Annotated in this window: 51 protein-coding genes, 1 tRNA gene and 1 pseudogene (1 of these 53 running past the window's edge); 12 read left to right on the top strand and 41 right to left on the bottom strand. The window is 37.2% G+C overall.

Translation table 11 applies throughout. The features are described 5' to 3' along the window. The 5 genes from FD31_RS07130 to yycF all read right to left on the bottom strand — a co-directional run. Positions 1 to 204 carry the beginning of an MBL fold metallo-hydrolase gene (locus FD31_RS07130; protein ID WP_147007321.1) on the bottom strand. It extends 606 nt beyond the left edge of the window, so only the first 204 of its 810 coding nucleotides appear in the window; it begins with the start codon at positions 202 to 204; its stop codon lies beyond the left edge, outside the window. Further along, positions 191 to 1,003 carry a two-component system regulatory protein YycI gene (locus tag FD31_RS07125; protein WP_057892079.1) on the bottom strand — a complete coding sequence of 271 codons (813 nt, stop codon included), beginning with the start codon at positions 1,001 to 1,003 and terminating at the stop codon, positions 191 to 193. The genes FD31_RS07130 and FD31_RS07125 overlap by 14 nt, the downstream gene beginning before the upstream one ends. Continuing rightward, complete coding sequence (locus FD31_RS07120; RefSeq protein ID WP_057892078.1) at positions 1,004 to 2,317, bottom strand: YycH family regulatory protein; 1,314 nt, start codon at positions 2,315 to 2,317, stop codon at positions 1,004 to 1,006. It abuts the gene before it with no gap. Continuing rightward, positions 2,307 to 4,202, bottom strand: coding sequence for a cell wall metabolism sensor histidine kinase WalK (gene walK, locus FD31_RS07115; protein ID WP_057892077.1), 1,896 nt, complete (start codon positions 4,200 to 4,202; stop codon positions 2,307 to 2,309). The genes FD31_RS07120 and walK overlap by 11 nt, the downstream gene beginning before the upstream one ends. A gap of 489 nt (positions 4,203 to 4,691) precedes the next feature. Then, the gene (yycF, locus tag FD31_RS07110) at positions 4,692 to 5,393 is read right to left on the bottom strand and encodes a response regulator YycF (RefSeq protein ID WP_057892076.1); all 702 of its coding nucleotides are present in this window, start codon (positions 5,391 to 5,393) and stop codon (positions 4,692 to 4,694) included. Between the two features lie 178 nt (positions 5,394 to 5,571). Between yycF and FD31_RS07105 the strand changes: the two genes are divergently transcribed. Both FD31_RS07105 and FD31_RS07100 read left to right on the top strand, forming a co-directional pair. Next, positions 5,572 to 5,644, top strand: a tRNA-Lys gene (locus FD31_RS07105). A 427-nt stretch (positions 5,645 to 6,071) separates the two neighbouring features. Further along, entirely contained in the window at positions 6,072 to 7,037 is a 966-nt protein-coding gene (locus tag FD31_RS07100; RefSeq protein WP_057892075.1) for a DUF3644 domain-containing protein, read from the top strand. 265 nt (positions 7,038 to 7,302) lie between these two features. Here the strand turns inward: FD31_RS07100 and FD31_RS07095 are convergent, their stop codons facing one another. Further along, the gene (locus FD31_RS07095) at positions 7,303 to 7,860 is read right to left on the bottom strand and encodes a 5-formyltetrahydrofolate cyclo-ligase (RefSeq protein WP_147007320.1); all 558 of its coding nucleotides are present in this window, start codon (positions 7,858 to 7,860) and stop codon (positions 7,303 to 7,305) included. Between the two features lie 91 nt (positions 7,861 to 7,951). On the opposite strand from FD31_RS07095, the gene FD31_RS07090 reads away from it, so the two are divergent. Then, complete coding sequence (locus tag FD31_RS07090) at positions 7,952 to 8,233, top strand: DUF1905 domain-containing protein (protein ID WP_057892074.1); 282 nt, start codon at positions 7,952 to 7,954, stop codon at positions 8,231 to 8,233. A gap of 37 nt (positions 8,234 to 8,270) precedes the next feature. Here FD31_RS07090 and FD31_RS07085 read toward each other — a convergent pair whose 3' ends face one another. From FD31_RS07085 to mmuM, 5 genes are all read right to left on the bottom strand, one after another. Beyond that, entirely contained in the window at positions 8,271 to 8,708 is a 438-nt protein-coding gene (locus tag FD31_RS07085; RefSeq protein ID WP_057892073.1) for a MarR family winged helix-turn-helix transcriptional regulator, read from the bottom strand. Further along, positions 8,708 to 9,661: a quinone oxidoreductase family protein gene (locus FD31_RS07080; RefSeq protein ID WP_057892072.1), complete on the bottom strand. Its 954-nt coding sequence runs from the start codon at positions 9,659 to 9,661 to the stop codon at positions 8,708 to 8,710. The genes FD31_RS07085 and FD31_RS07080 overlap by 1 nt, the downstream gene beginning before the upstream one ends. Positions 9,662 to 9,884: 223 nt before the next feature. After that, positions 9,885 to 10,634, bottom strand: coding sequence for an SLAP domain-containing protein (locus FD31_RS07075; RefSeq protein WP_057892071.1), 750 nt, complete (start codon positions 10,632 to 10,634; stop codon positions 9,885 to 9,887). Between the two features lie 112 nt (positions 10,635 to 10,746). Continuing rightward, positions 10,747 to 12,339, bottom strand: coding sequence for a cation:proton antiporter (locus FD31_RS07070; protein ID WP_057892070.1), 1,593 nt, complete (start codon positions 12,337 to 12,339; stop codon positions 10,747 to 10,749). 207 nt (positions 12,340 to 12,546) lie between these two features. Further along, a complete protein-coding gene (mmuM, locus tag FD31_RS07065) occupies positions 12,547 to 13,494 on the bottom strand; it encodes a homocysteine S-methyltransferase (RefSeq protein WP_057892069.1) in 948 nt (315 codons plus the stop codon). 117 nt (positions 13,495 to 13,611) lie between these two features. Between mmuM and FD31_RS07060 the strand changes: the two genes are divergently transcribed. Together FD31_RS07060 and FD31_RS07055 are read left to right on the top strand one after the other, a co-directional pair. Next, positions 13,612 to 15,012, top strand: coding sequence for an amino acid permease (locus tag FD31_RS07060; protein WP_057892068.1), 1,401 nt, complete (start codon positions 13,612 to 13,614; stop codon positions 15,010 to 15,012). A gap of 544 nt (positions 15,013 to 15,556) precedes the next feature. Then, positions 15,557 to 16,063, top strand: coding sequence for a GtrA family protein (locus FD31_RS07055; protein ID WP_057892067.1), 507 nt, complete (start codon positions 15,557 to 15,559; stop codon positions 16,061 to 16,063). A gap of 45 nt (positions 16,064 to 16,108) precedes the next feature. Here the strand turns inward: FD31_RS07055 and FD31_RS07050 are convergent, their stop codons facing one another. The 3 genes from FD31_RS07050 to FD31_RS07040 all read right to left on the bottom strand — a co-directional run bounded on the left by FD31_RS07050 (position 16,109) and on the right by FD31_RS07040 (position 19,429). Continuing rightward, on the bottom strand, positions 16,109 to 18,034 hold the full coding sequence (locus tag FD31_RS07050) for a copper-translocating P-type ATPase (protein ID WP_057892066.1): 1,926 nt from the start codon (positions 18,032 to 18,034) through the stop codon (positions 16,109 to 16,111). 285 nt (positions 18,035 to 18,319) lie between these two features. Further along, positions 18,320 to 18,691, bottom strand: a complete 372-nt coding sequence (locus FD31_RS07045) for a cupredoxin domain-containing protein (RefSeq protein WP_057892065.1) — start codon at positions 18,689 to 18,691, stop codon at positions 18,320 to 18,322. Between the two features lie 102 nt (positions 18,692 to 18,793). Beyond that, a complete protein-coding gene (locus tag FD31_RS07040; RefSeq protein ID WP_057892064.1) occupies positions 18,794 to 19,429 on the bottom strand; it encodes a pentapeptide repeat-containing protein in 636 nt (211 codons plus the stop codon). A gap of 309 nt (positions 19,430 to 19,738) precedes the next feature. Between FD31_RS07040 and FD31_RS13930 the strand changes: the two are divergent. After that, positions 19,739 to 19,852, top strand: a pseudogene (locus FD31_RS13930) (DNA-binding response regulator); the annotation flags it as partial. 33 nt (positions 19,853 to 19,885) lie between these two features. Here FD31_RS13930 and FD31_RS07035 read toward each other — a convergent pair. Next, a complete protein-coding gene (locus FD31_RS07035) occupies positions 19,886 to 20,224 on the bottom strand; it encodes an ASCH domain-containing protein (RefSeq protein ID WP_057892063.1) in 339 nt (112 codons plus the stop codon). Between the two features lie 107 nt (positions 20,225 to 20,331). Between FD31_RS07035 and FD31_RS07030 the strand changes: the two genes are divergently transcribed. After that, positions 20,332 to 22,110 carry a glycerophosphoryl diester phosphodiesterase membrane domain-containing protein gene (locus tag FD31_RS07030; protein ID WP_057892062.1) on the top strand — a complete coding sequence of 593 codons (1,779 nt, stop codon included), beginning with the start codon at positions 20,332 to 20,334 and terminating at the stop codon, positions 22,108 to 22,110. A 12-nt stretch (positions 22,111 to 22,122) separates the two neighbouring features. Here the strand turns inward: FD31_RS07030 and FD31_RS07025 are convergent, their stop codons facing one another. Beyond that, positions 22,123 to 22,542, bottom strand: a complete 420-nt coding sequence (locus tag FD31_RS07025) for a winged helix-turn-helix transcriptional regulator (protein WP_235805339.1) — start codon at positions 22,540 to 22,542, stop codon at positions 22,123 to 22,125. Positions 22,543 to 23,172: 630 nt separating this feature from the next. Between FD31_RS07025 and FD31_RS07020 the strand changes: the two genes are divergently transcribed. Further along, positions 23,173 to 24,348: an NADH-dependent flavin oxidoreductase gene (locus FD31_RS07020; RefSeq protein ID WP_057892060.1), complete on the top strand. Its 1,176-nt coding sequence runs from the start codon at positions 23,173 to 23,175 to the stop codon at positions 24,346 to 24,348. A 297-nt stretch (positions 24,349 to 24,645) separates the two neighbouring features. Here FD31_RS07020 and FD31_RS07015 read toward each other — a convergent pair whose 3' ends face one another. From FD31_RS07015 to FD31_RS06910, 21 genes are all read right to left on the bottom strand, one after another. After that, entirely contained in the window at positions 24,646 to 25,638 is a 993-nt protein-coding gene (locus FD31_RS07015) for a sugar kinase (RefSeq protein ID WP_057892059.1), read from the bottom strand. A 10-nt stretch (positions 25,639 to 25,648) separates the two neighbouring features. Next, positions 25,649 to 26,383, bottom strand: coding sequence for a 2-dehydro-3-deoxy-phosphogluconate aldolase (gene dagF / locus FD31_RS07010; protein ID WP_057892058.1), 735 nt, complete (start codon positions 26,381 to 26,383; stop codon positions 25,649 to 25,651). 2 nt (positions 26,384 to 26,385) lie between these two features. Then, the gene (locus tag FD31_RS07005) at positions 26,386 to 27,483 is read right to left on the bottom strand and encodes a DgaE family pyridoxal phosphate-dependent ammonia lyase (protein WP_057892057.1); all 1,098 of its coding nucleotides are present in this window, start codon (positions 27,481 to 27,483) and stop codon (positions 26,386 to 26,388) included. Next, positions 27,470 to 28,600 carry an amidohydrolase/deacetylase family metallohydrolase gene (locus FD31_RS07000; RefSeq protein ID WP_057892056.1) on the bottom strand — a complete coding sequence of 377 codons (1,131 nt, stop codon included), beginning with the start codon at positions 28,598 to 28,600 and terminating at the stop codon, positions 27,470 to 27,472. The genes FD31_RS07005 and FD31_RS07000 overlap by 14 nt, the downstream gene beginning before the upstream one ends. 4 nt (positions 28,601 to 28,604) lie before the next feature. Then, entirely contained in the window at positions 28,605 to 29,693 is a 1,089-nt protein-coding gene (locus FD31_RS06995; RefSeq protein WP_057892055.1) for a DUF871 domain-containing protein, read from the bottom strand. Positions 29,694 to 29,960: 267 nt separating this feature from the next. Beyond that, the gene (locus tag FD31_RS06985; protein ID WP_057892053.1) at positions 29,961 to 31,238 is read right to left on the bottom strand and encodes a PTS sugar transporter subunit IIC; all 1,278 of its coding nucleotides are present in this window, start codon (positions 31,236 to 31,238) and stop codon (positions 29,961 to 29,963) included. Between the two features lie 76 nt (positions 31,239 to 31,314). Then, complete coding sequence (locus tag FD31_RS06980) at positions 31,315 to 32,010, bottom strand: GntR family transcriptional regulator (RefSeq protein WP_057892052.1); 696 nt, start codon at positions 32,008 to 32,010, stop codon at positions 31,315 to 31,317. 304 nt (positions 32,011 to 32,314) lie between these two features. After that, on the bottom strand, positions 32,315 to 32,713 hold the full coding sequence (locus FD31_RS06975) for a DUF3021 domain-containing protein (RefSeq protein WP_057892051.1): 399 nt from the start codon (positions 32,711 to 32,713) through the stop codon (positions 32,315 to 32,317). 10 nt (positions 32,714 to 32,723) lie between these two features. Next, positions 32,724 to 33,176: a LytTR family DNA-binding domain-containing protein gene (locus tag FD31_RS06970; RefSeq protein WP_057892050.1), complete on the bottom strand. Its 453-nt coding sequence runs from the start codon at positions 33,174 to 33,176 to the stop codon at positions 32,724 to 32,726. An 18-nt stretch (positions 33,177 to 33,194) separates the two neighbouring features. Beyond that, on the bottom strand, positions 33,195 to 34,067 hold the full coding sequence (locus tag FD31_RS06965; protein ID WP_057892049.1) for an ABC transporter permease: 873 nt from the start codon (positions 34,065 to 34,067) through the stop codon (positions 33,195 to 33,197). Position 34,068: 1 nt separating this feature from the next. Beyond that, positions 34,069 to 34,902, bottom strand: coding sequence for an ABC transporter ATP-binding protein (locus tag FD31_RS06960; protein WP_057892048.1), 834 nt, complete (start codon positions 34,900 to 34,902; stop codon positions 34,069 to 34,071). A 157-nt stretch (positions 34,903 to 35,059) separates the two neighbouring features. Continuing rightward, positions 35,060 to 35,923 (bottom strand): MurR/RpiR family transcriptional regulator, encoded by an 864-nt coding sequence (locus tag FD31_RS06955; protein WP_057892047.1) that lies wholly within the window; start codon positions 35,921 to 35,923, stop codon positions 35,060 to 35,062. 8 nt (positions 35,924 to 35,931) lie between these two features. Further along, complete coding sequence (gene murQ, locus FD31_RS06950; RefSeq protein ID WP_057892046.1) at positions 35,932 to 36,831, bottom strand: N-acetylmuramic acid 6-phosphate etherase; 900 nt, start codon at positions 36,829 to 36,831, stop codon at positions 35,932 to 35,934. Positions 36,832 to 36,834: 3 nt separating this feature from the next. Further along, the gene (locus FD31_RS06945) at positions 36,835 to 37,890 is read right to left on the bottom strand and encodes a MupG family TIM beta-alpha barrel fold protein (protein WP_057892045.1); all 1,056 of its coding nucleotides are present in this window, start codon (positions 37,888 to 37,890) and stop codon (positions 36,835 to 36,837) included. Positions 37,891 to 37,902: 12 nt separating this feature from the next. Continuing rightward, positions 37,903 to 39,351, bottom strand: a complete 1,449-nt coding sequence (locus tag FD31_RS06940) for a PTS transporter subunit EIIC (RefSeq protein ID WP_057892044.1) — start codon at positions 39,349 to 39,351, stop codon at positions 37,903 to 37,905. 19 nt (positions 39,352 to 39,370) lie between these two features. Further along, entirely contained in the window at positions 39,371 to 40,270 is a 900-nt protein-coding gene (locus FD31_RS06935; protein ID WP_057892043.1) for an alpha/beta hydrolase, read from the bottom strand. A gap of 520 nt (positions 40,271 to 40,790) precedes the next feature. Continuing rightward, positions 40,791 to 41,741: an FAD:protein FMN transferase gene (locus FD31_RS06930; RefSeq protein WP_057892042.1), complete on the bottom strand. Its 951-nt coding sequence runs from the start codon at positions 41,739 to 41,741 to the stop codon at positions 40,791 to 40,793. Positions 41,742 to 41,786: 45 nt separating this feature from the next. Next, positions 41,787 to 43,565: an FAD-dependent oxidoreductase gene (locus FD31_RS06925; RefSeq protein ID WP_057892041.1), complete on the bottom strand. Its 1,779-nt coding sequence runs from the start codon at positions 43,563 to 43,565 to the stop codon at positions 41,787 to 41,789. A gap of 57 nt (positions 43,566 to 43,622) precedes the next feature. Further along, positions 43,623 to 45,122 (bottom strand): glycerol kinase GlpK, encoded by a 1,500-nt coding sequence (gene glpK, locus FD31_RS06920; protein ID WP_057892040.1) that lies wholly within the window; start codon positions 45,120 to 45,122, stop codon positions 43,623 to 43,625. A 131-nt stretch (positions 45,123 to 45,253) separates the two neighbouring features. Further along, a complete protein-coding gene (locus FD31_RS06915; protein ID WP_057892039.1) occupies positions 45,254 to 46,189 on the bottom strand; it encodes a nitronate monooxygenase in 936 nt (311 codons plus the stop codon). A gap of 693 nt (positions 46,190 to 46,882) precedes the next feature. Then, on the bottom strand, positions 46,883 to 47,662 hold the full coding sequence (locus FD31_RS06910) for an alpha/beta fold hydrolase (RefSeq protein WP_057892038.1): 780 nt from the start codon (positions 47,660 to 47,662) through the stop codon (positions 46,883 to 46,885). A 164-nt stretch (positions 47,663 to 47,826) separates the two neighbouring features. Here FD31_RS06910 and FD31_RS06905 point away from each other — a divergent pair, with 164 nt between their 5' ends. Continuing rightward, positions 47,827 to 48,738: a LysR family transcriptional regulator gene (locus FD31_RS06905; RefSeq protein WP_057892037.1), complete on the top strand. Its 912-nt coding sequence runs from the start codon at positions 47,827 to 47,829 to the stop codon at positions 48,736 to 48,738. Between the two features lie 291 nt (positions 48,739 to 49,029). Here the strand turns inward: FD31_RS06905 and FD31_RS06900 are convergent, their stop codons facing one another. After that, positions 49,030 to 50,625: an acyl CoA:acetate/3-ketoacid CoA transferase gene (locus tag FD31_RS06900; RefSeq protein ID WP_057892036.1), complete on the bottom strand. Its 1,596-nt coding sequence runs from the start codon at positions 50,623 to 50,625 to the stop codon at positions 49,030 to 49,032. 85 nt (positions 50,626 to 50,710) lie between these two features. Next, positions 50,711 to 51,922, bottom strand: a complete 1,212-nt coding sequence (gene fabV / locus FD31_RS06895) for an enoyl-ACP reductase FabV (protein WP_057892035.1) — start codon at positions 51,920 to 51,922, stop codon at positions 50,711 to 50,713. Positions 51,923 to 52,501: 579 nt separating this feature from the next. Here fabV and FD31_RS06890 point away from each other — a divergent pair. Beyond that, positions 52,502 to 53,224 carry an MIP/aquaporin family protein gene (locus FD31_RS06890; protein WP_057892034.1) on the top strand — a complete coding sequence of 241 codons (723 nt, stop codon included), beginning with the start codon at positions 52,502 to 52,504 and terminating at the stop codon, positions 53,222 to 53,224. A gap of 610 nt (positions 53,225 to 53,834) precedes the next feature. Here the strand turns inward: FD31_RS06890 and FD31_RS06885 are convergent. After that, positions 53,835 to 54,587: an MIP/aquaporin family protein gene (locus tag FD31_RS06885; protein WP_057892033.1), complete on the bottom strand. Its 753-nt coding sequence runs from the start codon at positions 54,585 to 54,587 to the stop codon at positions 53,835 to 53,837. A 388-nt stretch (positions 54,588 to 54,975) separates the two neighbouring features. Between FD31_RS06885 and FD31_RS06880 the strand changes: the two genes are divergently transcribed. Continuing rightward, positions 54,976 to 55,800, top strand: a complete 825-nt coding sequence (locus FD31_RS06880; protein WP_235805338.1) for an enoyl-CoA hydratase-related protein — start codon at positions 54,976 to 54,978, stop codon at positions 55,798 to 55,800. Positions 55,801 to 56,332: 532 nt separating this feature from the next. On the opposite strand, the gene FD31_RS06875 is transcribed toward FD31_RS06880, so the two are convergent. Continuing rightward, the gene (locus FD31_RS06875; RefSeq protein ID WP_057892032.1) at positions 56,333 to 57,253 is read right to left on the bottom strand and encodes an aldo/keto reductase; all 921 of its coding nucleotides are present in this window, start codon (positions 57,251 to 57,253) and stop codon (positions 56,333 to 56,335) included. Positions 57,254 to 57,480: 227 nt separating this feature from the next. Here FD31_RS06875 and FD31_RS06870 point away from each other — a divergent pair. Continuing rightward, positions 57,481 to 57,671: hypothetical protein (locus FD31_RS06870; protein WP_157049152.1), on the top strand; the 191-nt coding region annotated here is incomplete at its 3' end.

The following is a 57,671-nucleotide window of genomic DNA, read 5'->3' as shown; positions in this document are numbered from 1 at the left end:
ATGATCAGTGTGCTCATGCGTCACAAATAGTGAATCGACTTTGGTAATATCCTTACCGATACTATCCATCGCCCGCTTAATTTTGATTCCAGACAAGCCGGCATCAACTAAGACGCGATGTTTCGGTGTTTCGATATAAGTGGCATTACCAGAACTACTGCTGGCTAAGACACTGATTTTTAAACTATCTTCATTGGGCACTATAATTATCTCCGTTTGTTGAACTCTTTATAATATTGCCAGTAAAGGCATTAACTTTCTTGGTTGTAGAAACTTTACTATCTTTGTTGCGAATTGTCACGAACCAAACTGGAATGTAAATGGTACTATCATTTGCTTCCAACAATTTTGTATAGGCTAAATTAGCATAGGAAATCTTTGAATTGTTGGGAATTTCTGAATTGGCATACAAGTTTGTCACGACTTCTTTTTCACTCTTGATAGCTTGCTTTTCATGCAAAACAATTAGTTTCTTCACATAAGTCTGAGTATAACCTACCACTTCTCCTTCAGAAACGGAAAAAACTAGCTGAGCTGTTTTATCATAAACTTCACCTAAAGAACCTGTGGGAACATAAATCATCTGCGAACTGCTTGAAAGTTGCGGTGCATATTTATAATCTTTACCAAATAAAATGTTACTTTCTTTTTTGACAAATTTGTTCATAACTTCTGTTCTATTGGCTGTTGTGACAGTAATAGGATTATTCAATGTACTTACTAATGTGTGGTTAACATTTTCATATTCAACTTTTTGGTTACGTAATTTTTGGACATTTTGAGCTAGACTATCGTCTGGTTGGGAGCCTAAATAATATGCATTACCATTTTTAGTATCCAAACTACCAAAACTAATATTACGTTTGCGCATTTCGGTTACGGTTGAAGTATTGGTGCTTGTGCTGCTGACCAATTGTTGACTATTGCGAAATGACAAGAATAAAAAGATATCCAGCGAGAAAAATACTATCAAGAATATAACTTCGATTCTTCTAAAATCCATCTACTCTTCCTCCGCACTTTCATTTGTCCATTCTTCATAAGCTTTCCAATGGCCACCAATTTTCACATAATATGTCGGCTTCAAGTCAACAACTTTTTCATTATCGGCTTCAGCTTCCCATTGATAACCAACTTCGATACCTTGGACATCGTTTGGTGAATAACCAGCTCGTTGCAAGCCCTTAAAGATTTCATTCGTTGACTTCAATTTGGTTGCTGCTGAATTAGACGGCACTGGGACTTCAAGTACTTTATTCAAGAAATGTTCCGTACTACCCTTACGACTAAATTTGATGCGAATCGAACCAAATTGACTCTTTTTGAAGATTGGGAATCCTTCGACATATTCACGGAAAATTAAATCCTTGTCACTCCAGTCAGCGCTATAAAGTCGCAAATTGGAGATCGAATTTTGTAAATTGGTAACTTTTTGATAACCACGTTGCAAAAAGGCTAATTGCGTCTTGGGAACAGAAGTATCCGTATAGTCCTCAAACGTTAACTCTTCCGTATTATGATCTGAAATCAAACGTTTGGATTCACCATAGTTGTACGTATAAACACCATTATCTTCAGATGTCACTAACCCATTGGTATTCGAATCAAATAAGGCGGTCGTATATTCACCATCTTTTTTACCACTAATAACGTATGAGTAAGTCTTCAATTTGATTGGATCAACGTAAGATGTGAAGACACCGTGTTTCATAATGTCTAAACGAACTTTTAGATCAATATTAGCCTTATCAACTAATTTAGAAATTGGTACTGACGAAGCATTTTTAACCTTAGCCTTATAGACCGCATAATTATCATCATTAGCTAGATAAATATTTTGGTCCTTTTTATCCTTCAAGTTAACCAAAATACGATTAAATTGATTAGATTTATCATTTTTTAAACTGTCATTATTCAACAAATAACCTAATGTATTGATTGAAATTGATGTTGGATAAACCATCTGTAACGTATTTTTTGCTTGGATAACTTTTTGATATTTAGCACCATCTTTATCCGAAATCAGTTTTGGTTCATCAATTTTCCAATCTTGCATGACCTTTTGAATACTTAAAGAAATATTTTCATTACTGTTATAAATTAAATGTTGATCTGTCTCATCATGCCAAATGACCGATGTCGGACTAATGACTTGATTCATTGGAATCTCATTTTTATTTGATTCGGCAGATGTCACATCAATGTTGCGGCCTCGCTGATAACGCGCCGTATTCGTCCATATAAAGAAGGATAGAACGATACTAGTAATTACGGCCACAACCAAAAGTGCTTGGACAACTACTCGACTAAACTTCATCCCATTCTCCTCCTGTTTCATTAGGATCAAATGGTAAGGAAATATAGAATGTTGATCCCTTACCTTCAGCACTGTTGACCCAAATTCTACCCTTGTGTTGCTCAATAATTTCCTTAGAAATGGATAGACCTAGTCCAGTACCACCTTGTTTTCTTGAACGCGCCTTATCAACACGATAGAAACGTTCAAAGACCTTCTTAATATCCTTTCTTGGAATACCAAGGCCTTCATCGGAAATACTAATAATAATGTGCTTATTAGTCTCCAATAAACGACAAGTTATCACACCACCATCGGGTGAATATTTGATGGCGTTGTTCATAATATTATCGATTACTTGAGTCATCTTATCAGTATCGATTTCAACCCACAAATCTTTGCTGGTGAAAATTCGTTTAATACGATAATTTTTAACAACTTTCGTATCATCTTCTTTTGCATCAGCCTTCTCTTTTTTCAACATCATATCAAAACGATCCAAAATATAAGAGAAGAATTCATTAAAGTTAACTAATTCCTTGTCCAATTTCGAACGTCCCTGATCCATTCGTGACAAACTCAAGAGGTCTTGAATCATCCGAATCATTCGGTCCGTTTCTTCAGCAGTAACGCCTAAAAACTGGGGAGCTAACTTTTGATCTTTCCAAGCACCATTATTCAAAGCATCAATATAACTACTAATACTTGTCAAAGGTGTTCTCAATTCGTGCGAAACATTGGATACGAATTGGCGACGTTCACTATCGATTTTTTGTTGTTCAGTGACATCATGTAAAACACAAACCATACCACTAATGAAGCCACTATTTCTTTGAATCAACGAGAAATCAGCGTTTAAAATCAATGAATTATCATCGACTTCATCATAATCATCAGTGCTGTCATTAGTTTCAATTACCATTGGATCAGGATTTTCCAATAAATCATCAAAGCTAGTCCGGTCTTTAATACCTAATACTTCTACTAAAGGTTGACCGATAGCTTCATCTTCATCTTTCTCCAAAAATTCTTGAGCCATTTCGTTGATAACCGTAATATTTCCCAAACGATTTGTCGCGATAACGCCATCAGACATTTGTGTTAAAACACTGTCCAACCGCCGTCGCTCAGACTCCGAATTTTCCGTGGCTTCCTCAACTTTAACTGACAAATCATTAACTGCCATTGCTAATTGACCTAATTCATCGGGTGAATAAACACGAACTTGTCCAGAATAATCACCTTCGGCCATGCGGACGGCTTGCTGCTTCATTTCATCAATTGGTCGTGTAATTGCACGTGAAATAAAAATAGCAATCGTGGCACCCAAGAGACCAGCTACTAATGAAGCCGTTAGGAAAATCAAAATGATACTGTTAATACCGCTATAAACAGACTCCATGCTGGCACGAACGTAAATTGCTCCAACGACAGTACTATTATCCGGTGAAGTTACCGGTAAAATCGACTCGTAAGAGCTACCATTTTGCTTTTCATAATATATTTGTGTGATTTTTTTATCGTTACGAATACTTTGTTTGATATTATCTTTCAAAGTTTGGGTACCGACAATATTATTTCCATCGGAATCCTTGGCCCCAACAATGATTCCGCTTCGATCGACTACTTGTACGTCAGTAATATCAGTGCTGACTCGCGAATAATCTTGAATCGCATTTCCGATATTTTCACGGGTATGTTGATCATTATCCGTTAAGTTTTCAGAAATTTGATTGAGCGTATACGCTGGCACCTGAACTGAAGTTTCAAAAGTTGCGACATTTTGATCTTCTAGCTGACGCACAAAATAGGCCCCAATGATTTCAATTGTGACGATTAAAATTAAAATAAATGACAATCCGATTTTGAAATTAATCGAATGTAAAAAAACAAACCTATTTTTCAAAATATTTCCACCTAAATTGTACAGACTTATATATATTATACAGCTATGCTGAAAACAAAAAAACTGACTTGCATTCGTAAGATCCCGCCAGAGCTTGAACGCGACAAAGCCTGCTGTGGGACCGGCTCGAGCCAAGGTCTCGACCCTCGATTTTGAACTTCGCACAGACCGCGAATTTCAAAATACGTCCTGTGCTGTAAGAGCTAAAGCTCTAACACCACCGTCACTGCTGGCTTTGTCGCGTTCAAGCTCCGGCTAGTTTATTTTTTAACTATTAGTCTACTTAAGAAATTTAATAGGCAAATATACATGAAATGAACTAGTAGTAAAAACTTGGGAATATTTTTTTAGCATTGTAATCGACTTTTTTATTACGGATAACTTGGCACAGTTGTGGAATAGCATTAGTTTAACTACTAAAAAAAGCCCTCAACATTTTTGCTGAGGACTTTTCTTTAATTTTATCTTTCAATGATGAATAACTTTGAACTAATCACCGTCTGGGTCTCTTAGATAGTAACCAACGCCACGACGGGTCATTAGCCATTCTGGTTGACTTGGATTGTTTTCAATCTTTTCGCGCAAACGTCTAACTGTAACGTCAACGGTTCTTACGTCACCAAAATAATCATAGCCCCAAACTGTTTGAAGCAAGTGTTCACGTTTCATTACTTGTCCAATGTGTTGAGCTAAATAGTGCAGTAATTCGAACTCACGATGAGTTAATTCAATTTCCTTACCATTCTTTGTGACTGTATATGCATCGGGGAGAATGGTTAAATCACCAATCTTAATCTCACTAGTTTTAATGTCTTCACTATGTGCATGTGTTTGGGTTCTTAAACGAGCCTTAACACGGGCAACTAATTCTCGATTAGAGAATGGCTTAGTGACATAATCATCTGCCCCAAGTTCTAGGCCAATAACCTTATCAATTTCGGTATCTTTAGCCGTTAACATAATAATTGGAGTATCTTTAGTTTTTCTGATAGTTCTCGCTACTTCAAGACCGTCAATAACCGGAAGCATCAAATCAAGTAAAATTAGGTCTGGATCATCCTCATCTACTTTGTCCAAAGCTTCTTGTCCATCAAAAGCAGTTATGACTTCGTAGCCTTCATTTTCCAAATTATATTTAACAATATCGGAAATTGGTTTTTCATCATCCACTACTAGAATTTTCTTAGCCATATAATTTATCTCCTTGACGTGAATATTATACAAGTTATTAGTTATTAAAACAAAAGGACCATAAAGTGACCTTAACTTTTTTGAATTTTTTTTAAAAAAAAGCTTGTCATAAATTTGGAGCTTATGGTATGATATATCTCGTTGGTTGAGAGAGATACGCAATCAACGCTAGATACATGGGTGGTTAGCTCAGCTGGCAGAGCAACGGACTCTTAATCCGTGGGTCTGGGGTTCGATCCCCCAACCACCCATAAATGCGATTATCGCTTAAACCGATTATGATGAAAATCATGATCGGTTTTTTAGTATTTTGTTTTCATACTATTTTATCAAGTTCCACAAATATATTTTACTGCTGGGGTGGTAAAGACTGTCAGTCACAGGATTGACGGTCTTTTTTTATTTTGCAGATATTAATACTAACATCATTAGATTACTTATTACAGTAATTTGAATGAAAAATTAACCCTATTAATAATCTGTAGTCAATTGAAACGACGGCGAAATAACTCACTTCTAATGTTTTATATTTCAAACAACCTGTTTTAGATCGTACTAATTTTTAATGCCGCTTTATTTATTCACTTGTGGTGAAACATATTGTTCAGCAAAATTATATACTATATTAGTCAACTACTTATATTCAATACACCCATACAGATATGGAGTAATTAACCAATGGAAAATACTAAAAGGCGATTAGTTGATAAAAGTGTTGAAGCTTTTATCATGGGTATAGAAATTTATAATAAGCCAACTATTAAGTATAGGATAGAAGGGTTCAGCTTTTTTATCTGCAACGCTTGGGAATTGATGCTAAAAGCAGAATTATTAAATAGCGATGAAAGCATCTATTTTAAAGATAGGCCTGATAGAACATTGAGCCTTAGTGATGTTATAAAAAAAATATATTCTGACAAGAATACCCGTATTAGATTAAATCTAGAAAAAATAATTGAACTAAGAAATACAAGCACACATTTTATAACTGAGGATTATGAAGTTAAATATGCACCTTTATTTCAAGCTTGTACTATTAATTTTGTAAATGAAATTCAAAGATTTCATGGAGTTGATATGACTAAATATATACCTCAAAATTTTCTTACAATTTCAGCAAGATATGAACCATTATCCAATGAAGAAATAAAATTCAAATATCCTGCAGAAATTGCTGAAAGATTAATTAAACAAACTAATGAAATAGATGTTTTGAGTAAAGAATACGACTCTGACAAATTCTCGATAAATATTAAGCAACAATTATTTATAACTAAGAAAAAATCAGATGCCGATTTCACAGTTAAAGTTGATAAAACATCAGATAATAAAGTTGCTTTCATAAAAGAATTAAAAGATCCGTCTGATACTCATAAGTACTCATACAATAATGTAATTACTGCTGTTAACGAACGCTTAAAAAAGCAACATCTAAAAATAAACTATATCCCCGGATTTAACCAGTACGTACTTAACCTAATCATAGATTTCTATGACATTAAACAAACACCTAAATATTCATACGAACACATTATTGGCAAACAACATAACTTTACATACTCTCAACAGTTTATCGACTTTATAATGAACGAAATAAAAAATAACCCTAACAATTTTGTCGAAAGTCTAAAAAAGTCCAAATAAAAAAAGATAACCTCAGGCACATAGGAATTCTCAGTACGTTCACGTACCTACCCCATTATGGGACCCAGCGTTATTCCTTCACAAGTTATCTTAAGTACATAAAATATAACAATAATCCCACTCTTTGTAAACAACCAAGTAAGGAATGGGACAAAACCAATCCTATGGGAAATTAATCATGGTAAACGTAATTTCTACTGAGAATAATAAAGGATAGTTCCAAGAAATAGATAAATTTCTTGGAACTATCCTCTTTTTTAATTATTTAATCCACAAAAATCAAACGTTGAATCTTAATATCATGTTCTTTAATTTCCCAATCAGCACTTTCAAAATGCATAGCTGATGGCACTAACGCCACTGTTTTACCAGAATATTCAGCTAAGAAACGGTCATAATAGCCACCACCAAAGCCTACTCGATAATTAGAATCCTCTGCAAATGCTAAACCAGGGACAATTACCAAATCTGGTGTTTGATTGACTAATTTCTCATCATAAACTGGTTCTGGAATACCAAAATCACTGCGTACCAAATCTTCACTGCTAGTAAATGGTAGAAAAGCCATCTGACGGTGTGGCATAGTTTTTGGTAAATAAATTTGCTTGCCTTCAGCTTGGGCGGCCTCAATAATTGGAGTCGTTGGAACTTCAAACGGTGCACTGACTGTTGTCGCAATTGTCTTGGCATTTTTCCATTCGGAAGTTTCCTGCAATTTCTTGAGTAACTCTACCCCTTCAGTCCGTGTTTTTAATTGATTCTTTTGTAATTGTTTAATTTGTTGTTTACGTAAGTCTTTTTTATCGATAAGCTTGCCCTCCAAAACCGTTATTTAACATTAATAGTTTACAGTTAATCATCTGCAACTTAAAACTGATATGCTTAGTTAAAATATATTTTGACGAGGTCAAAAAATGAAAACTTACAAATTCACATCCCTAATCCAAGCATCTGAAGTCGGCAAAGGTGGTGCCTTCGTTGAATTTCCTTACGATATTCGTAAAGAATTTGGTAAAGGTCGTGTCAAAGTTCATGCAACTTTCGACGGTATTCCTTATGATGGATCAATCGTAAATATGGGCGTTAAACGTGAAGATGGCAGCATCTGTTACATTTTAGGAATTCTCAAATCAATTCGACAACAATTGAAGAAAAATATCGGTGACTCAGTTGAAGTCACTGTATCCGAACGCTAAAAGCACGTGAAATCCAGATTGGACTTCACGTGATTTTTTATTTCTCAAAATTATTTAATGTCTCTGCTAAATGTTGCAAATTAACGAGCAATGATTGCTTTTCTTCATCAGACCAGCTATTTAAAGCCTGACTGATATTATTAATCCTCGTCGCATCTAAAATTTGCTTTAATTGCTCACCAGATTTAGACAATTGAATCGAACGGATTCTCGCATCAACTTCAGCGTCTTTGGTCGTAACCAATTCCTTTTGTTCCAGCTTATCAATCTGACGACTAACGCTTGAATGGCTTTTTCCTAAAACATTAGCCAAATCACTAACATTGGTTGGTTGCATCCGACCGATTGTCACGAATAATTGGAATGAAGTGGCCTCTAGTTTAACGCCAGCATCTTTAATGAAGGCTTTGTCACGATCAGTTCGATTAAAGAACGAAACAATCGTTACTAATGCTTGAATTAATTCATTTTCCATTATTGCACCGTTACGACCGCACGTGGTGTCAACGGTGCCTTCCAGGCTGTTTCAATTTCTGATAGTGGAAAATCATTCGTCGTCATTTGGATATTTTCTTTTGCTGCCCATTCGAAGACACCACTAATGGCTGACATCAATTCAGGCATCGTCGCACTTTTGACACCACTACCTAAAATTTCAATTGCTGAAGAACGTAAGATGGCTGATGGCAAAGTAATGTCCGATTGTCCGGCCGAAGCACCGATGCTGACAAAGCGTGTCACAGTGTGGCCACCGAATTGAGCAACCGACTTCATAATAGCTAAGGCACTATCACCCCACAAATAATCAAGAACGACATCAACCCCAGTTTGGAAAAAATCTTTTAAGTCAGCGGTAAACTTTTCAGCCCCATCAGTTGCAGTCATATCAAAGGCAACAGCCTCATCAGCACCTAATTTGTTCAATTTTTCAGCATTACGTCCAGTGACAATAACTTTTTTTGCCCCTAAATGATAAGCAATTTTGACTGCTAAACTACCGGCAGTTCCCGTTGCTCCATTGATTAAAACAGTTTGTCCAGCTTCAAAATGAGCTCGACTGATCAATGCTGCCCAAGATGACATCCCTGGATTAGCAATCGCTGCCGCAGTCACATCATCGATTCCATCAGGCAACGGTATCGTCAATTTATGATTGACCAACGTCTTTTCGGCCAAAGTTCCGAAAGGTGCATTCGTAGCTAAAAAGTAAACTCGTTTGTCATTAATTGTTCCAACACCATCAGTTCCCGCAACATTGGGATAAACTTGACTGGCTGAATAATGACGCCCCATAGCACGCATTTTCGTCAAATTACTCAAAGCTGATGCTGTCACATCAACAACTACATTTCCTTCATTAGCTTGTGGTTCTTCAAAATCTCCATAAATCGGTTCAATTCCTCGTTGTTTAACAATAGCTGCTTTCATATTATAATTACCTCTTTTTTTAAAAATTTTAATTGTTTAAATTATTATGTGCATTTTGCACTCATTAAAAATAACACCATTAGGTGCATTATGCAACTAATTTTGAAAAGAGATAATAATTTGCATCACTAAAATAAACTAGTCGGAAGAACCGAGACTTGAGACCTTGGCTCGAATCGGTCCGCATAGCCAGTTAAACTTTTCTCGGTTCTGGAGACGGCAATCAAACAATCACATCAGCCATTGAAACATATTCGTCAGTCGCAACACGATAATACCCAGCACCACCGATAACACAATATTCATCGGTATACCATTTAGTATTAGGCCCCAAAGCACGATCAATTATTGGTTGATCATTACTATTATAAAGTTGCGCTGGGTGACCAGCTCTAGTTGCAATTACCCGACTAATTGGAAAAACAATTGTATTTTCGTAAACACGAACATCAATTGCACTAACATATTCATTACCACCAACACGATAATAGGTTCCACTGGCAATATTACTTATTTGATCAATTTTCCATAAAGATCCATCTGGTAGTGTTCTGCCAATGGGATGACCCGTTGAATCATATACTGCAGCTCCATCTAACGAAGTAACCGCAACACCATCATAATTTCCAGCTGATTCTGTACCCAAATTATCCTTTAAGCCACTGTCTACCATATATTCAACATCAACTGACTTCACGAATTCATTATTACCAATGCCATAGTAAGAACCATCATACAAAGTATTCTCAATATCCGTTTTCCACTCAGACCCCATTGGCAAAAAGCGTCCAGTTGGTTGTCCATAAGCAGTATAAATTTGTGCCCCAGTATCCCTAACTTTAACAACAGAATTTCCAACTTCAGTATATCCATAGTAATTATCAGCAGCCTTTGTAATCAAAGGACTGGCCATACCATCAGCACTTAATGCTAATAATGAAGAAAACAATAAACCTTTTACTAATTTCTTCATAATCTCATCTTCTTAAATTTCTAAATAAAGCAATAACATCTTTCGTTATCGCGATACATTCTAACAAATTAAAAAAAGACCAGCGCTTATAAACGCTAGTCATTTAGTACAGCTATTCAACTTCATCCTTAGCTTCTGAAACCGTTGGTCCAATTACCAATGATTCCGCCATCAAAACTTCATTGTATAATTCAAAAATATAATCTTGATATTCAACTTCACTTTGCGAGATCATATCTAAATACACGCGCTCTTGGCCTAAAGCATTCATAAATGCCCGCATTTCCAATTCTTTTTCATCGCCTGTAAATTCAGAATGCTTAACAACTTTCATCCACTCTTTTACAAAATCCCGCGTCCTAGTTCGTTGTTTCTGTGCCATCAAATCAAATATAACTGAATTTTTAACATTCTCTGGCAAATACATTTTGTTGACTGCATCCAACGCTTGGTGAACCATATTAACGCGAATTTCAGTGATTTTTTTCGTAACTTCCTCATCTGGAGCCTCATGTGGCAAGATAAATCGGAAAACAATGGTTGGTACGATCAAGCTCAAAATAATGAGAACGCTCTCTGACATCAAAACTAAATTGAAATCACTATTTTTAACATGATATTCTGCCAAAGTGTAAGCCAATGCCAAGGTGACTGCACCATGAACCCCGCCCAATGAAAAAATCCAGCCAGACAAATTGTTAAATTTTAAACGAGTTCGTCCATAAACATATCTCACTAAAACATTGATAATATACAAGAGAATCCCTATTCCTAACCAGGTTAGCGAATTTGCCGAAATATTTTCGTCAGCAATAATTTTGGTAAACATAAATCCTAAGATAACAAAAACAACACTATTGAAAATCTCCGTAATCATCTTCTGAATATCGTTCCCTAAATGAACCTGCAATGAATTAGTTAATCGACTCCGCTGTGATTCGGCGTTGGAAACTAATCCTGCACAGACAACTGCAATAATACCGGAAATATGAATTTCTTCAGCTAAGTAATACAAAACAAATGGTTCAACGATATACAGTAATATCTGCGCATTTAAGGAATTATACGACGTTCGAACCAAGGTCTGACGAAACAAAACCATCACCCAAGCGAACGCAAACCCAACTAATACACCACCAACCGCAGAAATCAAAAAATCACTGACAGTTTCCTGATAGTTGATATAACCGTTGAGATACCATAAAGTTCCCATGTTCAATAAAATAATTCCGGAAGCATCATTAAATAATGATTCCATCTTCAAAAATGTTCCCTCAGTTTTAGGCATCTGGAGACCATTAGTCACAGACTCCATGGCTGTGGCATCGGTTGGCGTACTAATAGCTGCCAAAATGAAAGCTAATGGCAGACTAATACCTGCTGCAATGTGAACGCCAAAGCCGACAAAGACTAAACATAAGACAACTAGTGCCACAGCTGTCTGAACGATATGTTTTAATTCTTTACCCACCGAATTAAGACGAGTTGCTTGTCCCTCAAAAAACAGCAGTGGTGCGACAATCATTCCGATAAAAATATCGGAATCGAAATTTTCAACATGACTCCCTAAGCTAGGAATCAGAAATAATCCCACTCCAATAATCATGCTGATGTAATTTACTGAAATTTTGGAAAAGATTTGTGACACGAAAATACTGACAACTGCTGCCAAAATCAATACAAAGGTCGAAACCATTAGGCTCATAGTATTGGCCCCCCCTCATTTTTAATCACCATAAATATAGCACATTATCAGTCTAGACACGGTTTGCTAACTATTAAGTTCATTAAAAAAGGGCCGATAATCTCAATCAAAAAATTGAAATTATCGGCCCTTTTGGCACCAATTTGTTTCACATGGAACATATGGTATTAAAGCATCACAAAAACACTATATATGGTATCGGAATATTTAATTGATAAAATTGCTTATTTCTTTTATATCTGACGGTGTTGTTCGACAACAACCACCAATCAATTTAGCACCAGCATCTAACCACTCTGGAACTAAGTCTTTAAAAGTATCTGCCTGGGGATTAGCTTGCCACGTTTTTGTTTCTGGATCATAAATATCACCATTATTAGGATAAACAATAATAGGTTTATCAGTTACTTGATGAATATTACGAATAATTTCATTAATATTTTCTAAGGTTGTGCAGTTAACCCCAATTGCGGAAATTTGATCGGCACCATTGAAGTATTTAACTGCCTCAGCTAAGGAAGTTCCATCGCACAAAGTTTCTTCATCTTTAACGCTAAACGTCAACCAAGCTTGTTGCTTAGGAAATTTATCCATCAACAAATCAACTAACGCATTAGCTTCATCAAAATTGGGCTGTGTTTCAAATGCAAATAAGTCTACTCCAGCTTGATCCAGTAGTTGCATCCGTGAATAATGAAATTCTTGAAACTCAGCTTTAGTCAAGTTGTAGTCTCCTCGATATTCACTACCATCAGCTAAATAGGCACCATAAGGGCCAACACTTCCGGCAATCAATGGGTCTGGGGCTCTTTTTTTACGTTCATCATCTGACAAACTCCCATAATATTCATCACATGCAGTCCTTGCTAATTCAACCGCTTTAACAATTAACGCTTCACTTTCTGACTCGCTCCACCCTAATTCCATAAACTTGGAGACATTTGCTTGATAAGTATTTGTTGTCGCCACATCAGCCCCATTTTCAAAATAACTTTTGTGGACAGCAATAATTTCATCGGGATGATCAATCAAAGCAGTTGCTGACCAAAGGTCACTACTTGTATCAACGCCACGTTTTTCCAATTCAGTTGCCATCGCCCCATCAACAACTAAACCTTTACGATATTTCAAATCTGTTGCTATCAAATCACTCATCTGGCCATCTCCCAAAATTTTAACTAACTTGCCATCTATTATCATGTAGTCTATCATACAAATTAAACTTTTTTAATTTCATTCTAATTTAATCTATGATACAAGGGTGCTAAGTCTATGGAAGATAAAGAAAATACGCATATTAAATTAAAACGCAATATGGAGTCACGGCACTTATTTATGATTTCTCTCGGGGGCGTTATTGGAACGGGACTCTTTTTAAGCTCTGGTTACACAATTCATGAGGCTGGTCCTGTTGGGACAATTTTAGCTTACGGTATCGGTGCAGTGGTCGTTTACTTAGTTATGCTTTGTCTCGGAGAACTATCGGTTGCTATGCCAGAAACTGGTTCATTTCACGTTTACGCTGACAAATATATCGGCCCAGGAACTGGTTTTACAGTTGCCATCCTTTATTGGCTCACATGGACCGTCGCACTAGGTTCCGAATTTACGGCCGCTGGCTTAATTATGCAACAGTGGTTTCCTCATTCACCAACCTGGATTTGGAGTGCTTTATTTATGGCCGTAATTTTTATATCAAATGCACTATCAGTCCGTTTTTTTGCTGAGACGGAATTTTGGTTTTCTAGCATTAAAGTCATCGCTATCATTTTATTTATCATAATCGGTTTTCTAGCAATCTTCGGTGTCATTCATATCAAGGGCACGACCCAAGCTCCTATGTTTACGAATTTATTTAAAGATGGACTCTTTCCAAATGGTTTCAAAGCGGTCTTCACAACAATGTTAACCGTTAACTTTGCCTTTTCTGGAACAGAACTAATCGGCGTCACAGCGGGCGAAACCAAAGATCCTGGTAAAAACATTCCTCGAGCCATTCACACGACTTTAATCCGGTTGATCATCTTCTTTATCGGCAGTATCGTCGTCATGTCTGCTTTGATTCCTTGGCAAAAAGCTGGTGTCAATCAAAGTCCATTCGTCTTAGTTTTCAAAAGTATCGGTTTGCCATTTGCTGGTGATTTAATGAATTTTGTCGTCCTAACGGCTATTTTATCAGCTGCCAACTCCGGCCTATACGCTTCAACTAGAATGTTGTGGTCACTAGCTAATGAAGGCATGATTCCGTTGAAATATGCCAAAACTAATTCCCGAGACGTCCCCATGATTGCACTTTGTCTAAGTATGGTCGGCGGTATCCTCGCCTTAGTTTCCAGTGTCATTGCAGCATCCACTGTATATCTGGTCTTAGTTTCTATTTCTGGACTAGCAGTCGTTATCGTTTGGATGGCAATTGCTCTATCCGAAATCAATTTTCGGAAAAGCTTTCTCAAGTCAGGCCACTCACTCTCAGAATTAAAATTCAAAACGCCATGGTATCCAGTCGTTCCGTGGGCAGCGTTCATCATGAGTCTTTTATCATGTGTGCTAATAGTTTTTGACCCCAACCAACGTTCGGCTCTCTTTTATATGATTCCGTTTCTAGTTCTTTGCTACGGTGTTTACTATGGTAAAGAATATTGGAAAAAACGTCGGTTAAAATCAGAAAAATAATAATTTTGAATCCAACCTACTTTGATAATCTATTTCCCTAATAATACAAGTCCAATACTCGTGGTGCTAGTTAATTCATTGTGTGATTTATTAAATTCAAAGTATGGATATAGCTTATTCTTTAGGTAATTATGGTAAAACTAAAAGATTACCGTTTATTTACAAAAAACTAGCTGGAAAGAACAAGAATTTAGGTCGCTGTGTAGGTGGTGTAATGGCTTTAGCCATTACACCACGGGACGAGTTTTGAAACTCGCGGTTTATGCGAGGTTCAAAATCGAGGTTCGAGACCGCCCTTTGGCTCGAACCGGTCCCCATAGCGACCTAAATTTCTTGCTCTTGGAAGTGACATATTTAACTAGCACCACACGTAAATCCAATTAATAATTCTATGTAATTAACCACTATTGATATCTTGCTCCCATAAGCGGCCATATAGTCAAACTTAATTTTCAGCTCTTACGGCGGCATTTTTATTGTTATAGACCGGCTAAAAAGGTTTAATATAAAGTTATAGGCTTTAAATTTGGGAGAAATAATTATTATGAATAAGAAAACAGATCTTAACGAAGAAAGTCCACTAACAAAAGTTATTGATGATGTTTCAGAGGGTATTAATGATGCTGGAACTGTTTTTAATTCTGAAGAAACACCAGTAATTGCAGATAGCACCGGTAAGGAAGCCGTTCGCTACCTACTTTGGGGATTACTATCAGTTGTCGTAAACTTTGGGACATTCTTCCTTTTATATCACACAATGCATTTGAATTATCAATTTGCTAATATTGTTGCTTGGTTCTTGGGCGTTCAAGTCGGATTTTGGGTTGACCGAATCATTGTCTTCCGTCACAAATCAAACACCGCTTTTAGAGAAATGTTGGCCTTCTATGGGACAAGAATTTTAACTTTCTTGATTGAAACAGCCACACTCTGGGTTGGAATTTCCTTACTCAGCGCTAACGGTACTGGTTCCAAAGTTGTCGGTCAAATTTTGGCAATTGTTGGTAACTACATCTTATCGAAATTTTTTATTTTCAAAAATAAACATTAAATTTAATCATAAAAAAGGGACCTCCATCATTGGAAGTCCCTTTTATTATGCAGTTTTTACATCTCCAGAAATTTTAGCTTTATTTAAAAGCACTGAACTTGTCACAACTGACAATGAACTGAATGCCATTGCGAATCCAGCTAACTCCGGACTGAGTGTTAATCCGAAAGTGTAGAAAATTCCGGCAGCGACTGGAATACCTAAAACGTTGTAGACAAAGGCCCAGAACAAGTTGAGTTTGATACGATTGAACGTCTTCTTACTCAATTCCAAAGCTTTTGCAACGTCCCGAAGGTCATTCTTCATCAAAACAATTCCACCAGATTCAATTGCAATATCCGTTCCTGAACCCATGGCAATTCCGACGTCAGCCATTGTTAAAGCAGGTGCATCATTGATACCATCACCAACAAAGGCAACCTTACCAGCTTTTTGTAAAGCTTCAACGTGGTCAGCTTTATCACCAGGTAAAACATCTGCGATAACTTCATCAATCCCAACATCTTGGGCAATTGCTTTGGCAACCCGTTCGTTATCACCAGTCAACATTACGGTTCTTAATCCACGAGCTTTCAACGTAGCAATCGCTTCTTTAGAAGTCTCCTTAGGAGCATCCTGAATCGCAATCAAACCAACAATCCGTTGATCCACTCCAACAAAGACGACTGTTTTAGCTTCATCTTGCAGGCGAATCATCTGTTTATTTAATTCTGAATCAATTTTTATCTCATTTAATAACTTATCATTTCCAACAAAGGCTTGTTGTTGGTTAATTGTGGCAGAAACACCCTTACCCTCGATAGCTTGGAAATTTGAAACTGTGGCAGCTTGAATTTGTTCAGCTTGAGCCTTATCCAAAATAGCTGCAGCCAAAGGATGTTCCGAAGATTCTTCCAACGCAGCGGCAATCGTTAACACTTGTTTTTCATCACCGATAATATCAGTTACTTCAGGCTTACCTTTGGTGATAGTTCCAGTCTTATCGAAAACAACTGTTGTAACATCGTTAACATCTTCCAAAACTTCACCATTCTTAATCAAGATACCCATTTTGGCACCACGACCAGTCCCTACCATCAAGGCTGTTGGTGTCGCTAAACCTAACGCACATGGACAGGCGATGACAAGCACTGATACAGCGAAGATCAAGGCTGTAGCAACTGATGCGCCTAAGAATACATACCAAACAGTAAATGTGAGAATTGATAAACTCAACACTAGCGGTACGAAAATTTCCGATACTTTATCGGTTAAATTCTGAATTGGAGCGTGACTATTTTGCGCTTTTTTAACCAATTCAACAATTTGTGAAAGCATCGTATCAGAACCAACTTTTTCAGCTTTGAACATAAAAGTTCCGTTACTATTCATTGTTGAACCGATAACTTTGTCACCGATATTTTTAGCAACAGGCATACTTTCACCAGTAACCATTGATTCATCAACAGTTGAATTACCTTCGGTGATTACACCATCGACCGCAATTTTTTGACCAGGTTTAACACGAATCACATCTCCAGCCACAATTTCAGATAACGGTACACGAACCAATTGACCATTGCGCATAACTTCGGCATCTTTAGCCTGTAAATCAACTAATTTTTCAATCGCATTTGAAGCATTGTTACGCATTCTTTCTTCAAAAACTTGTCCTAGTAAAACAAACGTTACAACGAAGGCCGCACTTTCAAAGAAGACTGCTTGATGAGTAAACATGGCGTAGATACTGTAAATATATGCGGTAGCAGTACCAATAGCGACCAATGTATCCATATTTGAATGGTGCTTCTTAAATGAAGACCAAGCACTATCCATGAACGGACGAGCTGCCACTCCCATAACGACAGTTGTCAAAAGAAACTGAATCCACTCACTACCCGGAACCATAATTCCAAAAGGCATCAAGATCATTCCAATCAACATTGGAATAGAAAAAATCAACGAAATCCAAAAACGTTTTGTGATAGTCATACTAATTCCCCCTCAACTACTCAAGTTCAACTAAATACATGTAATCAATTTAAATACCGACTTTGTTTAATATAAAAATCATTTCTATTCAACAAACCAACTAGTCGGAAGAGCTGAGAAAATAGTTAATGGCAGTGAAAGTGGCGTTAGAGCTTTAGCTCTTACACCACCGGGCGTGTTTGGAGACTCGCGTACTTTGCGAGGCTTCAAACCGAGGCATGAGACCTTGGCTCACGCCGGTCCGCACAGCCAGTAACTATTTTTCTCAGCTCTGGAGACGGCAACCTACTTAACGATTACTTTTCCATGGAACATGTCCATTCCACAGGCCCATTGATACTCACCAGCTTTACTAGTATCAATCTCAATTGATTGTTGTTCATTTTGTGGTAATTCTTTGTTGATACCAAAATCAGAAAAGACAACTCGGTCCAAACAACTAGAAGCATCTTTTCTCGTAAAGTTCAAAGTTGCTGGAACACCCTTCTTCAAAGTCACAACTTCTGGTGAGTATCCACCTTTAACCTCAACATCAACACTTTGCTTATTATCAGCCACATCTGCTGTAGCACTAGCGACTTCGTGTTTACCGAAGAACCACCAGAAAATAAAACCAATCATTGCTAAACAGATAAGTAACACTAAAATTCTTGCCATTTTGTTATCCCCTTTTCTCGTTTACAAGTGTAATCTACGTTCATTATATTATCGTTAAAGTTTACATTTGTCAACTAGAAGAAAATAAAAAAAGATATCTCGTTAATAAGATACCTTGATTCCTAGAAAATATCGTGCCAAAAAGGTTGCTTGATCAGCATTAACTTTCAAACCTTTAATTCCAAATTCTTCAATATCAATAGTTTCAAATCGACATGAACTGAAATCAATACCTTTTAATTTGGTATTGAGAATAGTCATTTTATTTAAGTCACAATCGTCAAACACGACTTGCTTCAATTTATTATCGTTAAAACTAACATCTTTTAAACTGCTTGCTTTGAAATTAGACTCTTTGAGATTAGCTTGGTTAATATTTGCCAAATCGAGTAAACAATTGTCAAAAACAACATTATTGAAGTACGACTTATCAAAATTAACCCCAATCATCTTACAATTATGAAATTCAACTCGATACAAACTAGCCTCAGTTAATAGACAATTGGACAAATCACAGCCTTTAAAAATAACATCAGTTAATTCCAACTTGTCGAAATCACATTCACTAAATGTTACGTGTTCAAAAATCGTCTGTTCAATAATGGGATGACGAATAATTTGTTGCTCAACAAACTCCCCTTCAATCCGTTTAGTGGTCAAAAAATAATCTTCTTCATTAAAAATATCAAAAAACGACGCTGATTCTAAATAATCTTCATTAATTTTGGGACGATCCATAATTTTTACTCCTTAATTGCTTGTCTATAAGGCATGATATCAGATATTCTGCTTTAATAAATTAGAAGAAAAGTGTCCACTACACATTCAGTTCAATATGCGCGGTTGTAAAAAAATTGGAAATGAAAGATTAAATCCGTCTGTCAGCACTTTTTGATTAGATATTCTAACTAAAAATTAATTATTTATTATGAATTTCCTTATCTAACAAGGTTTGTAGAAGTTGACTTTGAAATTAGAATATTTACCTTAATCACATCTAAAAATCAGATATTCTCTCACCGTTAAACTAGTAGGAAGTCAAAGGCGGTCTTTTTATCAGAAGGAACAGTTAGAAATTATATTTCTTCAATTCTTAGTAAAACGGGGACTTCATCGCGGATTGAAGCTTTGAATGTGGCTGAGAAGAATAAGTGGATTTAAAAAAAGACTCCGAATTTTGATTCAGAGTCCTTTTTAATCTATCAATTTAACCCGAATAGCCAGAGCCCCATACTTCTGCTCCATTTGTCGTGAATAGATTTCCTGATTTTCTTGATCTAATTCCGCAATTGTTTCAGTTTCAGGACTTCCAATCACAGTTCCCGAATACTTTTGAAACAAATCTCTAAATGTTTTAAACCGCTCCAATTCTAAAATCTCGGTCATAATCGTTTCATCTGTCAATAAATCAGTGAATTGAATCTGATCACCTACTTTTAATTGCGACCGTTTTTTATCATTCAAACGAATTTCAATTGTTTTAGTACCATTCTTAATTGCCATAAATGGCTGGTGGTTCAAATGCATATCCATAAATTTCTCACTCTTTTCTTTTAAAATAACTTTTAGATAATTATTTATATCTTCCTAATTGCTCATATTTATGTATTATATAGTAGAAACAGAGGGGATATAAAAATATGGGGTCATTGAACGAATTTCGTAAACAAAACCGTAATTTCTGGAAATATTTTTGGAAATACAGTCAAATCATTATTTTGATTCAATTAATTATTAATTTTATTTTAGTTCCTATATTGAACTATATGGCAAATGGCATTAACTATTTAGGAAATGTAAACTACATTTCTTACAGCAACGCCATGGCTCTAATCATGCATAAACCGCTGGTGGTCGTGGGACTGATTTTAGTCTTACTAATTTTGCTGCTACTAGTCTTCGCACAATTCACACTAATGCTGGTTAGTTTCCAAGCTATTAAATCAAACGCCAGTCTCGGTTGGTGGGATTACCTTAAGAGTGTTAGTAAAAATCTATTTGGACTGCCATTTAAGGCTTTTGGATTCTTCTTATTGTACTTTTTGATTATTACACCCTTTGGCAGTTTAGGCATGTCATCAAGTCTCTTAAGCAAAGTTAAAATTCCGCAATTTATCATTGATTGGCTTTTTCAAGAGCACTTACCTTTAGGCGCATTACTGGTAGTAATTTATATTGTTATTTTTTATATTGGATTACGTTGGCTGTTTGTTTTACCTTTAATGATTTTCGAAAATAAAGATATTAAAGATGCCATCATTCGCAGTTGGAATATGACTCGTGGAAAACTACTATACTATTTAGGAATCTTCCTAATTTTGATTGGTGGCGTCACAGTTTTTGTCATGGTCTCTACCGGTATCTTTTTAGGACTGCAAGCTATTATTGACAATGTTTCGTTCTTAAAAGTTATTGATTTTCCAATGGCTGTCATCAACATGACGATTATTCAATTACTAAATTACGCTGTCAGTTTGTATGCTTCAGCCATTTCTGTGTTAATTTTACTCAGCCATACACATACGCACTACTTCTATCCTAAGAAAAATCACCGTAGTCACAAATGGTTCTGGGGTATTTTGGGTGCAGCCGTTATTCTATCGTTCGTTGGCTATGATACGTTTTACTTCAATGATTGGTTGCTATCACCACCTGTAACCATTTCCCACCGTGGTGTTGACGATGGCAATGGTGTCCAAAATACTATCCAGTCACTTGAGGCAACAGCTAAGGAAAAACCTGATTATATTGAAATGGACATTCAGGAAACGAAAGACCATCAGTTTGTCGTCTTCCATGACAATACCTTGAAAGCACTCGCTGGTATCAACAAACGTCCGAGTCAAATGACCTTAGATGAACTTAAACAAACCCAAATTTATGAAAATGGCAAAACAACTCATATTGCTAGTTTTGATGATTACCTAGCAACTTCAACACGCTTGCATCAAAAACTTTTAGTCGAGCTAAAATCAGTTCCTGGAAATAAAAAGGATTTTGTTAAATTATTTGCTAAGAAATATCAAAAGCAACTATTGAAGAATAAAGACATGGTTCACTCCTTAAACTATAACTATATTGAACAAACTAAGAACTTAATGCCAAATATCACTACAAGTTATATTTTACCGTTCAATCTTTTCGGCGTTCCATTCACCAATGCCAATGCTTTTACAATGGAGTACACAACCTTGAATCAATCATTCATCGACAATGCCCATTTACAACAAAAGAAAGTCTTTGCTTGGACTGCCAACGACGAAGAATCCATGGATCGAATGATTTTCATGGGAGCCGACGGCGTTATAACGGATAATTTGAGTGAGCTACAAACTGAAAATGACAATTTATTCAAAAATACCAGTTATACTAAACGAATCACTGCTTATATCTCTCAAATGCAAGATCCGTTCGAGTAGAAAAAAAGGAAGTTATTCAGCCATACGCTGATCAACTTCCTTTTTTGGTGTCTGAATTTTAGTATAACCACGATAATTATCACTCGAAAACGAAACATTTTGCCCATCAGCATTTAATTTATCAGCGTGATGTTCACCCCAAACTGACATATCAATTAAAACCTTTCGCAAAGATTTGCCCTCATCAGTTAACGAATATTCAACATGCAACGGTAAACCTGGAAAAGTAATTTTTTGAACAATCTTATCGTTAACCAATTCATTCAATTGTTGAGTCAAAACCTTCTGACTAATATCAGGAATCTTACGCAAAAATTCACCATTACGCATAGAATGACTACCTAAGTGGCACAAAATCAACGATTTCCATTTCCCATTAATTACAGAAAGAGTCAAATCAAGACTCATGTGATAGTTTCTTTCAGTCATCATCAAACCTCTTTTAATTGTGTTAAATATGCTGTGTTTTTGTAGTATAGCCGCCTCTTTTAGCAAGAAATTTAGGCTGCTGTGGGGACCGGTTCGAGCCAAAATACGGTCTCGAACCTCGATTTTGAACTTCGCAAAGTACGCGAATTTCAAATCTCGTCCCGTGGCGTAAGTGCTAAAGCACTAACGCCACCTGCACTGCTGCCAAAATTTCTTGCTAACAGAAACTAGTTAATTAATTGTTTCGAATTCCATTGGAAATACAATTTATTATTTTATAGTAATAGAGTATTTTTCATGGTCTTTGAACTAATTTTATTCTTTAAAACTCTAGTTATATCTATTATTAACTATCAAGTTACATTAGCCGGAGGTTTCAAACAGTAAAGCCTGCAGTGATAGTGGAGTTGGAGCTTTAGCTCTTACTCCACAGGACGTATTTTGAGACTTGCGGTTTTTGCAGGGCTCAAAATCGAGCTCGGAGACCTTGGCTCCGGGCGGTCCCACAGCAGGCTTTACTGTTTGAAACCGGAGGCGGCACCCCCCTAGTTACCAAATAGTGCGTACTATGATTCTAGCACAGAACCATTTACAATGACTTCGTTGAAACTTTTAGAAACGAGGAATTGTCTTATGACAGAAAAATATAACTTTTTGAAACCATATACTTTCAAAAATGGTGTAACAATTAAAAACCGCATTGTCATTCCACCAATGACTGAGGCTGCTGCACTGGAGAATGGTGCTGTTTCCCAAGATGAATTGCGTTATTTTGATATTCATACTGGTGGCGTTGGTATGTTCATTATTCCTACAATGAATGTTTCTGATGATGGTAAAGGTTTCGAAGGTGAACCTTCTGTCGCTAGTGATAAATTCATGCCCGGTCTTAAGAAACTTGCTAGCACAGTTAAACAAAATGGTACGAAAGCCATTTTACAAATTTTCCACGCTGGTCGGATGTCCAACTCTAAAATTTTACGTGGCGTTCAACCTGTTTCTGCTAGTGCTGTGGCAGCATTACGTCCAAATGCCGAAACTCCGCGTAAGTTAACTGAAGCTGAAATCGAACAAATTATTGATGACTTTGGTCAAGCAACTCGCCGTGCTATTCAAGCTGGTTTTGATGGCATTGAATTACACGGTGCCAATACTTACTTAATGCAACAATTTTTCTCACCCCACTCTAATCGTCGAACAGACAAATGGGGCGGCAGCTTAGAGAATCGTATGCGTTTCCCACTGGCAGTTATTAAGAGTGTTCACGATGCTGTCGAAAAGTATGCAGCTGATAAATTCATCGTAGGCTATCGTATTTCTCCAGAAGAAATTGAAGAACCAGGTATCAGATTAGACGATACTTTGAAATTCATTGACGTTTTAGCTGACCAACCTATCAACTATCTGCACGTTTCTATGGGCTACGCATGGCGGACTTCTTTAAATGATAAATCCGATGATGAGCCTATTATTCTTAAAATTAAAAATGCCGTTAACGGACGTTTGCCAATAATTTCCGTCGGTTCAGTTGAAAAACCAGCCGATGCTGAAAAATTAATCAACGCGGGTATCGATTTTACCGCCATCGGTCGTGAATCAATCCGTGATCCAAAGTGGGTTCAAAAAGTTGAACTAGGTCAGGAAAACTCAATTCGTTATCAAATGTCACTAGCAGAACTCGATGAGTTAGGTGTTAATTCAGCATTCCTCGACTTTCTCTATGCTTTACATGCCGATTTACATTTAGTTGATTACGATCAACCAAAAGATGATTTTGATAAACAACTCGGCGGAGTTGAAGGAAACTAAACGCCTTTAAATTAAACACAAATACCCTTAACAGCGATGTTAAATTCGCAGTTAAGGGTATTTTATTATCTTTTTTAGTTTCAATTTAAATCTAAAACTACTCTTAAAAGTCTATTTCATTAGTCGGAAGAGCCGAGAAATATTCACTGGCAGTGAAAGTGGCGTTAGGGCTTTAGCCCTTACACCACCGGACGTATTTGAAGACCCGCTGAACTTGCGAGGCTTCAAATCGAGGCCTGAGACCTTGGCTCAGACCGGTCCTCACAGCCTGTGAATGTTTCTCGGCTCTGGAGACGGCTACCTAATTAAATCGTTGCGACCTTCACTATCAACATAATTGAAAACGTCAGCCTTACTAAAAATCGGTGCATCATTCATTGCAGCCTGCGCCAAAATCGAATTAGCAATCGCAAACTCAAGAATATCTTCAAAGTCCCATTTTTCTATCAACCCTGCCAAAACGCCACTAGCAAAAGCATCACCACTTCCAATACGATCAAGAATCGTTAACTCTTTGGCTGCAGAACGATAAATTTTGTCATGATGGAACAAGAAACCAGCAAAATATTTTTTACCATCTTGAAAACTGCGCTGACTTCCTGCAAAGAAATTAATTTGATAATCGTGGCAAAATTGTTGATATAATTTTGTTTCATCTTCAACTTGATAGTCGAGTAAGTCTGTTAAATCGCGTTGACTACCAAAAGCAATATCAACGAACGGCAAGATTTTTTGATAACGTTTCTTCATCGTTTCATGATTGTTATCTTCGTTAAGACTCATTCGATAATTGAAATCGAAACAAACTGTCTTATGGCGTTCATGGGCAACTTGAGCAAGTTTCAAAGCTGCCGTTCTAGTTTGGCGGTTCAAACTCAAGGCAATGCCACAAATATGAACAATATCAACACCAACCAGTGCTCTCTCAAAGTCATAATCATCAGCGTTCATCTGACAAAACGCACTCGATAAACGATCCTGATATGTCACTCGTTGTGGTCTGGCACCTTGACCTAATTCAACAAAGAAACTGCCTAGGCTTTTCCCACGATAAATAATATTTTTATCAGCAATACCCAATTTCCGAATATCGGCTGCGGCTTTTTTACCAATTGGATTGTCTGGCAAGACAGTTAATAGCGATGTGTCATAACCAAAATGAGCCAAACTACTCAGCAAGTTAACTCCGGTTCCAACTGTTGACATTGTTAAATGATCATTTTGCTCAAGCATCATTTTATCTTCAACAGTCAAACGCAACATTACCTCACCAAAAGCTAAAATATTCATAGACTAACCTCTAAAACTTCTTAATAATCTCGTATAATTTAGCAACATCTTCTGGTCGAGTGTCACCAGTAGCTTTGTCGATAATTGAACTGTATACATGCGGAATGATTCGTTTAACACCGGCATCAACAGCAATTTGCACGATTTCTTCAAAGTTTTCTAAATCAATTCCACCAGTTGGTTCAAGGTCGAAATCATTAGCGGCACAAGCGCGAGCAACTTCTTTATATTCTTCGATGTGTGCAAGACCCTTCATTGGGAAGAATTTAATTGATGAACCACCCATATCTTTTAGCAAAGCAATAGCAGTTTCAATTGCCACTTCTGTTGCTGGTGTTTGACTACTCAAGGGACCAGTTGCTAAATTAACAAAGCCTACACGGCCAGTTGGAGAAACTAACCCGTTGATAATTGTTTCATTTTGACCTAAAGCTTCTCGAGAAGCACCAACGCCTGTGAAAACTTGGTTAACGTGTTGTGGTTGGATTGCCTTTGAAACTCGAACTACCATGCTACTTTGATTAGGATCACCGGCACCTAAACCGACCGAAACAGCATTGGCGATTTCGGCTTGATATTTCTTCATATCATCAATTGCAGCTTCGTCACTTGGATAATTTTTTGTTAAAACACCGAGTACTACATGACCTTCAGCGGCATCATAACAGTCTTTCGCATTTTGAACTGAATTAGCCAAGACGTTTAAGCAAATTCCGTTTTCTAAGTAATTGGGTAGTAAATTCATTTTTATTCTCCTCCAATGATTTCTTTTAGTCTGGAAACGATTTGATACATTTCGACATCATTAACTGCTCTAATATCAAACTCAATAATGCCTTCATTAACACGGTATTCACGGGCATATATCGCGATGTCACCGTTACGTAACTGTTCACAAATTTCTTTGGCTGATAAATCACCAGTTGGGGTTACTTCAGCTCGGAAAATTTGACGTCCAGCTGCATCTTGAACAATCTTAACTTTCAAATCTGGTACTTCTGACAAATTATTAACGAATGGTTCTAAGCGTTGTTTCATGGAGGCTCCTGATTCTGAACCTTCTTTTAAATACTTAGCAATAGCGGCAGTCAATCCGAGGATATTTTCTTTTCCAATCTTCATAGCCCGGCCAATTCCTGCACCTTGCATCCGAGCCCAACCGATATACTTGGTTTTTCCAAAAATCACGCCTGAAGCTGGACCTTCAATGGCTTTGGCGCCACTATAAATCACTACATCAACATCCATTTTTAAATACTTAACTAAATCTTCTTCAGCTGCGGCGTCTAAAATCAGTGGTAATTTGTGACGATGGGCTACTTCGATTGCTTCAGGAATCGTTAACATACTCTTTTGAACTGTGTGATGACTCTTTATATATAAAATAGCTGCCGTTTGATCCGTTATCTGCATTTCGATATGTTCTGGCGTACACATATTGGCATAACCAGCGGGAACCATCTTGGCCCCAGCAACATTCAACATCACTTCAACGGGTGTTCCATAATCAACATCGTGACCCATTGGCAAAATCACTTCTCGTTTCGCAATCCGGTCAGTATATGGATGATAAACATGATAACGACTACCTTGTCCAATCACTCCAGCAATCGTTTCAGCAATTCCGGCTGAAGCTGAATTAACAACTAACGCATCTTCACTATCAACCAATTTTGCTAAATACTTTCCGGTTTGAATTAGTAAGTCACTCATTTCAAAGAAATTTTGATCTCCTTGTTTCTGAGCTTCAACTACTTCATCTGAAACTTTGGATACTCCTAAAATAGTCATTTTTCCATCAGCGTTGATGACGTGTTTAAGATTATATTTTTTATAAAGATCCATTTTGTTCTCCAATCGCATAAGCTTTTCCACCGATAATACTGTACATAGGTTCGATGATAGTGTTAGTTTGTCGAATGTTGCCATCGGAATCTGACAATGTTTTAGTGCCATTTTCAATGTTAAAAATCGTTACATCCGCATCCATACCGGAAACTAAACTACCTTTAGTTGCTAAGTGATAGTTTTGAGCTGGAACGCTCGTAATCATTGGCAAAATATCAGGAAGCTTGAAACCTAAAACCATCATCTTTTCGATACAAGTTGCCATATTATAAACCGGACCATTTTCACGATTACCGTGATAAATATCAGTACTGAGACTTTGTGGGTAGAGTTTGTTTTGGGACGCAACTTTTGCTGTCTTGAAATTAAAACTTTCCGTTCCATGACCGACATCAAAAATGATTCCTTTAGCTAAACCACTTCGAACAAACTTCTTAATGGAACCATCTGCATTCAAAATTCCATTCGTTTTACCATTGAAGCAATGAGTTAAAATATCACCTGCTTCCATTAAGTCCATTATTTCTGATAATTCAGGTGGATTCGTGCCAACGTGGACCATCAATGGTAGTTTTGGATGCAGTTTTTGTTGAAACTCTTTAGCGACGACTAATGGTTTAATGCCATTATCTACGACAACCGACTTGCTGATTCTTGCTTTCATTCCAATAATAAAATCTGGATAATCACTAACAGCTTGTTGCATTAAATCAAACTGCAAGCGACTCATATCCCCCAGTTCGTCTTGAGCTAAAATACCGGTTTTAGAGATGTTGATCATTGCGTAAACATTAGTTTTTTTTGATTGAGCTAATTGATAAAAATCACCAATGTTATCAGCACCAGTTGATCCAGCATCTATCACAGTTGTAACGCCGTTACAATAGCCAACTAAATCGGGATCATCATAATAAAGCGATAGTTTTTCATAACAATGAACATGGTCGTCAATCCATCCGGCTGAAACATAAGATTTTCCCTGTAAATCAATGACTGAATCAGCGACGACATTTTCCAATCTCGGCGCAACAGCTACAATCTTGCCAGCTTCAAGCAATAATTCGAACCGCTGTTCGTGAATATCCTTCCCGTTTTTTATGTAGAGACTATTCAAATAATCATCTCCTAAAACGGAATTTGTCCCATGGGCCAATGTAATCTAATAGGAACAATTCATCTGTTGGAATTTGAGCCACTTTATTCTTCCGTAAATCTGAGTGATCTTGAAGAACAACTTGCAATTCATTCTTATACTTGCCAAATTCATCATTACCAATCACAATATCGCCACGTTTAAAGGTATGGCTTGCTGGATTGACGGGATTATCATTAGCTTTATACTTCTTCCGAACTTCAGTCGAACGAACGACCAAATCAGTCACGTCACCTCGTCTAACATGTTGATTATCAAGTAAAATTTCTCGCTCTAGTTGTGTGATTTCATCTGCCAATTCAACTCTGAAAACTAGTTGATAACGATCTAGTTCACCTAAACGACGCAATTCATCCTCTGATGCATAAGCATTTCCGATAATGACACAATCAATCAAGTTAGTTGCAAACAAATGTTTAGCTTGAATATCTAGTGGCAAATCACGATGCATTTCCAAAGTTGGTAAGCCATCGTTGATATCCCAAGGGCCAAGCGTACCGGATTGTGAAGTAATAAAAGCAGCTGTTTCGATACCTTGTTTCTTAAATCGTTTTGAAGCACTGATAAAGAAATCGAGTGGTAGTCCAGTACCTCGTTGCGGATAAAAGTTGTGACAACCATAAATGAATGGACGATTGGCAGCGTAACTTAAAATATTATCCAAGTAAGCTACATCATTACTCATATTCAATTCGATATTCATTGCTTGTGGATTGAATGATAGGAGTGCTTCTTTTTGACCGTCGAAACCTTGATCTAAACGAATCGCATCGGCACCTAATTCACTGAAAAAATCTAAATCATCGTAAGAAATTTCCAATTGATCAAAGATATTCGGTGCAATGTCTAAAGTAGTTGAAAAGCCCAAATCTTTAGCAAATTTGATTAAATCAGTAAACTTTTGAGCAACTTTTTCCTTACCTTCTGAAACTTCTAACATACTCATAAAAATACGGGTGAAACCATATTGACTAGCAAGTACTAGGTAACGCTTATCTTCATTCACATCGCTGTGATCTGGATAAAGTGAAATGCCTAATGTTCGTTTGGTCATATCTTTTTACCTCTTTCCATTTTCTGAAATTCTTTCAAGTAGTAGTTTGAAATTACAATTGATAAATAGATTGTGCTGAGTACAACTAAAATTACGGCGAATCTGACGTAAAAACTTACGACAGCTAAACCTAAAATAATTAGTAGTGACGTTAAGATTAATTTTCCTGCCCGCAGATTTTTTAAAAACTTGGGAACGAATCCTTTTTGGACAAGAATTTCACAGGTAATAAAATATACAGCAAGCAGTAGTAAAATCATTTTTCAGCTATTCCTTTTCAAGTTGTTGTTTTTCAAAAATTTTGAAGAATGGATAGTAAATTGCTAAGTCAATCAAGTAGTTAACGAAAACTAATACCATCGCGGCAATACTCCAGTTCGTACTACTAAAAGCTCCCAGTGGACTCGGTACGGTAAATGGCAACCGGGCCATCATCATTGGTACGACGCCCCAGATAGTCATAAAGTACGACAAAGTTCCGGTAACTAACGGTGCCACGATAAATGGAATACCTAAGATTGGATTCATTACGATTGGTGCACCGAAGATAATTGGTTCGTTGATGTTGAAAAGTCCCGGTAAGATAGCAAGTTTCCCTAAATCTTTTAGATAAGCTGACTTAGAAAACATGAACAGTGTTACTAAGGCCAACGTTCCACCAGCTCCACCGATCCAAAGGAACCATTGTAAGAATTGTTCTGTAAAGATTGTTGAAAGTTGATGTGCATTTGTTCCACCAGCAAATTCACTCATATTTTGAGCAATTGACATTTCCCAAAATGGACGTGTAATTGGTGCCATGATAGCGGCTCCGTGAATACCAAGTGTCCAAAAACCTGTAATTAAGAAGATTGTTAGCAAGCCTCCGAAAAGACTGTTACCAACTAGAATTCCTTTTAATGGCATCAAGATCATGCTCAAGAATGTTGAGATGTTGAAGTTCAAGATGTAACGGATAAACCAGAAAAATACTAAGATAAATGCTGCCGGAATTAAGGCAACAAATGAATTAGAAACTTCTGGCGGTACTCCATCTGGCATCTTGACCGTAATATTTTTTACTTTGAAGAAACGATATATTTCAACTGATAAAAGTCCACAGATGATTGAAGCAAATAGTGATGAAGCACTCAGATTGGCTATATCAATATAGCGACCAGCAGCGATTACCCCTTTGACATCTTCTGTCACTCGAATTGGGGCCGCTGTTGAGACTAGAAAAGCTAAAACTGCTAAAACTCCATTACTCAATTTATCTAATTTGTAGCTATCAGCTAAAGACGTTGCAATTCCGAATGTGGCATATAAAGCCAAAATTCCGACCGTGTAACGAAATGGCACATCAAGAATTTCCTTATAAGGCAACAATGCATCAGCCCAAGCTTGAATTGGGGGGTTATTGATCAAAGTAAAGAATGAACCAACGATGGTCAGTGGTAGCGTTGAAATAACTCCCTTTCTAATGGCCGTCATATGCCGCTGCGTCCCAACTTTATTGGCGACTGGCAAAATTTTGGCGTTCAAAAAATTAACAAAATTATCCATGTAGTAGTACCCTCCTCTTTTTCGAAATCATCATAACATTATAATGTTATGATGTAAACGCTTAAATAAATGCCAATTAGATTTCATATTCAATTTTATATGGCATTTTATTACTATCGTAGATAGATTCAGTGTATTCAATCAAATGACCTTGCTTATCAAAACCGCGACGAATACGTTTTAAAGCTAAAGTATCTGTCTTATTTAACAATTTTTGATCCGTTTCACTGACATTGATAGCACTGAATTCATCCTTAAAACTATTGATTTCTTGCCCACTATCTCGAAGGAACTTGTACAATGATTGATTCTTCAAAGTTTGTTTTTCAGCTGGTAGTTCAACATTTGGCAAATAATGATTCACAATAATAAAAGGTTTATTATCCAGTGAATACAAGCGTTTGATATAAACAATATTTTGGTTGCCAAATTCAGCGGCAATTGGTGTATCTTTTGCTGCTACATTGACAACTTCTAAAACTTGTTTCGTTAACTGATCATTTTCTCTGACAATTGTTGAGTAAGACTTAGCTTTCGATAATTTATTGAACAAATGGTTACTGACAACACGTGTCCCGATACCACTCTTCTTCATCAAATAACCTTCAGCAACTAGTTGTTCCACGGCTTTTCGAACCGTGATTTTACTGACGGAATATTTCTTTTCAAGGTCATTTTCTGTGGGGATTAGGCTATCTAATTCATAAACGCCAGATAGAATATTTTTTTTAATATCGTCTGCCACTTTTTGATACAAAATTTCTGCAACCATACGCGAATTTCTCCTAGTGTATTAGGTTTTCTGCTGTCTCCAGACCGGAACAGTTATTTTTTTAATTAATTTAGTTATGATGATAACCGGGTATAGATTGTGATTTTATCATATTTTTTAAATATAACTTCACGAAAAATCTAAAGATAACGGTTTACTTACAATATACGTCGTTTATATACATTATAGTATTACTTATATTAACAGAATCCGTTATTTATGTAAGCGGATAATATGAAATTGACTAAAAAAGACGTGTTTCCTTCTTGGAATTCACGTCTTTTTTACAACTAGACCATTTAACTTACTTCGATTTTCTTTTACGTATAGCTGCATTAATTTTTTTCGTATTTGTTACATCCGCCAGATATAACATCACCCATACGGCAATATATGTAGCAACCACGGTTACCATAAAGGATAGGATATGACCGTTCACTATGCTAGTCCACCAACCTGCCGAATACATCATCACACCTACTATGATTAAAGTCATTATGATATGCAATAACAATTTAATTGGGAATATAAATCGGTCTGTTTCAAAAATCATTGATACTAATCCAATTAGACCACTGAAGAAAAATAATGCTAAAACGGCTTTGGGTTCCACTAACATTCTGCCGCTAAATAATACAACTGACAAAAAACTAAATGATCCTAATAATACTCCGACTGCAAAATATTTAATTACTTTAGCCATGATTGACACCTCACATCCCCAACTGTTTTTTCAAACCGGTTAAATATTTCCGACTAACACTAAACTTCAATCCATCAGTCAAAAACGCCGTCATATTACCGGAAAAGGCCGCTTCTAATGAGTCCAAATGATTCAAATTGATGACCGTATTCTTCGAAATTTGGACGAAATTACCATCATTGATTCGCTCGACCATCTTTTTTAACTGCCCACGTAATTGATAATTTCTTTCATGTGTATAGACTGTCAGCTCATTTTCGAGCACTTCGATAGCAATTATTTGTTCGATTTGAACCATAACAACGCGGTCATCCACTGACAATGGTATAGCCGAAAATTTAGCACTTAATTCTTCTAATTTCCGCATCAATTCCTGAACTTCATTAGAAAAATTGGCAGCTTTGACTGTGACATCAATTTCATTTTTGGGAATTTTATCATCCTGATTGAAGTTTATTTTCATATTAAGTTCCCCTTTAAATCACTCTTTACTAATGACTACTCGCCGACTAATTTTGGAAATCAAAATAACTAATAAGGTAATTACGACTGCGAAAGCCACAATGATTAACATATCTTGCTGGATCGTTAAAACATGTTGGTTCAATTTAACACTGATTCCCATTGTCTCCTTAAATTCATTAGCAATGTTACTAGGTAAATTTTTAAACGAAGCTTGCAATTGCGACTGCATTAAAACATTGCGATACATTGCCGTATTATACAATGCCGGTGTGTATTTCATAACGTTTTGAACACTTGTAGGCAAAACTCCAATCGGCATATAAACGCCTGCCAAAAATCCAGAAGCTGTCCCAACAATAGTAGCTATCTTACCTAGAGTATCAACTTTCTTAGCAAATGATAACAGTAATAAGTTAAAAATGGTCCAAATAAAACTACTCAAAATGGCAATACCTAAAATTTGTGGCAATAGTTGTAAATTCAAAGCACTTTTATCAGCAATCAAAAAGTAGCCACTCATCATAAAATACATAATTAATTGCATGACAACGCCGACAATCATCGCTGTTATCAAATATGAAAATTGAATCCCGAGAAAACTAATGTCAGTCAAATTTAGGTCAGCCAGGACATTTTTCTCACGATCTTGTACCATTAAACTTAAACTACTCAACGTCGTTGTAATGGCCGTTATAGTCATCGTCCCACCAATCAACCAAGGGTCCAATAACAGTTTTGTATCAGGAACACTGCTCCAACTGTGAATCATATTTTGACTCAAGAAAATCAAATACAGTACAAAGGAAATCATTGCACCCATTAGTGAAAAGAAGATGCCACTTTTATCAGAGAAATAAATTTTGAGATTACGATAAATTAAACCATTCATATTAACGTATCTCCTTTCCAGTTAAATTCATAAAGACATCATCCATGGTTCCGGGTCGATATTCGAAATCACTAATTAACGGACCTTTTTCGGACAAAATTTTAATGGCGTCATCTTTGTTATCAATTGTCATTGTCTGCGAGGTACCATTGGTATACGTCAGTTGTAAGATATTTTTCGTATATTTTTTCTGTAGTCCCCAGACTGTATCTTCCGCAATCACTTTTCCTTGGTCAACGATATAGACGTAATCAGCATTTTCAGATTCTTCCAAATAATGGGTCGTAAAGATAATTGTTAAACCAGTTTCTTTTCGTAATTGATCCAATATCTCCCAAATTTTAGTTCTCGTTTGAATATCCAAACCAGTTGATGGCTCGTCGAGAAACAATAACTTAGGACTACTGATAAGTGCCCGGGCAATATCGACACGCCGTCTCTGACCACCTGAAAGACTGCCATAAGGTTGCTTCCAAATACTTTCCAATTCAAATTTTTCAATTAAACTTTGCACAATAACGGGGCGCGAATACATCTTGGCACGCAGCATCATGTTATCTTTGACGGTTAATTTTTCATCTAAAACACTATTTTGAAAAACAACGCCAATTTCAGAGCGATAATCATTAATATTAGTCGCTTTTTCACCAAAAATTATTTCACCGCTAGTTGGTTGAAGCACACCAATCAGCATATTTATTGTGGTCGATTTTCCAGCACCATTAGGTCCTAATAAGGCTACCATCTCACCTTGATTAATTGTTAAAGAAATATTATTAACGGCGGTGTGATTACCAAATTTTTTCGTTAAGGATGTTGTCTGCAATAATTTCATAAAGGTCAGCTCCTTTTTCATTTATGATTATTATTTTAAGCAGATTGACGTTTTTGTATTCGAAATTTCGATAAGTGGTGAATATTTGCGGTTTAGTGGTAAATTTGACCAAATAAAAATGGATTCAATCCTCAATTGAAGGAATTGAATCCATTTTTTAATGTTTTTTTCCAAAATATTTACTGACTAACAGACTCGATTCTTTTAGTCTTTGAATATTTTGATCGTAATCTCTTTGTAGATATAGATAATAAATCAAGTCAACGGCATACAACTGACTAATCAACGATGTCGTGGCAGCAGATCTAATTTGGTCTTTAGGGACACTATCACTAGTTAAAATATGAATATCAGACATTTGCGCCAATTGACTATGTGCATTCGACGTCAAACTGATGACCGAAATCTTTTTTTCTTGAGCTAATTTTGCTAAAGTCAAAGTTTCCTTAGTCTCACCTGAATCGGAAATCAAAAAGACTAGCTGCTTATGTTGTTGTGTTAAAAAGTTAGCTGCCATTGTATGCGTATCTTGTGTATTAATCACATTCAAGCCAATTCGTGAAAATTTCTGTGTAAAGTCTTCAGCCACCAAATTGGAAGCTCCTAAACCATAAACTTGAATCACATTGACATCATCAAGCAAATCAACTGTTCGACGTAAAACGTCATTATCAAGCCCCTGACTGGTTGTTTCCAAAGTATGTTGAATCCGGATAACTAATTTATCTTTCAGTTCATCGATTCCATCATCAGGTGAAATCTCATCGTACAAACCATTTGTTACATCGTCCATGGAACAGCGTGCTAATTCCATCTTCAAGCCCTTAAATCCATCCACGCCTAAATTTTGGGCAAATCTAACAATGGTGGCCTGACTAACGCCACTGCTTTTTGATAATTCAGCCACACTCATTCCGGGAATTGCTTGCACATTACTTAAAATGTACTCTCCCAAAATTTTCTCAGCTTTACTAGCATTCTCCATTTTCGAACGAATCGTTAATAAGATTGTATTGACCATGTGCGACCTCACTTAATTGCTTGACGTACAAATCCACCTGACTCAGCTAATTTTTGTTCTGCAGCGGCTTGATCCATTTTGTTAGAAATCATGACGATAGCATCTTTAACTGAATAGTTAGCTGCCTTTAAAGTTGTTTCGGCCAGATCACTTGATACGCCAGTAACTTCAACAATAATATTGATTGAACGTTGAACTAGCTTCTTATTAGTTGGCTTAACATCAACCATCAAATTGCCATAAGTTTTACCAACACGAACCATTGCAGCAGTCGATAACATATTGAGCACCATCTTTTGCGCCGTTCCCGATTTTAATCGCGTTGAACCAGACAAAACTTCCGGTCCCACAACAACTTCGATCTTCGTGTCAGCGTGTTGACTAATAACTGAATTTTGATTGCACGATAAAGCAATTGTATCAGCTCCAACACTTTTGGCATAGTCCAGTGCTCCAACCACGTAAGGTGTGCGACCACTAGCCGCGATACCTACAACGACATCTTTATTGGACAATTGACGTTCTTTTAAATCATTGCCACCAAGTTCAACATCATCTTCGGCGCCCTCAACGGCCAAAGTCATGGCTTTGCCACCGCCAGCAATCAAACCTTGAACCAGCTCGGGATCAGTTCCAAAAGTTGGCACACATTCAGCAGCATCTAAAACACCTAAACGACCACTAGTACCAGCACCAACATAAAATAGGCGACCACCTTGTTTGAAAGATGCAGCAATTTTTTCAACTGCCGCAGCAATCTTTGGTAATTCCGGTTTAATAGCTGCTGGAACCTTTTGATCTTCTTGATTCATAACTGAAACGATTTCCAAAGGACTCATTTCGTCTAAATCAGTCGTTTCAGGATTTCGACCCTCAGTCGATAACTTTTTAATATCCATATCATTCATTTCCTAACTTTCAATATCAACAAGTTGAATTGCTTGATTCGCCATGCAGTATTTCAACAAACCTAAATCCGCATCGACAATTTGACCAATGACGTTGACGGTATTGTCGGCTGGCAATTGATATTTGACTAATTGTAGTTCTCCTTGATAACGTCCAGATAGCACGTTATCAAGCGTAATTGCACCTTGTTTTCTCACACCACTATTAAGTGGTTTAATCTCATTTGAAACAAGTGAGCGGCCTTCACGTAAACGGACAACATCGCGCGAAACATCAGCTCTTTGATGGAAAAGCTGTGTAATGTAGGCTGGAGCATGATTCAAATGAACGCTAATTTGTAAAACATCTTCAACAAAATAATTTCTAAATTGTTCAAACGTAGTCGTAGTAATGGCAGGATCACCGATATAAATTCGATCAACACCCAGGGCATTCATATCTAACGCTGCCACAAATGGATTTTCATAACGATTTTCTTCTAATGTTGGCAAACCTTTGTACACTGGGGCACGGAGGTTTTCGTTACCGGCAATAAAGGCCATCACGGTAAAGCCATTTTCTTTCAACCACTGATTCTTTTTTGCAAACCATCCCGCATCTAAACCTGTATTTTCACGAGGATAATAATTATGCCAAGCTTCCAAATTGGTAAAGTCAGCCTTATTGTCCTGCAGTTCATCTATTTCTGATTGGACGATTGTCGAAGCATTCAAAGCGATTTTGACTTCCTGAGAGAGTTGCGCTATTTCGGAAATGCTAATACCATCGTCGATTCGTAACATCGTAACATGTAAGTCTTTAAAAACTTGGAGATCTTGTGGCAAAGCTAAATTGAGACGCTTCAATGCACTGGATGAGACATCCAATGTCAATCCCAATTCATTCTCATCACATAATTGACCTAAAGCCTTTAAATTAGTTAGCAAAACTTGTGGGTCGTCTTCGGGTAAATTAATGGAGGTAAAGACGCCTTTAAAGCCCGCCTGAACAAACTTGTCAAACATTGTTAAATCAGATTTTGTTAATGAACTGTGTAAATAAGCTGAAAAGCCTAACATAAGTTAACCTCGCTATTCTGGATAAATTTCATTAATACGATTTTCGTCAACACCGAAGAACCATGTCACAATAAAGCCACCAAAGTAAGCAACTAAAAGTGCCAATAAGTAAGTCAACTGTTGACCTGGTTGCATGATCAAGAGTCCGAATAAACCGGAAACACCTTGAGATACAGCACCTAAGTGGAACAATGAAGCAACAATACCACCAAAACCAGCACCGATACTTGCAGTAACGAAAGCACGGCCTAATGGCAAGGTAACGGCATACATCAATGGTTCACCAACACCTAAGATAGCAACAGGAATTGAACTCATAACCATTTTCTTAAAGCGTTTGTTCTTTGATTTGAAGTAAAGTGCGAAACCAGCACCTACTTGACCACCACCGGCCATCATTAAGATTGGTAGCAAGTAGTTAATACCATGTGTAGGACCAGTAGGATCATTTAGCAAAACGTGAATTGGTGTCAAAGCTTGGTGCAAACCAACTGAAACTAAAGCTAAGAATGTTGATGACAAAATAAAGCCACCAAAGACACTCAATTTAGTATAAACAAAGTCCATAACAACGTAGATAGCTGTTGTTAACCAAGCACCTGCAGGTTGTAGGAAGACAACCGCAATCAATGAACCAACGATTACAGTCAATAATGGAGTAAAGAAAGTATCAAGTACACTAGGCATAATCTTGCGGAAATTTCTTTCCAAGAAGGCAAAGAAGATACCCATTAACAAAGCAGTGATCAAACCACCAACACCAACAGTAAATGGTGCGTGTGTGAATGGCATTGAAATAGCTTGTGAACTCAATGGTGAACCAGTAACAGTAACACCTAAGCAAAGCGTTCCACCAATACCACCAAGGATGGCACTACCTTTAAATTCTCTTGCGGCATTCATACCAACAAAGATAGGTAGGAAAGTAAATAGTCCCCAACCTAAAGTCTTAATTGTCATATACCACCAGTCAGTTACAAAAGCTTGACCAGTTTGATAATCAATAACATTAGCTAAACCATTGATTAGCCCAGCAGCAATAATACCAGGTAGCAATGGGATAAAGACGTTAGCGATGTGTTGTAGACCACGTTGAAGTGGTTTATCATGCTTAGCCTTATTAACTTTTTTATTTTCTTTCGCGATATCTTTAACATCTTCGCCACGTTGACTATCTTCAGCAACATCGCCGTCATCAGCATCACTGCCCAATGGCACTCCTGTTAAATCAGCAAATGGTTCAGCAATTTTGTTAACTTTACCGGGTCCTAAAACAACTTGTAAAGTATCAGCTTGAACAACTGCTAAAACACCGTCGATACGCTTTAAAGCATCAACATTAACTTTGTCATTATCTTTAATGCCAAGTCTTAATCTCGTCATACATGCAACATTGGCTGTAACATTTTCTTTACCGCCGACATTTTTTAATATTTCGTTAGCAACATCTTTATTGTTCATGTTTTCTTCCTCCCCCTATTTAAAATTCATTCATCAACCAGTTGTATGCTTTTGGAGTGGCTTTCGTCCAGTATGTCCAATTGTGGTTGTCGCCAGTATCCTTAACATATTTAATTGAGACTTTGTTAGTATCCTTTTTAACGTCCTTTACGAAGTGATTAACGTCTTTAATAGGAACTGTTGTATCGCCAGAAGTTGTTTCGATATAAAACTTAACTGGTTTAGTCTTACTGTTGATATATTTCGTAGGGAATAGACCGTTGTAAACTTGATCAGACCAGTTTGTCTTGCCATTAGTAAAGGCGTGCATGTTTTGTCTGATTAGGTTGTCCTTTGGCAATTTATACCAAACAGATGGTGAGACCATGATAGCTTTTGAGAAGTAGTTAGAATATTTCAATGACAATCTAGCAGCAGCGTAGCCACCCATTGAAACACCACCTAAAGCATGGTCTTTTCTTGATTTCGATACTTTGTAAGTTGAATCGATCTTAGGAACCAAATCTTTCATCAAAGCACTTTCAACTTGCAAACCACCCTTTTGGTTAACGTAGAAACTGTTAAACCCATCGACGAAAACGACGATTGCTTTAGTATTGTTACGTTTCATGGCACCATCAAGCATTTGTTGAGAGTTGAATCTCTCGAGTAAATTTCTATGATTTCCGTATAATCCGTGCATCATGTACAAAACTGGATAACGTTTGTTTGCTTTAGGGTTGTAGCCAGCAGGCAAATAAACATCGTAATTCCAATCGAGGTGCATTTGTTTCGAGTACATCGTTGTCGTTGTTACGGTACTAATAGGTGAAACCTTAGCTGCCGCAGCTTGAGCGTTTGTAGCAGTAAACGTAGCTATTCCCAGCATCCCTACAATGCCGGATAAAATAACTAAAAATCTTTTAAAAGATGATTTCATAATCCTTACCCCCAAGTTTTTTGTAATCGTTTACATTTAAATCATACAACTTTTGAACAAAATTTCAATATTTGCGGGGAAATTATACTTTTTGTAAAATAAAATTTCATAGCCTAGAACTATTTCTCGGTTCTTCCGATTGATATCAGTTTTTAAATCGATTTTTCAATATTTCTGAAATATATTAATAGTCGGCTCTTTTTATATTTACACTAATTTGATAATAGATTATTACTGAACACATAACTTTATCTATATACTCAAAAGAAACGATTGAACCAGCCGGAAGGAGCAAGAAAAATTAGGTCGCTGTGTAGGTGGTGTAATGGCTTTAGCCATTACACCACGGGACGAGCTTTGAAACTCGCGTACTTTGCGAGGTTCAAAGTCGAGGTTGGAGACCTTGGCTCCAACCGGTCCCCATAGCGATCTAATTTTTTCTTGCTCCTGGAGGCGACATCTTCCCAAACAAAAAAATCGATGAATTGCCTTCCGCAGAATGACAACCTCATCGATTTTTTTATTGAACTACTTTGAATACTGAATCCGTAACTTTGAATTTGTTCTTTAAGTTATCCGTTAAGCGAACTGTCATATCCTTATAAACAAATATCAAACCTATTTTCGGATCAGTTAATAATTTTCTAGTACCTTCATAACCGTTATAGAATCCTAAACTCGACCAAATTTCCCCATCGATCGATTTAGGGCTAATCACGGTTACCCCCAGAAGGTCGGTCTCTACTGGGTACCCCGTCTTTGGATCCATAATATGGTGATAGCTGTGTCCATCTTTATTTAAAAATCTTTCATAAATTCCTGAGGTCACAATTGAATAATCTGGGATATCCAGAAGTCCAATTGGCTCATTTCTAGTATCAAAGGGAGACTGAACGCCAACTTTCCACAAACCATTTTCATGAATACTCCGACCTACCAGTAGCACATTTCCGCCCAAGTTAATAATGCCTTGATCAACGCCTTCTTCATGCCACATTCTCTTAATGGCATCGGCGATATAGCCTTTTGCAATTCCGCCTAAATCCAGTTCCATTCCTTCATCTAATAGAAAGACTGACTTATCCTTATCATTCAACATGATTCGTTTCGGATTGGTTAATCTCAAAGTGTGGGCAACTTCACTGTCGCTAGGCACCTCAGCATCGGAAAAACCGATATGCCACAATTTTACTAATGGTCCTATGGCTGCGTTAAAGCCATGATTCTCTTGACTAACTTGCACGGCCCTTTTAACTAAATCATAACTTATTTCGGACACTGCAACAGCACCCTTACCCGAAGCATGATTTATGGACATGATTTCTGACTCTGTGCGATTGACTGTTAAAAGATCCTCGCAATATTGAACTAAATCATTGGCCTTATCAAGAGCTGGTACTTGCTCTTTTTGAAACACTGTTAATTTGATCTCTGTACCTAATGCATGATAGGTATTAGTAAAATTTGTCATAATAAAACTCCCAATGACTAAGATTTGCTACTTAAAAGGCTCTAACTATGCTTTAACAGCTTGTGCATCCTTCAAGTAATCAAGTGATGCTTCACTGATTAGAGCATCAGTCTTTTCAGTGTAATCTTTGATTTCTTCATCTGACCAATCGTAATACTTAGCCATTTCACTAATTACACCGGCTTCAATATTTTTAATTTCGTCATGATTGAATAATAAATTATTTGTACGACGGAAGAGATAATCCTCTGGTGTCATAGTCATTTCGTTTTCCATTGAATAGTGTAGACTCAATGTTTCAGCTAAACTCAAGCCTTGAACTGGTTTAACATCCTTAGCACTAGCAAGGATTTCGTCCATGTTTGAACCGAAGATGTTTGCCATCTTTTCAGCACCAACAGGATCAATTCCTGCAGCAACTGCTTTTTGAGCATACTTTTCAAGTTCTTCTTCAGCGTGGTCTGAGTCAAAGTCACCACCGGAAACTTTGATATTAGCTGAATCTACAGGTTTGTAATCACGAGCATATTGGCTATTCATGATCTCAATAATCATCTTCATAGCACCGTCAGCCATCTTACGATAGTCAGTTAACTTACCACCAGCTAAAGTAATCAGACCATCGTCAGCACGTTTCAATGAACTACCACGAGATACTTGTGAAGCAGTTAGTTTGTGGCTACCTGAATCACTGGCACCTGAAACTACATCTGGTTTTTCTTCTTCTGCCTTTTCATCTACCGGAGCAGGTTCTTCAGCAACAAGTGGTCTTACACCAGCCCAACTTGATTCAACATCGTCAAGTGTAATGTGAGCTTCTGGGTACTTCTTGTTGATGATTCTTAATAGGTAATCTACATCGCTTTGTTCTACCTTAGGATGTGTTAAATCGCCCTTAAAGTCAGTATCAGTAGTACCGAAGTATGTCTTACCATCTCTTGGGATTGTAAAGATCATACGACCATCATTTGTACCTGAACCGAAGTATGTTGGCTTAGGAACGTTTAGTCTTGATTGATCAACAACTAAATGGACACCCTTTGTAGGACGCATTTGAGTCTTCTTTTGATCATGCTTGTCATCAAGGTCTTTAACAAAGTCTGACCATGGACCTGAAGCATTTAGAACAATCTTGGCTTTAATATCAAATTCTTCGCCTGTAATCATATCTTTAACGGTCATACCACAAGCATTGCCGAATTGATTATGGATAACTTTAACGGCCTTCAAACGACTGACCATCAAGCCACCTAAATCATGAGCCTTCTTAATGTTTTCGATAACTAAACGTGAATCATTGTTCAAGTAGTCAAGATAGATTCCACCACCAGCTAAGTTTTCTGGATTCAATTGTGGTTCTAGCTTCAATACTTGTTCTTTGTCCAAAGTATAGTTAGCGTACTTCTTCAAGTGTTCTGACTTGTTAATGCCTGCCAAGTGATCATATAGATCCATTGCGACTTTAACTGAGAACATTGAGAATGTTGTATCTGGTTCGTCATAAATTGGTAGCAACATTGGATCAGGTCTTGTTACGTGCGGTGCAACATGTTGGATAATTGCACGTTCTTGAACTGTCTCAGAGACAACCTCAACATCAAAGTTCTTAAGGTATCTAATACCACCATGAACTAGTCGTGTCGATCTCGATGAAGTCCCAGCTCCAAAGTCTTGCATATCGATTAAGGCTGTTCTCATACCAGCGGCACTAGCTTGTAGGGCAACACCTGCTCCGGTAATACCACCACCAACGATTAATAAATCAAGTCTTCTTTTTTTAAGTTTTTCTATTTCTTCTGCTCTACTCTTAATTGAAAATGTCATAAGTTCGTCCCTCGTTACTACGCAACTGATAGCCAATTTGACTATCTAGACTGCATGTTAATTTTTAAAACTTTGTGCTGCTTTAATAGCACTTTGCCAACCTGTGTATAGATGTTCACGTTCATCTGCACCCATAGCTGGTTTAAAGATCTTACCTGCTGAGTGAATTGTCTTCAATTCATCAACGTTCTTCCAATAACCTACGGCCAATCCGGCTAAGAAGGCTGCACCAAGGGCAGTTGTTTCAAGGTTAGCTGAACGGTCAATTTCTGTATCGAGAATATCTGCTTGGAATTGCATCAAATAATCATTATTTGCTGCTCCACCATCAACTTTTAACTTCGCAATATCAATACCTGAATCAATCTTCATCGTATCGATAACATCACGACTTTGATAAGCTAAGGATTGTAATGTTGCCTTGATGAAGTCTTCTCTCGTTGTTCCACGAGTTAATCCAAAGACGGCACCACGGACGTCAGAATCCCAATATGGAGCTCCTAAACCGGTAAAGGCTGGTACAACATAAACTTCATTTTCGTTATCAGATTTTTCGGCAGCGGCTTGAGATTCTGAAGCATGTTCAAATAATCTCATTCCGTCACGTAACCATTGAATGGCTGAACCAGCAACATAAATACTTCCTTCAAGGGCGTAATTCATTTTGCCATCAACACAGTAGCCAATCGTTGTTAATAAGTTGTTAGCTGATAATTTTGGAGTATCACCGGTATTCATAACAACGAAAGCACCTGTACCATATGTGTTCTTAACCATTCCTGGTTCAAAAGCTAATTGACCAAACAATGAAGCTTGTTGATCTCCGGCCATACCAGAAATTGGAACTTCACTACCATAGAAGTGATAGTTTGCTGTGTGTCCATAAATTTCAGAATTTGATTTGACTTCGGGAAGCATAACCTTTGGAATGTTTAACATCTTCAAAATGTCATCGTCCCAGTCCAAATCATGAATGTTAAATAACATAGTACGACTTGCATTTGAGTAATCCGTTACATGTTGGGCTCCACCAGTAAGTTTCCAAACCAACCATGTATCGATTGTTCCGAATAATAACTCACCTTTTTCAGCTCTCTCTTGAGCTCCTGGAACTTGATCCAAAATCCAACGAATCTTAGTAGCTGAGAAGTAAGCATCAATAATCAAACCTGTCTTCTCATGAATTTGATCTTTATAACCTTTAGCAATCAAATCATTAGCAATCTTAGAACTTTGACGTGATTGCCATACAACAGCGTTGTAAATTGGTAATCCAGTCTTTTTGTCCCAAATGATTGATGTTTCACGTTGATTAGTAATACCGATACCGCTAATTTGACTAGGTTTAACACCTGATTCAATAAAAGCGTCAGCGATAGTTGATAAGACACAATTCCAAATCTCATTGGCATCATGTTCTACCCAACCTGGTTCAGGAAAATATTGTGTGAATTCCTTTTGAGAATCGATCACCTTTTTCCCGTCGTGATCAAAAATTACTGCTCTAGTACTTGTCGTGCCCTCATCGATTGATAAAATATAATTTTTTTCTGTCATTTTAACCTCTCCATATATGGATTTATGAAAGAGGTGTGACTAGCTTAGTAGTCCCACGATTGCCACCATCCCTGGCGACAAATACTAAGTTAATTTTTATTAACTCCTAACATAAATCTAAAGTGGCCTCCCTAAGCCAATTCAATTTTTTTGTTAAGAACTTCTTGAGCTTCGTCCATCAACTTCTTAACGATTTCTCCTGCTGGTAATGATTCTTTAATTAGACCTGAAACTTGACCACTGAATACTAGTCCGTCTTCAACATCATCCTTTTGAACGGCGTTTCTTAAACCTTCGTTCATAACTGAGTTGAATTCGTCACGTGATACTTGATCTAGTTCAAGTTCTGTTAGCTTGTTAGCAATGTTGTTCTTGATGATACGTGAAGCATCTTTGATTGTGGCACCAGCAACAACAGTTGAAGTATCAGTAGCATCAATAACTAATTTTCTCCAGTTATCTCCAACAGGACTTTCCTTAGCGATTGAGAAGATTGTTCCACATTGAACAGCTTGTGCACCGGCAACAAAGGCATTTACAACACCACGTCCGTCACCAACACCACCAGCAGCGATTAGAGGAATTGAAACTGCATCAGCAATTTGTGGCCATAGAGTTTGTGATGTTAGAACACCAATGTGTCCTCCACCTTCCATACCTTCGGCAATAACGGCATCGGCACCCATTTCTTCCATCTTCTTAGCAATCTTAACGTTAGGAATAACGGGACAAACTTTAATACCAGCGGCCTTTAAATCTTTCATGTAAGGTTTAGGTGTTCCGGCACCAGTTGTAACAACTTTAACGCCTTCATCGATAACAACTTTAACAACTTCTGGTGTGTTAGGATCCATCAACATCAAGTTAACGGCGAATGTGTTGTTTGTTAGTTTCTTAGCTTTTTGGATTTCTGCTCGTACTTGGTCAGCTGTCTTACCACCAGCAGCGATAATACCAAGACCACCACCGTTTGAAACAGCGGCTGCTAATTCAGCAGTAGCAACTTCTTGCATAGCTCCTTGAACAACTGGGTACTTGATTCCTAAAAGTTCACATACTTTATTCATTTTAATATCCTCCAATAGAAAGTTAAGTTTGATAAACCAATTTCATAAATGTAATTCATAGGTTCAAAAATGATTTTCATTTACCTAGGCTAATTATTGAAAATCATTTTTCGTTTGCAATAAATTTATTTTTGCAATCGTTTACTTATGAAAAACATCTCTATATCTCTCGAGCGCTCCTACAATTTATATTACAATCGATTAATTAAATTGCAAATTGCGTTCAATTTTTTACTAATTATTAAATCGTTAAAAATGCTGTTTTATCGGCATTTTGAAAAAAGGCCTCTTGTAAGCGTTTACTTAAATTTTAGCTACTTTTTATTCACAATCGCTATATAATCCCTGTCATATCAACGGTTAAAGGCTGTATAACTTGTTTTTATGGTTATTATGATAAACAGTAAAGCGTTTTTTACGTGATTCACTGTCAAATATAGTTTTTACCGTTTTATGGCATTTTTTTTAAAAATAAATCTATCATTTTGATTATAAGTCTATAACTATTGGTTATTGGTGCCATAGAGACTACTTATTGATAGTAAAATAGTCTAATTTTAGCAATTATACTTTTTAGCTTTGATGGTCATATATTAGATATGAAAGTAATTAAATAATGGTTCTCACTTTAAGCGTAAAAAAACGTATAATTTACATATAGCAGTTTCAACATATTAATAGCGTTTTCATCGATCACGATTGCAAGAAATCCATCATGATTGTGTTAAACAATTCTTGTTGTTCAGACATAATGATGTGTCCTGAGTCAGGTACAATGATAGCTTTGCCATGTTCACATAATCTGGCTGAGGCTGTCGCATGCTCTGGAGACCAGAATGGACTTTCTTTTCCAGACAAGAAAAGAACTGGGACTTTCACAAGTTTAATAACATCTCGCCAATCTTGAAAAGCATGGTCAAATAACAATGGACGGTTTAATGCGTAGTCGAACTTCTTACCATTTTGGACTGACTTAACTAATTTATAAGTATCATCATCAATATTGCGATACGTCGTGTGGACCTGATACATCTTTTCAGATTCTTCAGGGAAGTTATCCCAGTTTAAATCCAACAGACCATATGGCCACGTGTCATCTGAAATCATCTTAGGAGATTGATCGACACTAATTATTTTGTCGATTCGGTCATCCCCATAGAGGGAACAATATGCCCAGATAGTTGCTGCACCCATAGAATTACCCATCATACTGACCTTATTTATTTTCAAATAATCTAATAACTCAGCAACGTCTTTTCCTTGGCGGCTCATTCGTAATCCTTTAGTTGTAGTTTCAGAACGACCATGATTTCTACGATCCAAGTTAATGACACGATAATGTTGGCTTAGAAGTTTGACCTGTGAACGCCAAATCTCCTTGTAACCAGCGTATCCCGTCATAATTAAGATAGGATCCCCTTGACCCACGTCGTCATACTCCAGTCTGACACCATCGCTTGTGATAAATTGCATGTTAGTAACCTCATACTTTCATAAAGATTGATTTAAATCATTAATTTATGTGCAACTGCTACTATAATTTTTCGTTATACTATATTTTTTTACGCATCAAATGTAAGCGGTTACTTGTATAGACCGATTACTTTGATTGCAGTTTCGAAGGGAGAAATAACATTATGGATATTCATCAAATTCAGTACCTAATAACTATCGTCGACAACGATTTTAATCTTACGAAAAGTTCACGTGTCCTCAACGTCTCGCAACCAGCACTGAGTAAACTGATCAGTGAATTAGAAAATGTTGAACAAATTCAAATTTTCACTCGGGGAAAAGGTAGAATCACTGGTTTGACGCCAACCGGAGAAGATCTCATTAAACATGGTCGTCAAATCAGCCAAGATTATGACGATATGATTAAAAGTATTCATGATCGGGCTGACACTAAAACCGGCACGGTCAAAGTAGGGATTGCTCCAGTCATTATCTCAACCGTCTTTAATCGAGCTATTCCTAAATTCATTCAAGAAAATCCACAAATCGACCTGCAAATCGTCGAAAAAGGTGCTTATGAACTACAAAAGAAATTAATTCTGCAAGAAATCGACCTAGCAGTGTTAGTTTCACCAGCTACTTATCCATCTGTCCAAGAAGAGAAAATCTACGATGGTTCTGTAGCCGTCTGGTTCAACAAAAATCACCGTTTCCACAATTTCAAAGGCCCAATTCCATTCAAAGAAGTTGCCAAGGAGAAAATCGTCACTTTGGATGATAGCTTTATGGTTACTTATCAAACAAACCAGAGATTCATCAGAAACGACCTCCATCCCAACTATTTCTTCAAAACAAGTTCTTGGGATTTAATCCTCAATATTTGTTCTGAAATGGACGATGCCGTCGGAATTATTGCCTCACCAATCGGTGAAAATTATTCAGGTACCAACATTGAACACCGCGACATGGACCCATTGTTCCCATGGACTATCAGCATTTGCAGTATTAAAGATGTTTACCAAGATGCAGTTGTAAAATACACGCAAGATTGGTTCATCAATTACTTCAAGAATCACCAAGGCCCTGATAAATAATTTTTTATAACGTCCCTAGAGCGGAGAAACCTGAACTTGGCTGTACAAACTGTCAATTCGTGTTTCTCCGCTCTTTCTTTTATTTTTTTCATTGAATCAGTTTTATTGAGAGCAAATCAATAAATATTTAATTATCACCAAACAACTAATACACTAGCCGGAGGTCTCGCGCCCTCCGGCGGCCTTCCCAAAAAATAAAAATGTCTAACTCACCCAAAGTGAATTAGACATTTTTTTGTTCTGGCAGAAAAACTTTGATCAGTTTGCTTCTATATTATTGTTGCCAGGATTCTAAACATTCAATGCTACTTTTTCACCTGGTTGGTTTGTGACACTGCCCATTAATGGTTCTGCAAAAATACGTGGGTCCATGTAGCGTAAATCATCACTGATTTCTGGCTTGAAGTCCATGTGATCCAAGATATCTTTATGTAGATCCATACCTGGTGCAATTTCAATCAATTCAATACCACCGTCAACCAACTGGAAGACAGCACGTTCTGTAATATAGTAAACATTTTGTTTATTTTCGTGTGACACAGGACCTGAGAAAGTAATTTGTTCAACGTTATTAACCAACTTGTTGAATTTACCTTCTTGGAGAATGTGTAACTTACCATCTTTAACTTCTTCTTTAAGTCCACCGGCAGTAAATGTACCAGTAAAGACAACAGTTGGTGTGTTTTGAGTAATATTAACGAAACCACCAGTACCAGCAATCTTTGGACCAAACTTAGAAACGTTGATATTACCAAGTTTATCCAATTCAGCAAGTCCTAAGAATGTGATGTCGATACCACCACCATCGTAGAAGTCAAACATGTATGGTTGATCAATTGTTGATTCAGGTGAAATGGCACAGCCAAAGTCACCACCGCCCATTGGTACACCACCAAAGGTTCCGGGTTCAACAGTTGTCGTAACGTTTTCAGCAGCTCCTTCTTCTTTCAAAATCAAAGAAACTGTTTCTGGATATTTACCGATACCATAGTTAACAATGTTGTCATTTTCATTCTTGTACATGGCAGCACGTCTGGCAATAACCTTCTTAGCATCAAGTGGAACGTTAATGGCACCAGCTGGTTTAACAACAGCTTGGTTAACGTAGTCAGGGTTAAATTGAGTATCAGTACTTTGTCTTGTCATCAATTCGTTGCTTGTTTCAACAACATAGTCAACAAGTAGTCCAGGAATTCTGATATCCTTAGGCTTCATTGAGCCCTTCTTCAAAACTCGCTTAACTTGAACAAAGACTTTACCACCATTATTGTGAGCAGCCATAGCAATTGAAGTTGATTCAAGTGTCAATGGTTCGTCATCAAAAGTAATATTACCGTCTTCATCAGCGTAAGTACCACGTAAAATGGCAATATTAGGCTTTGGAACATCATAAGCTAAGTAATCTTCGCCCTTGATCTTCATCTTGGAAACTAAATCGTCTTTCTTAGCAGCATCATTTAGTTTTCCACCTTCGATGTCAGGATCAACGAATGTTCCAAGTCCAACTCGACTAATTTGAATAGGCTTGTGAGCAGCTGAGTCACGGAAAATTTGTGACATAACACCTTGAGGGAAGTTGTATGCCTCAAAGTCATTGTTTGCTACTAAAGGTTCAAGTTGTGGAGCTAGTGCCCAATGTCCACCAACCAATCTTCTCAACAAACCTTTGGCAGCAAAGTTATTAGTACCTTTATCTTTGCCATCACCAATACCTGATGCGTGCCATACTTCTAGATCCTTTGGATGACCTTCTGAATCAAATCTCTTACGAATATTTTCTAGGATCTCTTCAGCAACATCCGAGCCTAAGAATCCTTCCAAAGCAATAGTTGCATTATCAGGAATTAGCTCTGCAGCCTTTTCACTGTTAATAAATTGTACAGTCATAAAAACACCCCATCCTTTTCTAACTCATCGATCACAACTACCTACTGCTTTGAAAGTTATAGGTAAGATGCTATTCGAAAAAATATTATGGTCTCAATTTCATTAATTCATCTAAATCGACAGCGTCAATGTCAGCGCCTGGTACTTCAAAACCGTTTAGTTGCATGAATTCTCTTCTAAATTCATCGTAACCAGTTAGAGAACTATTAAAGTTTTCTGGCGTAATCTTCTTCATCAAATCAGAAACCTTTGCTTGAATGTCCGCACGTTGTTCCCAAGCGTCTGGACGTAAACGACCGCGATCATCAACTTCACGACGTCCTCCGTAAACCATGTCACGTAAGAGACGATCTTTGTGCATAATTGGTGTCTCATGTGTTCCTGTTTCTTCTTCAATCTTATAAAGTGCAATACAATACATTGGGAAAATAGGAATAACAACAGATGCCTTAGTAGTTACGGCACGAGATACAGAAATCAAAGCTTCACCGTTAATGTCATTGATCTTGTCTTGAATCTTATGTGATGATGCTTCGGCAGCGTCTTTAGCAGCTCCCAAAGTTCCTTCATGATAAAAGTCATACGTACTCTTAGGTCCGATATATGAATAAAGAATAGTCTTGAATCCATCAGCCAATACTCCAGCAGCTTTCAATTCATCAACCCAAATCTCCCAATCTTCGCCGCCCATGACGTGTTTCGTAGCTTCTACTTCATCGTCTGTTGCAGGTTCAACTGTTTGTTCAAAGAGTTTATTCTCTTCAAGGTTGATGTTTTCACCAGTTACTGATTTACCAACGGTTTTAATTACTGAGCGCCATGTTTCGTCCGGATTGTCTGGGTTAGTACGCTTGGGAGCAGCGACAGAATATACTAAGAGATCGATCTTTCCCCCAAAGCTATCTTTAATATATTGAATAACTTGATCCTTCATATCTTGTGCAAAAGCATCGCCAATGAAGTTTTTACCAATCAAGCCTGCCTTTTCTGCTGCTTCACGGAAGTAAATGTTGTTATACCAACCGGCAGTTCCGAGCATATTTTCATCACGTGGTGGTCTTTCAAAGGAAACTCCGATTGTATCAGCTCCTTGACCAAAAGCTGTTGTAATTCGACTAGCAAGTCCATAACTGGATGATCCTCCAATAATCAAAGCCTTTTTGGCACCTTCATACTTACCTTTTCCTTGTACGTAGGCAATTTGATTAAGAATCTCTTGACGACATCCTTCTGGATTAACTGAACGTGCAACGTTTCCTTTAAGTTTCTCAGTAATTTTTACCATTGTATCTGACATGTTCAACTCCACCTTTATTAGTAAATTAATGTAATGAATGAAGTCAATTATTATCTTTTAACATTTGATTGAAAGTACTCGCTGGCGTTTTGAGTTTTCAAATGCTTTTTGATAACTTAAAATGATTTCCCTCATTTCGATTGAAAACCTAGATAGCCACATCACATTGTGATATCAATAACTATCTTCACTTGCTAATGTAAGCCTTTACAAACTATCAAACCAATATTACTTGATTATCAGCTATATAACGTTGAGTTATAATCCCGTTATATCAAGGATAAGCGCTTACATAGCTAAAAATAGACAACAAGATATTGCATGTTACAATATCTTGTCATTACTTAGTAAAAAACCATATCAAATTTTAATACCTTTTCTGATAAAATTGAGTATTTCAAATTTATTGACCCCTTTTTCTCCTATATAAGGGCAAAGAAGAATAACCTATAAAATCTTGTCATACCCTCCATAATTAATTCTCAATAGTTTCACAATAAAATTGCATAGTAATCCCTTTACTATCAATGTATAATTCAAATGTAAGCGTAATCATTGTGAAATTGGAGGAGATTTATTATGACGAATGATAGCTTAACGCTACAGTTACTTGGGGAATTTATTGGAACAATGGTTTTAATCATTCTTGGTGATGGTGTTGTAGCGGCCGTATCACTAAAGAAATCGAAAGCTGAAGGAGCCGGTTGGATTGCCATCGCACTTGGATGGGGATTGGCAGTTACACTAGGTGTTTATTGTTCAGCCTTCTTAAGTCCCGCACATTTGAACCCCGCAGTTACCTTGGGAATGGCAATTGCCGGATTGTTCAAATGGTCATACGTAATACCATATATGATTGCTCAAACATTAGGTGGCCTAGTTGGTGCCGTAATTGTTTGGCTTAATTATTACCCACATTGGAAAGAAACAGATGATCCAGCCGCAATCTTGGGAACATTCGCAACTGGACCTGCAATTCGTGATTATCCAATGAACTTTCTTAGTGAATTTATTGGTACTTTAGTTCTTGTTTTCGCACTATTAGCATTTACACGTGGTAAATTTACTGATGGATTAAATCCAATGGTTGTTGGTGTCTTGATCACATCAATCGGATTCTCACTTGGTGGGACAACCGGTTATGCTATCAACCCAGCCAGAGATTTGGGACCACGTATTGCGCACCAAATTTTACCTATCGCTAACAAAGGTAAATCAGATTGGGCCTACAGTTGGGTTCCTATCCTTGGACCTCTAGCCGGTGGCGCAGTTGCTGCTTGGTTGTACATGTTAATTCCATAAATTGAACGTTAAGAAAAGCTGAGTCCGTTGGGATTCAGCTTTTTTTTGTGTCTTAGATTTGAGTGAATGAAATATAATTTGGCGTGAAGACTGCTGTAAGATAGATTTTTAACTTTGCAAATATGCTGCTAATTCCAAAATTCAAGTCCCTAATCAGACGATTCCCCATGCTTATCTCAAATATCAGATTCAATTCTTAGGTTAACAAATACAATCACAAATCAGTTCAATTCAAAACCGCAGCAAATAATTAAGTACCCTTAGTTAAATTAAACCAACGACATCCATTGCCAATTTAGCTACCGAACAACTAGTCGGATGGCAAAAAGATGGGGTCCAACAGTAGACGTGGTGTTAAGACGAGCAATTTTTCTGTTCTTACAGCACAGGATACATTTTGAAATTCGCGAACTATGCGGAGTTCAAAATTGAGCCATGAGACCTTGGCTCAGGGCAGTCCTCACAGTGGAATCCATCTTTTTCGCCCGGAGACAGCATGTTTCAATACAAAAAAGGGGCGCGAGTGATGGAGGTGTCCGTGAGATCAAGTCTCACAGCTATCTCCATCACTCGCGCCCAAAGGCGACAAACTAGATAACTAGCTAATTAATTATAGTCCGAAGAAACCTTTGTAAATAAAGATTCCGACAACAGCCCCAACGATTGGAGCAACCACTGGAACCCAACTATAATTCCAATTTGAACCACCTTTGTTTGGAACTGGCATCAAAGCGTGCACAATTCTAGGTCCCAAATCACGAGCTGGATTCAAGGCTGGTCCTGTAGGTCCACCGACTGACATAACCAACGTTGTAATAACCAAACCTACCCCGATGTTAGCAAAATCAATATTTTGCTTAAAGAACATGCCACGATATAATCCCATGGCCGCAAATGTCAAAATAGCTGTACCAATTGCTTCAGTCCAAAAACCGTTCATCGTACTACCGGCTGTATCACCAGTTGAGAAGGTTGCAAAGATTGCTCCTTCGTCTTTAGTACGTTTGTAGTATGGCCAATAAATTACTAGGACTAATAGTTGCCCTACCATAGCACCTAAAAATTGAAAGATAAGATATGGTGTAACCTTTGCCCAAGGAAAGATTCCTGCTGCTGCTTGTGCAATTGTAATCGCTGGATTCAAATGGTTACCAGAGATTGATCCAAACATCATTGCTGGAATCATAACACCTAAACCGTATCCGACGGCGATAAAGATCCAACCACCATTGGCTTGGCCGTTTTCCCCATTACCGGTCGTGTCTTTAAGAAATGAGTTTGCTACTGCACCATTTCCGAATAATACCAAAATCATAGTTCCAAAAAACTCAGCTGCGAAGCGTGCATCCCAAGTTCCGCTCATTGTTAAATACCCCCAAAAGTTTTTTACCAAGTCAAAATATAGATCATAACTTTGACCTTTTAACGAATCATCACCTCGTAATCAACTTGGCAAACTGAACTATAACGGAGAAAATTCGCCGCGTAAATATTGATATTTATTCATGGTATTAATAACTTTATGTTATAGACGGCAGATTTCGCCTGTATGATAGCGTTTACATTATCGAATAAACGTCATTTTTCACAAACTTTGGGGGTTGAAAAAATTTTTCAGAAATTCAAAAAGCCGTGTTTTCGGGCTTCATAATTTCAAAATTTCGGTTCAAAATTTGCATTTTTGAAAATTATCTTTAGTATGAGTCTCGAAAGTACTTGCTGGTAACTACTTTTGAAGGGATGTTACTAACATGACAGAATCAACAAGCTTAAAAGAATTAAAAGGTATGAAAAATTTCGAAAACGTATTATTAGACGTTAACGATGAAATTGCTACATTGACAATCAACCGTCCAAAATCACTAAACGCTCTTAACTCAGCTACATTGGTTGATATCGGTGACGCACTTGATGTTGTTAAGAATAATGAAGATGCTATTAAAGTATTGATCATTACAGGTTCAGGCGATAGATCATTCGTTGCTGGCGCAGATATTTCTCAAATGAGAGATATGAATCCTATCGAAGCTGCTGAACTTTCAAAACTAGCTCACAACTCATTTGGCAAGATCGAAAACTTGAAACAATTTACAATTGCTGCAGTTAACGGTTTCTGTCTCGGTGGTGGACTAGAATTAGCTTCATCATGTGATATGCGTATTGTTTCAGAAAAAGCTAAGTTCGGACAACCAGAAGTAACACTTGGTATTGTTCCTGGATTTGGTGGTACACAACGTCTTACACGTCTTGTTGGCCGTGGTAAAGCTAAGGAAATGATTGCTACTGGTACAATGATCAAGGCTGACGAAGCTTACCGTGTTGGTATTGCTGACGAAATTGCTGCTCCTGAAGAATTGATGGACAAAGCAATTGAAATTGCTTCAACAATTAAGAAGAACGGTTTGATTGCTGTTGGTATGGCTAAATATGTTATCGACCGTGCCGCTGATTTACCATTGGATACAGCTATCGACTTCGAAACACAAATGTGGGCACAAACATTTGCTACTGAAGATCAAACTGAAGGTATGACAGCATTCCTAGAAAAACGTCACGCTAAATTCACTGGTAAATAACCTTCACACCATATAATAAAAACGGTGACACAGTGCATGTTTAGCTTTCGAGCACTAAATGGTCTTGGTAATCTTTATGGTTGCCAAGGCTATTTTTTGTGGATTATTTTAATTATGCCGTCTCCAGAACCGAGAAAAACTTAACTGGCAGTGCGGACCGGCCTGAGCCAAGGTCTCAGACCTCGGTTTGAAGCCTTGCAAGCAAGTCTCCAAACACGCCCGGTGGTGTAAGAGCTAAAGCTCTAACGCCACTTTCACTGCCAGTTAAGTTTTCTCGGTTCTTCCGACTAGTTTTATATATCAATTTATTTTTTTAGACTACTGCAATACATTAATATAGAGCAATTTTAATTTAAGAATATAAATATAATTAAAAAAATGGCAAAAAAAGCCCCATACGAATTTCATACGAAGCATAACTTCATATGATTTCATAAAGGGATTATTTAATATATCAATTTTTTATAAATTAAGTCATCTTGAATCGTACCGACTTATTCAAATGAAAGCCCCTAGCCCTCATACACAAATTTTAAGGTAAATCATTACCTGCAGCAAAGTAAACGTCATACCATTCTTGCTTAGTTAATTCGACGTCTCCACCCTTAGCACTATCGGCAATATGCTCAGGGTTCATTGTTCCAATTACAACTTGAATATTAGCAGGATGTCTGAGAATCCAAGCCGCCGCAATCGCATTCTTGCTGACGTTATATTTATCAGCTAATTCTTGTAAAATCTTGTTTAATTCTGGGAACTTGTCATTGTTAATAAATGTTCCAGCAAACATCCCGTATTGGAATGGTGACCAAGCCTGGATTGTTACACCCATGCGTCTAGAAAATTCAATAATTCCACCATCATGATTGATAGAACGTGTGTCAGTCATATTGGTATGTAAACCAAAGTCAATCATACCTGTGTGCATAATACTGAATTGCAATTGATTGATCATCAATCTTTGGTCAACTGCTTCTTGAACTAGTAAATATTGTTGAGGATTAAAGTTTGAAACACCGAAGTGACGAACTTTTCCGGCTTTTTGTAGGTCATCGAAAGCTTCAGCTACTTCTTCAGGTTCCATCAATGGATCTGGACGGTGCAACAAGAATGAATCTAGATAATCGATTCCCATTCTGTCCAATGACCCATCAACAGCATCAATTATATGTTGTTTTGAGAAGTCATAACTCTTGCCAGGAATAATCCCACCTTTTGATTGAATATAGACATCATCACGGTTCACACTACTTTGTTTTAAAGCAGCACCGAAAACTTTTTCTGAATCGCCACCACCATAAATATCAGCGGAATCAATATAATTAATACCACTGTCGATCGCAACGTCCAAATCTTTGGCAGCTTGTTCTGGGGTTAAACTATTCATTCGCATAATACCAAGAGCCACAGCAGATGCTTGCCAATTTGTATCACCAATATAAAGTTGTTTCATATGATTGTCCTCCCATTTTTACCTAACAGTTCAATTATTGAGTGTCAAAGTATAGAAGTCAATATTATTAATTTGTTTAATTACTCCAACCCAAATTAATACTCATTGTATTTAAGTTTTAATAACACTAAAATTGCTTGGAAGAAATCAAATAATCCAACATAATGTAACTACGCAATTTGTTAATGCGGTAGTCGTTACTTTTTTAACAACAGGAGGTGTTCGCCATGTCTAATAAACTGGTATTGAACTCAACTGAAAGGAGCGGCTTTGCTTGGATTTTTAGCTTATGTCCTAAATATTGTTTCACTTTTGTGTTTGATCTTCTACGTGACTCATTTGTCATTGCAGGAATTAGCAAAAGTAATTTTATGGATAAAGATATTGATATTAATGCTAAAAAAATAAGCCCCATTGA

The organism is Companilactobacillus nantensis DSM 16982 (assembly GCF_001435815.1).
Classification (GTDB): domain Bacteria; phylum Bacillota; class Bacilli; order Lactobacillales; family Lactobacillaceae; genus Companilactobacillus; species Companilactobacillus nantensis.
This window is presented reverse-complemented; position numbering and strand designations above follow the sequence as displayed.

Excerpts from the sequence above, each read along its gene's own strand:
- FD31_RS06965 (WP_057892049.1), bottom strand. The coding sequence starts at position 34,067 with ATGAATGGTTTAATTTATCGTAATCTCAAAATTTATTTCTCTGATAAA.
- FD31_RS06915 (WP_057892039.1), bottom strand. The coding sequence starts at position 46,189 with ATGAATAAAGTATGTGAACTTTTAGGAATCAAGTACCCAGTTGTTCAA.
- FD31_RS06910 (WP_057892038.1), bottom strand. The coding sequence starts at position 47,662 with ATGCAATTTATCACAAGCGATGGTGTCAGACTGGAGTATGACGACGTG.
- FD31_RS06925 (WP_057892041.1), bottom strand. The coding sequence starts at position 43,565 with ATGACATTTTCAATTAAGAGTAGAGCAGAAGAAATAGAAAAACTTAAA.
- fabV (WP_057892035.1), bottom strand. The coding sequence starts at position 51,922 with ATGTCAGATACAATGGTAAAAATTACTGAGAAACTTAAAGGAAACGTT.
- FD31_RS06935 (WP_057892043.1), bottom strand. The coding sequence starts at position 40,270 with ATGAAATCATCTTTTAAAAGATTTTTAGTTATTTTATCCGGCATTGTA.
- FD31_RS07035 (WP_057892063.1), bottom strand. The coding sequence starts at position 20,224 with ATGGATATGCATTTGAACCACCAGCCATTTATGGCAATTAAGAATGGT.
- FD31_RS07080 (WP_057892072.1), bottom strand. The coding sequence starts at position 9,661 with ATGAAAGCAGCTATTGTTAAACAACGAGGAATTGAACCGATTTATGGA.
- FD31_RS06985 (WP_057892053.1), bottom strand. The coding sequence starts at position 31,238 with ATGGATAATTTTGTTAATTTTTTGAACGCCAAAATTTTGCCAGTCGCC.
- FD31_RS07120 (WP_057892078.1), bottom strand. The coding sequence starts at position 2,317 with ATGAAGTTTAGTCGAGTAGTTGTCCAAGCACTTTTGGTTGTGGCCGTA.
- FD31_RS06905 (WP_057892037.1), top strand. The coding sequence starts at position 47,827 with ATGGATATTCATCAAATTCAGTACCTAATAACTATCGTCGACAACGAT.
- FD31_RS06880 (WP_235805338.1), top strand. The coding sequence starts at position 54,976 with ATGACAGAATCAACAAGCTTAAAAGAATTAAAAGGTATGAAAAATTTC.
- FD31_RS07070 (WP_057892070.1), bottom strand. The coding sequence starts at position 12,339 with ATGAGCCTAATGGTTTCGACCTTTGTATTGATTTTGGCAGCAGTTGTC.
- dagF (WP_057892058.1), bottom strand. The coding sequence starts at position 26,383 with ATGAATTTACTACCCAATTACTTAGAAAACGGAATTTGCTTAAACGTC.
- FD31_RS06885 (WP_057892033.1), bottom strand. The coding sequence starts at position 54,587 with ATGAGCGGAACTTGGGATGCACGCTTCGCAGCTGAGTTTTTTGGAACT.
- FD31_RS06940 (WP_057892044.1), bottom strand. The coding sequence starts at position 39,351 with ATGAACAATAAAGATGTTGCTAACGAAATATTAAAAAATGTCGGCGGT.
- FD31_RS06900 (WP_057892036.1), bottom strand. The coding sequence starts at position 50,625 with ATGACTGTACAATTTATTAACAGTGAAAAGGCTGCAGAGCTAATTCCT.
- FD31_RS07025 (WP_235805339.1), bottom strand. The coding sequence starts at position 22,542 with ATGATGACTGAAAGAAACTATCACATGAGTCTTGATTTGACTCTTTCT.
- FD31_RS07100 (WP_057892075.1), top strand. The coding sequence starts at position 6,072 with ATGGAAAATACTAAAAGGCGATTAGTTGATAAAAGTGTTGAAGCTTTT.
- FD31_RS07085 (WP_057892073.1), bottom strand. The coding sequence starts at position 8,708 with ATGGAAAATGAATTAATTCAAGCATTAGTAACGATTGTTTCGTTCTTT.
- FD31_RS06980 (WP_057892052.1), bottom strand. The coding sequence starts at position 32,010 with ATGGTTGCAGAAATTTTGTATCAAAAAGTGGCAGACGATATTAAAAAA.
- FD31_RS07040 (WP_057892064.1), bottom strand. The coding sequence starts at position 19,429 with ATGGATCGTCCCAAAATTAATGAAGATTATTTAGAATCAGCGTCGTTT.
- FD31_RS07075 (WP_057892071.1), bottom strand. The coding sequence starts at position 10,634 with ATGAAGAAATTAGTAAAAGGTTTATTGTTTTCTTCATTATTAGCATTA.
- FD31_RS07020 (WP_057892060.1), top strand. The coding sequence starts at position 23,173 with ATGACAGAAAAATATAACTTTTTGAAACCATATACTTTCAAAAATGGT.
- FD31_RS06955 (WP_057892047.1), bottom strand. The coding sequence starts at position 35,923 with ATGGTCAATACAATCTTATTAACGATTCGTTCGAAAATGGAGAATGCT.
- FD31_RS07030 (WP_057892062.1), top strand. The coding sequence starts at position 20,332 with ATGGGGTCATTGAACGAATTTCGTAAACAAAACCGTAATTTCTGGAAA.
- FD31_RS06970 (WP_057892050.1), bottom strand. The coding sequence starts at position 33,176 with ATGAAAATAAACTTCAATCAGGATGATAAAATTCCCAAAAATGAAATT.
- FD31_RS06960 (WP_057892048.1), bottom strand. The coding sequence starts at position 34,902 with ATGAAATTATTGCAGACAACATCCTTAACGAAAAAATTTGGTAATCAC.
- FD31_RS06890 (WP_057892034.1), top strand. The coding sequence starts at position 52,502 with ATGACGAATGATAGCTTAACGCTACAGTTACTTGGGGAATTTATTGGA.
- glpK (WP_057892040.1), bottom strand. The coding sequence starts at position 45,122 with ATGACAGAAAAAAATTATATTTTATCAATCGATGAGGGCACGACAAGT.
- FD31_RS07060 (WP_057892068.1), top strand. The coding sequence starts at position 13,612 with ATGGAAGATAAAGAAAATACGCATATTAAATTAAAACGCAATATGGAG.
- FD31_RS07090 (WP_057892074.1), top strand. The coding sequence starts at position 7,952 with ATGAAAACTTACAAATTCACATCCCTAATCCAAGCATCTGAAGTCGGC.
- FD31_RS07055 (WP_057892067.1), top strand. The coding sequence starts at position 15,557 with ATGAATAAGAAAACAGATCTTAACGAAGAAAGTCCACTAACAAAAGTT.
- FD31_RS06975 (WP_057892051.1), bottom strand. The coding sequence starts at position 32,713 with ATGGCTAAAGTAATTAAATATTTTGCAGTCGGAGTATTATTAGGATCA.
- FD31_RS07015 (WP_057892059.1), bottom strand. The coding sequence starts at position 25,638 with ATGAATATTTTAGCTTTTGGTGAGGTAATGTTGCGTTTGACTGTTGAA.
- murQ (WP_057892046.1), bottom strand. The coding sequence starts at position 36,831 with ATGAATGATATGGATATTAAAAAGTTATCGACTGAGGGTCGAAATCCT.
- FD31_RS07050 (WP_057892066.1), bottom strand. The coding sequence starts at position 18,034 with ATGACTATCACAAAACGTTTTTGGATTTCGTTGATTTTTTCTATTCCA.
- FD31_RS06875 (WP_057892032.1), bottom strand. The coding sequence starts at position 57,253 with ATGAAACAACTTTATATTGGTGATACAAATTGGCAAGCATCTGCTGTG.
- FD31_RS06945 (WP_057892045.1), bottom strand. The coding sequence starts at position 37,890 with ATGTTAGGCTTTTCAGCTTATTTACACAGTTCATTAACAAAATCTGAT.
- yycF (WP_057892076.1), bottom strand. The coding sequence starts at position 5,393 with ATGGCTAAGAAAATTCTAGTAGTGGATGATGAAAAACCAATTTCCGAT.
- FD31_RS06995 (WP_057892055.1), bottom strand. The coding sequence starts at position 29,693 with ATGACCAAACGAACATTAGGCATTTCACTTTATCCAGATCACAGCGAT.
- FD31_RS06930 (WP_057892042.1), bottom strand. The coding sequence starts at position 41,741 with ATGACAAATTTTACTAATACCTATCATGCATTAGGTACAGAGATCAAA.
- mmuM (WP_057892069.1), bottom strand. The coding sequence starts at position 13,494 with ATGAGTGATTTGATAGCAACAGATTTGAAATATCGTAAAGGTTTAGTT.
- FD31_RS07005 (WP_057892057.1), bottom strand. The coding sequence starts at position 27,483 with ATGGATCTTTATAAAAAATATAATCTTAAACACGTCATCAACGCTGAT.
- FD31_RS07125 (WP_057892079.1), bottom strand. The coding sequence starts at position 1,003 with ATGGATTTTAGAAGAATCGAAGTTATATTCTTGATAGTATTTTTCTCG.
- FD31_RS07045 (WP_057892065.1), bottom strand. The coding sequence starts at position 18,691 with ATGGCAAGAATTTTAGTGTTACTTATCTGTTTAGCAATGATTGGTTTT.